General features: G+C 60.2%; 31 protein-coding genes and 1 pseudogene (2 of these 32 only partly in view). 16 read left to right on the plus strand and 16 right to left on the minus strand.

What is annotated here, in order from left to right; genetic code table 11:
* From ACMXYI_RS15705 to ACMXYI_RS15720, 3 genes are all read left to right on the plus strand, one after another.
* Positions 1-5971 carry the 3' portion of a non-ribosomal peptide synthase/polyketide synthase gene (locus ACMXYI_RS15705; protein WP_432760532.1) on the plus strand. The gene continues 4937 nt to the left of window position 1, outside the view, so the window shows 5971 of its 10908 coding nt (coding positions 4938-10908); its start codon lies off the left edge, out of view; its stop codon occupies positions 5969-5971.
* Positions 5971-17733, plus strand: coding sequence for a non-ribosomal peptide synthase/polyketide synthase (locus ACMXYI_RS15715; RefSeq protein WP_415768013.1), 11763 nt, complete (start codon positions 5971-5973; stop codon positions 17731-17733). Before ACMXYI_RS15705 ends, ACMXYI_RS15715 begins: the two co-directional genes overlap by 1 nt.
* A gap of 168 nt (positions 17734-17901) precedes the next feature.
* The gene (locus ACMXYI_RS15720; protein ID WP_415768015.1) at positions 17902-18858 is read left to right on the plus strand and encodes an alpha/beta hydrolase; all 957 of its coding nucleotides are present in this window, start codon (positions 17902-17904) and stop codon (positions 18856-18858) included.
* A 269-nt stretch (positions 18859-19127) separates the two neighbouring features.
* Here ACMXYI_RS15720 and ACMXYI_RS15725 read toward each other — a convergent pair whose 3' ends face one another.
* The 5 genes from ACMXYI_RS15725 to pvdM all read right to left on the minus strand — a co-directional run bounded on the left by ACMXYI_RS15725 (position 19128) and on the right by pvdM (position 27358).
* A complete protein-coding gene (locus ACMXYI_RS15725; RefSeq protein ID WP_415768017.1) occupies positions 19128-21605 on the minus strand; it encodes a TonB-dependent siderophore receptor in 2478 nt (825 codons plus the stop codon).
* A 319-nt stretch (positions 21606-21924) separates the two neighbouring features.
* Positions 21925-23574, minus strand: a complete 1650-nt coding sequence (locus ACMXYI_RS15730; protein ID WP_415768018.1) for a cyclic peptide export ABC transporter — start codon at positions 23572-23574, stop codon at positions 21925-21927.
* Positions 23575-23811: 237 nt separating this feature from the next.
* Positions 23812-24675 (minus strand): dihydropyoverdine dehydrogenase, encoded by an 864-nt coding sequence (locus tag ACMXYI_RS15735; RefSeq protein WP_415768019.1) that lies wholly within the window; start codon positions 24673-24675, stop codon positions 23812-23814.
* A gap of 22 nt (positions 24676-24697) precedes the next feature.
* Positions 24698-25978: an aminotransferase class V-fold PLP-dependent enzyme gene (locus tag ACMXYI_RS15740; protein ID WP_415768020.1), complete on the minus strand. Its 1281-nt coding sequence runs from the start codon at positions 25976-25978 to the stop codon at positions 24698-24700.
* A gap of 30 nt (positions 25979-26008) precedes the next feature.
* Positions 26009-27358, minus strand: a complete 1350-nt coding sequence (gene pvdM, locus ACMXYI_RS15745; RefSeq protein WP_415757287.1) for a pyoverdine-tailoring dipeptidase-like protein PvdM — start codon at positions 27356-27358, stop codon at positions 26009-26011.
* Positions 27359-27659: 301 nt separating this feature from the next.
* On the opposite strand from pvdM, the gene ACMXYI_RS15750 reads away from it, so the two are divergent.
* On the plus strand, positions 27660-29279 hold the full coding sequence (locus ACMXYI_RS15750; RefSeq protein ID WP_415768021.1) for a pyoverdine maturation tyrosinase PvdP: 1620 nt from the start codon (positions 27660-27662) through the stop codon (positions 29277-29279).
* A 112-nt stretch (positions 29280-29391) separates the two neighbouring features.
* On the opposite strand, the gene ACMXYI_RS15755 is transcribed toward ACMXYI_RS15750, so the two are convergent.
* Genes ACMXYI_RS15755 through ACMXYI_RS15765 form a run of 3 tightly spaced genes read right to left on the minus strand, consistent with a single transcriptional unit; the run spans position 29392 to position 33940 of the window.
* The gene (locus tag ACMXYI_RS15755) at positions 29392-30786 is read right to left on the minus strand and encodes an efflux transporter outer membrane subunit (protein WP_415768022.1); all 1395 of its coding nucleotides are present in this window, start codon (positions 30784-30786) and stop codon (positions 29392-29394) included.
* Between the two features lie 7 nt (positions 30787-30793).
* Positions 30794-32767: a MacB family efflux pump subunit gene (locus ACMXYI_RS15760; protein ID WP_415768023.1), complete on the minus strand. Its 1974-nt coding sequence runs from the start codon at positions 32765-32767 to the stop codon at positions 30794-30796.
* The gene (locus ACMXYI_RS15765; RefSeq protein ID WP_415768024.1) at positions 32768-33940 is read right to left on the minus strand and encodes an efflux RND transporter periplasmic adaptor subunit; all 1173 of its coding nucleotides are present in this window, start codon (positions 33938-33940) and stop codon (positions 32768-32770) included.
* 294 nt (positions 33941-34234) lie between these two features.
* Here ACMXYI_RS15765 and ACMXYI_RS15770 point away from each other — a divergent pair, with 294 nt between their 5' ends.
* From ACMXYI_RS15770 to ACMXYI_RS15795, 6 genes are all read left to right on the plus strand, one after another.
* Entirely contained in the window at positions 34235-34717 is a 483-nt protein-coding gene (locus tag ACMXYI_RS15770; RefSeq protein ID WP_046048427.1) for a sigma-70 family RNA polymerase sigma factor, read from the plus strand.
* A 145-nt stretch (positions 34718-34862) separates the two neighbouring features.
* Positions 34863-36200, plus strand: a complete 1338-nt coding sequence (locus ACMXYI_RS15775) for a lysine N(6)-hydroxylase/L-ornithine N(5)-oxygenase family protein (RefSeq protein WP_415768025.1) — start codon at positions 34863-34865, stop codon at positions 36198-36200.
* Between the two features lie 502 nt (positions 36201-36702).
* Positions 36703-39405 (plus strand): magnesium-translocating P-type ATPase, encoded by a 2703-nt coding sequence (gene mgtA / locus ACMXYI_RS15780; protein WP_415768026.1) that lies wholly within the window; start codon positions 36703-36705, stop codon positions 39403-39405.
* Positions 39406-39499: 94 nt separating this feature from the next.
* Positions 39500-39913, plus strand: coding sequence for a response regulator (locus ACMXYI_RS15785; RefSeq protein ID WP_415768027.1), 414 nt, complete (start codon positions 39500-39502; stop codon positions 39911-39913).
* A gap of 110 nt (positions 39914-40023) precedes the next feature.
* On the plus strand, positions 40024-40650 hold the full coding sequence (locus ACMXYI_RS15790; RefSeq protein ID WP_415768028.1) for a response regulator: 627 nt from the start codon (positions 40024-40026) through the stop codon (positions 40648-40650).
* Positions 40651-40662: 12 nt separating this feature from the next.
* Positions 40663-43875, plus strand: a complete 3213-nt coding sequence (locus ACMXYI_RS15795) for a transporter substrate-binding domain-containing protein (protein ID WP_415768029.1) — start codon at positions 40663-40665, stop codon at positions 43873-43875.
* A gap of 9 nt (positions 43876-43884) precedes the next feature.
* On the opposite strand, the gene dkgB is transcribed toward ACMXYI_RS15795, so the two are convergent.
* The 3 genes from dkgB to ACMXYI_RS15810 form a co-directional block, all read right to left on the minus strand.
* Entirely contained in the window at positions 43885-44688 is an 804-nt protein-coding gene (gene dkgB, locus ACMXYI_RS15800) for a 2,5-didehydrogluconate reductase DkgB (protein WP_415768030.1), read from the minus strand.
* Between the two features lie 180 nt (positions 44689-44868).
* Positions 44869-45408, minus strand: coding sequence for a PaaI family thioesterase (locus ACMXYI_RS15805; RefSeq protein WP_415768031.1), 540 nt, complete (start codon positions 45406-45408; stop codon positions 44869-44871).
* Between the two features lie 248 nt (positions 45409-45656).
* Positions 45657-46565 carry a LysR substrate-binding domain-containing protein gene (locus tag ACMXYI_RS15810; RefSeq protein WP_415768032.1) on the minus strand — a complete coding sequence of 303 codons (909 nt, stop codon included), beginning with the start codon at positions 46563-46565 and terminating at the stop codon, positions 45657-45659.
* Positions 46566-46669: 104 nt separating this feature from the next.
* Here ACMXYI_RS15810 and ACMXYI_RS15815 point away from each other — a divergent pair, with 104 nt between their 5' ends.
* From ACMXYI_RS15815 to ACMXYI_RS15830, 4 genes are all read left to right on the plus strand, one after another.
* Positions 46670-47536: a pirin family protein gene (locus ACMXYI_RS15815; protein WP_415768033.1), complete on the plus strand. Its 867-nt coding sequence runs from the start codon at positions 46670-46672 to the stop codon at positions 47534-47536.
* A gap of 128 nt (positions 47537-47664) precedes the next feature.
* Complete coding sequence (gene ycaC, locus ACMXYI_RS15820) at positions 47665-48291, plus strand: isochorismate family cysteine hydrolase YcaC (RefSeq protein WP_033061120.1); 627 nt, start codon at positions 47665-47667, stop codon at positions 48289-48291.
* Positions 48292-48411: 120 nt separating this feature from the next.
* Positions 48412-49854 carry a mechanosensitive ion channel domain-containing protein gene (locus ACMXYI_RS15825; protein ID WP_415768034.1) on the plus strand — a complete coding sequence of 481 codons (1443 nt, stop codon included), beginning with the start codon at positions 48412-48414 and terminating at the stop codon, positions 49852-49854.
* Positions 49855-50038: 184 nt separating this feature from the next.
* Positions 50039-50479 carry a carboxymuconolactone decarboxylase family protein gene (locus ACMXYI_RS15830; RefSeq protein WP_415768035.1) on the plus strand — a complete coding sequence of 147 codons (441 nt, stop codon included), beginning with the start codon at positions 50039-50041 and terminating at the stop codon, positions 50477-50479.
* Positions 50480-50488: 9 nt separating this feature from the next.
* On the opposite strand, the gene ACMXYI_RS15835 is transcribed toward ACMXYI_RS15830, so the two are convergent.
* The 4 genes and pseudogenes from ACMXYI_RS15835 to ACMXYI_RS15850 form a co-directional block, all read right to left on the minus strand.
* Complete coding sequence (locus ACMXYI_RS15835; protein ID WP_415768036.1) at positions 50489-52081, minus strand: DHA2 family efflux MFS transporter permease subunit; 1593 nt, start codon at positions 52079-52081, stop codon at positions 50489-50491.
* Positions 52078-53199: an HlyD family secretion protein gene (locus ACMXYI_RS15840; protein WP_415768037.1), complete on the minus strand. Its 1122-nt coding sequence runs from the start codon at positions 53197-53199 to the stop codon at positions 52078-52080. The genes ACMXYI_RS15835 and ACMXYI_RS15840 overlap by 4 nt, the downstream gene beginning before the upstream one ends.
* Positions 53200-53295: 96 nt before the next feature.
* Positions 53296-53490 (minus strand): annotated as a pseudogene (locus tag ACMXYI_RS15845) (helix-turn-helix domain-containing protein); the annotation flags it as partial.
* 275 nt (positions 53491-53765) lie between these two features.
* Positions 53766-54689, minus strand: a complete 924-nt coding sequence (locus ACMXYI_RS15850) for a hypothetical protein (protein ID WP_415768038.1) — start codon at positions 54687-54689, stop codon at positions 53766-53768.
* Between the two features lie 463 nt (positions 54690-55152).
* On the opposite strand from ACMXYI_RS15850, the gene ACMXYI_RS15855 reads away from it, so the two are divergent.
* A complete protein-coding gene (locus ACMXYI_RS15855) occupies positions 55153-56301 on the plus strand; it encodes a hypothetical protein (RefSeq protein WP_415773904.1) in 1149 nt (382 codons plus the stop codon).
* A gap of 355 nt (positions 56302-56656) precedes the next feature.
* A complete protein-coding gene (gene queC, locus ACMXYI_RS15860) occupies positions 56657-57346 on the plus strand; it encodes a 7-cyano-7-deazaguanine synthase QueC (RefSeq protein WP_415768039.1) in 690 nt (229 codons plus the stop codon).
* Between the two features lie 50 nt (positions 57347-57396).
* On the opposite strand, the gene ACMXYI_RS15865 is transcribed toward queC, so the two are convergent.
* Positions 57397-57671 carry the end of a queuosine precursor transporter gene (locus ACMXYI_RS15865; RefSeq protein WP_415768040.1) on the minus strand. 604 nt of this gene lie beyond the right edge of the window, so only the last 275 of its 879 coding nucleotides appear in the window; its start codon lies beyond the right edge, outside the window — the gene reads right to left on this strand; its stop codon occupies positions 57397-57399.

Below are 57671 nucleotides of genomic sequence, written 5' to 3' on the forward strand. Positions count from 1 at the left end.
GGGCGCCAATGACTGGCACCTGATCTACACCAGCCACCACATTTTGATGGACGGCTGGAGCAACGCGCAGTTGCTGGCCGAAGTGATCCAGCACTATGCCGCCGGGCAATCGCTGCCGGCACCGACCGGGCAATACCGCGATTATCTGGGCTGGTTGCAGCAGCAATCGGCCACTGCGGGCGAGCAGTTCTGGAAAGCGGCATTGGCACCGCTGGAAGCCCCGACGTTGCTGGCCGAAGCCTTGCGGCCGCCGGTGGGCGCCGAAGGCAGCGAGGAATACCGCGTCTCCCTCGACAGCCGCGCGACCCAGCGTCTGGCCGAGTTCGCCCGTCAGCAGAAAGTCACCCTCAACACCTTGCTGCAAGCCGCGTGGAGCCTGTTGCTGCATCGCTACACCGGTCAGGATTGCGTGGTGTTCGGTGCCACCGTGGCCGGGCGTTCGGCGCCGCTGCCGGGGATCGAAGAGCAGCTCGGGCTGTTCATCAACACGCTGCCGCTGGTGTGCACGATGAAGCCGGATCAAACCGTCAGTCAATGGCTGGGGGATTTGCAAGGGCTGAACCTGGCCATGCGCGAGTTCGAGCATGTGCCGCTTTACGACATTCAGGGTTGGGCGGGGCAGCAGGGTTCGGCGCTGTTCGACAGCCTGCTGGTGTTCGAAAACTTCCCGGTGGCCGAGGCGCTGAAACAGGGCGCACCGGCCGGGTTGTCGTTCGGCAACTTGCACAACCATGAGCGCACACACTATCCGCTGACCTTGGGCATCGAACTGGGTGAAGGCCTGAGCCTGGATTTCAGCTACGACGCGGCGCGGTTCAGTGCGGCGCAGGTCGCTGAGTTATCGGCGAATCTGCAGCATCTGCTGACGCAACTGGTGGCGCTGCCGGACGCGGCATTGGGCACGCTGGAACTGCTCGATGTCGAAGGCAAAAATGCCGTGCTCGCTGTCAGCCAACCGGCGGCAGTTGAGTTATCCTCAGCACTTTTGGCGCACGAACAAATCTCGGCTCAGGCCGCCGCTACCCCGGACGCGATGGCGTTGCAGGTCGACGGTCAAACCCTGAGCTACGGCCAATTGAACGCGCAGGCCAACCGACTGGCCCATCGCCTGATCGACAACGGCGCCGGTCCAGGCTCGCGTGTCGGTCTGGCGCTGCACCGCGGCCCGCAACTGATCGTCAGCCTGCTGGCGGTGCTCAAAACCGGCGCGGCTTATGTGCCTTTGGACCCGAAATACCCGGCTGAACGCCTGGCCTACATGATCGACGACAGCCGCCTCGACGTGCTGCTGTGCGAGTCCGGTCTGTTGGAAGACGTGCCAGGCGTGCTACGTCTCAGCCTCGAAGACAACGCCGACTACTCCGACAGCGATCCGCAAAACCACGCGCTCGCCGACGACCTGGCCTACATCATCTACACCTCCGGCTCCACCGGCCAACCCAAAGGAGTTGCCATCGCCCATGCGGCGTTGCGCGAGTTCTGCCAGACCGCCGCCGACTATTCGCGGCTGTCGGCGTCGGACCGCGTGTTGCAGTTCGCGACCTTCAGCTTCGACGGCTTCGTAGAGCAGTGCTTTCCGGCGCTGTGCATCGGCGCGGCGTTGATCATGCGCGGTGATGACCTGTGGGACGCCGGCCGCCTCGCCGCCGAAATCGTCCAGCAGGGCGTGACTGTGGCGGACTTGCCGGCGGCTTACTGGTATTTGCTGGCCCGGGAATGTGCGAGCGGTGTGGTGCGCAATCTCGGTGAGTTGCGCCAAGTACACGTCGGCGGCGAAGCGATGTCGGTCGAAGGTCTGCGCTTGTGGCATCAGGCTGGTTTGAACCATGTGCGACTGCTCAATACCTACGGTCCGACCGAGGCGACCGTGGTGTCCAGCGTTCATGAATGCCGACTTGAAGATACCAGCGACGCGTTTGGCATCCCGATTGGTCGCGCTATCGCCGGTCGCGCGCTGTATGTACTGGACGCTGCCGGTCAATTGCTGCCAAACGGCGGTGTCGGCGAATTGTGCATCGGTGCCCCGGCCAGCCTGGCGCAAAGCTACTTCGACCGCCCGGCGCTGACCGCTGAACGTTTCCTTCCAGACCCTTTCGCCCGTGAGCCGGGCGCGCGGCTGTACCGCAGCGGCGATCTGGCGCGTTACAACGCCGAAGGGAATCTGGAATACGTCGGCCGCATCGACCATCAAGTGAAGATTCGCGGTTTCCGTATTGAAATGGGCGAGATTGAAGCCTGCCTGCAAGCCCGTGAGGACGTGCGCGAAGCGGCGGTCATTGCTCAGGACGGTACGCAACTGGTGGCGTATGTCGTGGCCAGCGGCACGGTGGTTTCAGAGACGGAATATCTGGAAGGCCTCAGAGCCGTTCTGCGTCAGTCGTTGCCGGATTACATGGTGCCGAATCACCTGGTTCTGCTGCCGAAACTGCCGCTCAACAACAACGGCAAACTCGACCGCAAAGCCCTGCCGCGCGCTGAAGCGGGCGATGCACAACGCGAATTCGTGACCCCGGCTGAAGGGCTGGAAACGCAACTCGCGCTGATCTGGCAGGAAGTGTTGCAGGTCGAACGCGTGGGTCGTGACGACAACTTCTTCGAGCTGGGCGGGCACTCGTTGCTGGTGCTTCAGGTGATCTCTCGGGTGCGTCAGCAGTTGCAACTCGAACTGTCCGTCAGCAGCCTGTTCTCCGCGACGAATCTGGCGGAATTTGCCGAGCGTGCCGCGCTGGCGAATATCAGCGGTCAACCGGCCCTGCAACGTGCGCCGGTCGATCAGCCGCAGATCCTGTCTTACGCCCAACAGCGCCAATGGATTCTCTGGCAACTGGACCCACAAAGCTCGGCCTACAACATTCCCGCCGCACTGCGCCTCAAGGGCCCGCTGAATCGCGAAGCCCTGCGTGAAGCCTTTGCGCAATTGCAGGCCCGTCACCAAACCCTGCACACGACCTTTGAGCAGGACGGTCAGCTGGCGCGTCCGGTGCTGCACGACAATCTGGCGTTGCAACTGGATGAACGCACGCTCGATCAGTCCTCGGTCGACACGGCCGTGGCCGAAGAAATCGCCCGTCCATTCGACTTGCGCAACGGCCCGCTGTGGCGCGTGTTGCTGCTGCAAGTGAACACCGACGAACACGTGCTGGTGCTCACCGTGCACCACATCGCCGCCGATGGCTGGTCGATGCAGGTCATGGTCGATGAATTCAGCGCGTTGTATCAGGCGGCCGTCGAAGGCAAGTCTGCGAACCTGTCGAGCCTGCCGGTGAACTACAGCGACTACGCCCGTTGGCAGCGTGACTGGCTGGAGGCCGGGGAGGGCGCACGCCAACTGACATGGTGGCGCGAGCAACTGGATGGCAGCCAGGCACCGCTTGAATTGCCGAGCGAACTGACCCGTCCGGCCCGTCGCACCGAGCGCGGCGCCAGTCTGGCGCTGAGCGTTGATCGCGAATTGCTCGCCGGTTTGCGTCAGCGCGCCCAGGAACAACAGGTGACGCTGTTCATGCTGTTGCTGGCAAGTTTCCAGACCTTGCTGCATCGCCAGAGCGGGCAGTCGAGCATCAGCGTCGGCGTGCCGAGCGCCGGTCGCTCGCGCCTGGAAACCGAAGGCCTGATCGGCTTCTTCATCAACACCCAAGTGTTGCGTGCGGAGATCGATGGCCAGCAGCCCTTCAGCACCTTGCTGCAACAGGTCAAACAGGTTGCCTTGGGCGCGCAGGTTAACCAGGACTTGCCGTTCGAGCAGTTGGTCGACGCCTTGCAGCCGGACCGCAGCCTCAATCACAGCCCATTGTTCCAGGTGCTCTACAACCACCAGCAACAACTGGGCGCGAGCGTCGAGCGCAGCGTCGCCGACTTGCAGGTTGAGCGTATGCAATGGCAGCAACACACCACGCAATTCGATCTGGTGCTCGACACTCAAGAGCAGGGCGAAACGCTGGACGCCAGCCTGACCTACGCAACTGATTTGTACGACGAGGCATCGATGAGTCGCCTGGCCGAGCAGTGGCTGAGCCTGCTGCGAGCGGTGGTCGAAGATCCACAGCAACGCGTCGCCGAACTGCCATTGCTCAAAGCAACACAACGCGATTCGCTGATCCAGCACTGGAACCCGACGTTCCAGGTTCAACCGCCGTCGCCAACCTTGCACCACTTGTTCGAAGCCCAAGCTACCGAGCGGCCGAACGCAATCGCGCTGGTCTACGAAGGCGAGCAACTGACCTACGCCGCGCTCAATACTCAGGCCAACCGACTCGCGCGCAAACTGCGTGAACAGGGCGTCGGCCCAGAGGTGCGCGTCGGCATCGCCACCGAACGGGCGATGCCGCTGGTGGTTGGCTTGCTGGCGATTCTCAAGGCCGGCGGCGCCTATGTGCCGCTCGATCCGCAATATCCGGCCGAGCGCCTGAGCTACATGATCGAAGACAGCGGCATCACGTTGCTGCTGACCCAACAACACTTGATCGATGGCTTGCCGGCCCGCGACGGCGTGCAAGTGCTGAGCCTGGAGTCGTTGCAATTGGATGCCTTCAGTGACGACAACCTGCCAGCGCTAGCCTCCCCGGACAACCTCGCCTACGTCATCTACACCTCCGGTTCCACCGGTCGGCCGAAGGGCGCATTGCTCAGCCATGGCAACGTCGGGCGTTTGCTTACCGCCACCGCTGGCGAGTTCAACTTCGGTCCGGACGATGTCTGGACGCTGTTCCATTCCTACGCCTTCGATTTCTCAGTGTGGGAGCTGTTCGGTTCGCTGTGCACCGGCGGGCGCCTGGTGATCGTGCCGTATTACATCAGCCGCGAGCCGCAAGAGTTCCACCGCTTGCTCTGTGATGAAGGCGTGACGGTGTTGAACCAGACCCCGACCGCGTTCCGCCAGTTGTTGCCGATTGCCTGTGCCAGCCCACGAAACATGGCCCTGCGTCAGGTGATTTTTGGCGGCGAAGCCCTCGAAGTCGCCAGCCTGCGTCCGTGGTTTGAACGTTTTGGTGACCAGCAACCGACACTGGTGAACATGTACGGCATCACCGAAACCACGGTGCACGTGACCTACCGCGCCATCCGCCTCGCCGACCTCGACGGCAAGGCCCAGAGCCCGATTGGCCTGCCGATCCGCGACCTGCGCTGGTACTTGCTCGACAGTCAGTTGCAACCGGTGCCAGTGGGTGTGGCGGGCGAGTTGTACATTGCCGGCGCGGGTCTGTCGCGTGGTTATCACGGGCGTTTCGGCCTCACCGCCGAGCGTTTCGTACCGAGTCCGTTCGATGCATCCCAACGCCTTTATCGCAGTGGCGACCTGGCCCGCCAGCGTGCCGACGGCAGCATCGATTACCTCGGACGGATCGACCAGCAAGTGAAGATCCGCGGTTTCCGCATCGAACTGGGTGAAATCGAAGCCGCACTGCTGGCTCAACCGGGTGTGCGCCAAGCGGTGTTGAGCGTGCATACCGGCGAAGGCGGTCCGCAGCTGTGCGCCTACGTCGTGGCCGAGCAGACCCCGCATGACCCAATCGCCTGGCGCGACAACCTGCGCGCCGCGCTCAAGGTGGATCTGCCGGATTACATGGTGCCGAGCCACTGGTTGCTGCTGGATGCCTTGCCACTGACCGGTAACGGCAAGCTCGACCGCAAGGCCTTGCTGGTACCTGACGCGCAGGAATGGCAACGCCCATTCGAAGCCCCCGAAGGCGATCTCGAACGGCAACTGGCAGACATCTGGGCCAGCGTGCTGGGCGTGGCGCAGATCGGCCGACGCGACAACTTCTTTGAATTGGGCGGGCATTCGCTGCTCGCCGCCCAGGCCAGTGCCCGTGTGGAACTGGAGCTGGGCATCGAGCTGCCGCTGCGCGCGCTGTTCGAATCCACCGACCTTCAGGCTTATGCCGCCATGGCCGGGCAACACGCCCCGGCTGACAACGATGCACGTCTTGATGCGCTTGAGTCGCTTCTCGACGAGATGGAGATCAACTGATGGAACACACCACTGCCCAGCGCATCGCCAGCCGTTTCGCCGGCCTGCCTGCCGACAAGCGCCGCGAGTTTCTGCAACGCATGCAAGAGCAGGGCGTGAGTTTTGGCCAACTGCCGATTCCGCCTGCTGCCGAGCCGCAAACGACCTTCGAACTGTCGTACGCGCAGCAGCGCCAATGGTTCCTCTGGCAGCTTGATCCGCAAAGCTCGGCGTACAACATTCCCGCCGCGCTGCGTCTGCATGGGCCGCTGAATGTCGCGGCGTTGCAGCAGAGTTTTGACGTGATGCTGGAGCGTCATCAGAGTTTGCGCAGCCGTTTCGTCGAGGATGACGGTCAGGTAGTGCAGACACTGGCCGGGTTCACTTCGCTGCCGATCGAACAGATCGACCTGCGCGATGAACCTCAGGAGCAGCGTCTCGATCTGGCCATGAAAGCGGTCGAGCAGGACATCGCCCGGCCGTTCGATCTGCAGCACGGTCCGCTGTTGCGGGTCAGCCTGTTGCAACTCGATGCCGAAGACCATGTGCTGTTGCTGACCCTGCATCACATCGTCACCGATGGCTGGTCGATGGGCGTGTTGGTGGAGGAGTTTTCCCGGCTCTACGCCGCGCATTGCCAAGGGCAGAACGCTGCGCTGGAAGCGTTGCCGATCCAGTATTCCGATTACGCCCTGTGGCAACGTCGCTGGATGGACGCGGGCGAACTGGAACGTCAGCTCAACTGGTGGCGTGAAACCCTGGGCAGCGAACAACCGCTGCTCGAATTGCCCACCGACCGTCCACGCCCGGCGCAACCAAGTCAGCGCGGCGCGCGTCTGGATTTCGCCCTCGATGCGACCTTGGCCAGCGGGCTGATGAGCCTGGCCAAACAGCGCGGCGTTACGCCGTTCATGCTGTTGCTGGCCAGCTTCCAGGCCTTGCTCTATCGCTACAGCGGCCAGTCCGACCTGTGCGTTGGCGTGCCGATTGCCAACCGCAATCGCGCGGAAACCCGTGGCCTGATCGGCTTCTTCGTCAACACCCAGGTGATGCGTGCTGAACTGGACGGACGTCTGCCATTCAGCCAATTGCTCGACCAGACCCGCGCCGCTTCGCTGGATGCCCAGGATTATCAGGACTTGCCGTTCGAGCGTCTGGTGCAGGCGTTGCAAGGTGAACGCAGCCTCAGCCACAGCCCGCTGTTCCAGGTGATGTTCAACCACCAGCAAGCCAAACCGGCAGCGGTCAGCGGTTTGCTCGCCGGCCTGCGCGTCGAAGCGCTGAACGCCACGGCGCACACCACGCAATTCGATTTGCAACTGGACACGCAGGAAGAGGGCGACAAGCTGTTCGCCAGCCTGACGTATGCCACCGATTTGTTCGATGCTGAGCGCATCGAGGACCTGGCTCGTCACTGGCGCAATCTGTTGGCCGGCGTACTGGCGAACCCGCAATGCCCGCTCGCCGAGTTGCCATTGCTGGATGCCGACGAGCGCCTGCGCATCCTCGATGATCTGAACGACACGGCTCAAACCTATCCGGGCGAAGTCTGCGTGCAGCGCCATTTTGAAGAACGCGTGGTTGAAAACGGTGAAGCAACGGCGCTGGTGTTCCAGGGGCAATCCTTGAGTTACGCCGAGCTGAACTTACGCGCCAACCGTTTGGCCCATCATTTGCGCGTCCAGGGTGTTGGCCCGGAAGTACTGGTAGGCATTGCCTGCGACCGCTCGTTTGAGATGGTCGTCGGCCTGCTGGCGATTCTCAAGGCTGGCGGTGCGCATGTGCCGCTGGACCCGGAATATCCGCTCGATCGCCTGAGCTACATGATCGAAGACAGCGGCATTTCGCTGTTGCTGACCCAGGAGCATCTGCTGGCGCAACTGCCGACCCCGGACAACGTGCGCCCCCTGTGCCTGCATGCCGAGGCCGATTGGTTGAGCGACTTGCCGGGCACTGATCTGCCCAACCTGGCCATCGCAGAAAACCTCGCCTATGTGATTTACACCTCCGGTTCCACCGGCAAACCGAAAGGCGCGGGCAACCGCCATGTGGCGCTGCATAACCGTCTGGAGTGGATGCAGGAAGCCTACAATTTGCAGCCGAGCGACCGCGTGCTGCAAAAGACGCCGTTCAGTTTCGACGTGTCGGTGTGGGAGTTCTTCTGGCCACTGATGAAAGGCGCCACGCTGGTCATCGCGGCACCGGGCGAGCATCGCGATCCGCAACGTCTCGCTGCGTTGATCGTCGAGCAGGCGATCACCACGCTGCATTTTGTGCCGTCGATGCTCTCGGCGTTTATCGGTGCCGACGAAGCACTGGCCTGCACCTCGCTGCAACGGATCATTTGCAGTGGCGAAGCGCTGCCGATGGAGTTGCAACGCCAGACCTTGCGCAGCCTGCCGCAAGTCAACCTCTACAACCTCTATGGCCCGACCGAAGCGGCCATCGACGTGACCCACTGGACGTGCGTGGAAGAGGGCCGCGACAGCGTGCCGATCGGCCGACCGATCGCCAACCTGCGCACCTGCATCCTCGACAGCGAACTGCAACCGTTGCCGCTGGGCGCGGTGGGCGAGTTGTACCTGGGCGGCGTCGGTCTGGCGCGCGGTTATCACCGCCGTGGCGCGCTGACTGCGGAACGTTTCGTGGTCGATCCGTTTGGCAGTGGCGAGCGTCTGTACCGCACCGGTGACCTGGCGCGTTATCGCGCTGATGGCGCCATCGACTACTGCGGCCGTATCGACCATCAAGTGAAGATTCGCGGTTTGCGCATCGAGCTGGGCGAAATCGAAGCACGCCTGCAAGAGCATGCCGATGTGCAGGAAGCTGTGGTGCTGGCCCTCGACGGTCCGAGCGGCAAGCAATTGGTTGCGTACATCGTGCCGCAGAATCGCGCTTTGGTCAGCGCCGATACCGAGCAGCAAGGCGCGTGGCGTGAAACCCTGAAAAGCCATCTGCTGGCGAGCCTGCCGGACTACATGGTGCCGGCGCAGACCGTGTTGATCGAGCAAATGCCCCTGAGCCCGAACGGCAAACTCGACCGCAAACGCCTGCCGGCGCCGACCGCGCAAGTCAGCCAACGCGCTTTCGAAGCACCGCGCAGCGAACACGAACAGGTGCTGGCGCAGATCTGGCAGGACGTGTTGGGCGTGGAGCAGGTCGGGCGTCAGGACAACTTCTTCGAACTGGGCGGTGACTCGATCATTTCGATTCAAGTGGTCAGCCGTGCCCGTCGTGCCGGCCTGAGCCTGCAACCCCGTGACCTGTTCCAGCAGCAGACGTTGCAAGCGCTGGCCGCCGTGGTCAAAGAGCAGGCCGCACCGCTGGCGCAACAAGGGCCGGTGGACGGTGTGCAAAAACTCACGCCGATCCAGCGTTGGTTCTTCGACGAGCCGATTCCGCAACGCGCGCACTGGAACCAGGCGGTGCTGCTTGTGCCGCGCGAAACCCTCGAGTTGCCGCGCCTGCAAGCCGCGCTGCAACGTCTGCTCAAGCAACACGATGCCCTGCGTTTGCGCTTCAGTCAGGTCGACGGCCAATGGTCGGCACGTTATGTCGGGGCCGACAGCGCCGACGTGATTGACATGCTTTGGACCGCTCGCGTGGCCAGCGATGCCTCGCTGGAATCGGTGTGCGACGAAGCCCAGCGCAGCCTCAGTCTGCAAGACGGTCCGTTGCTGCGCGTGGCGTTGATCGCGCAGGCTGATGGTTCCCAGCGGTTGCTGTTGGTTATCCACCATTTGGCGGTGGACGGTGTGTCCTGGCGGGTGTTGCTGGAGGATTTGCAGGCTGCTTATCAAGGGCAAGAGCTGCCGCCGAAGACCAGCGCTTTCCAGGCGTGGGCAGACAAACTCGATGCCTATGCACGTTCCGAAGCCGCTGCCGACGAACTGAGCTGGTGGCAGGCGCAACTGAGCGTCGCCAATGATCCGCTGCCAGCCGCCAACGCTCAGGCCAGTCAGGCCGGGTATCTGCGCCAAGGTGTGAGCATCGGTCTTGACCGCGAGCAGACTCGCCAGTTGCTGCAACAGGCCCCGGCGATCTATCGCACTCAGGTCAACGACCTGCTGCTGACCGCATTGGCCCGCACCCTCAGCCGCTGGACCGGTGATGCATCGGCGCTGATTCAGCTTGAAGGCCACGGCCGCGAAGAGCTGTTCGACGACATCGACCTGACCCGCACCGTCGGCTGGTTCTCCAGCCTGTTCCCGGTGCACCTGACGCCGACCGCCGACCTTGGCGGTTCGATCAAGGCGATCAAGCAGCAACTGCGTGAAATCCCCGGCAAAGGCATGGGCTACGGCCTGTTGCGTTACATGGGCGATGCGTCGACCCAAGCGGCGTTGGCCGCGTTGCCGCAAGCGCGCGTGACGTTCAACTACCTCGGCCAGTTCGACCAGAGCTTTGCCAAAGACGCACTGTTCACCCCGGCTCGCGAATCCAGCGGTGCCGCGCAATCGGCTGACGCACCGTTGCCGAACTGGTTGTCGGTGGATGGCCAGGTGTATGGCGGTGAACTGAAACTCGACTGGACCTTCAGTCGCGAATGCTTCGACCTGTGCGAAATCGAAGCGTTGGCCGCGGACTTCCGCAGTGAGTTGCTGGCGCTGATCGCCCATTGCCTGAGCGACGGTGCGGGTGGCGTGACCCCGGCGGACTTCCCGTTGGCGCGTCTGACCCAGGTGCAACTCGATGGTCTGCCAGTGCCACCGGCGCAAATCGAGGACTTGTATCCGCTGTCGCCAATGCAGGCCGGTTTGTTGTTCCACAGCTTGTACGAGTCAGAGTCCGGCGCCTACGTGAACCAGCTCAGCGTCGAAGCCCGTGGCCTCGATGCCGAACGTTTGGGCCGCGCCTGGCAGGCGGTGCTCGACACCCATCCGATCCTGCGCAGCAGCTTCCACTTCCCCGACGGCTTTGAAGCGCCGGTGCAATTGGTCCATCGTCATCTGCAATTGCCGCTGACCTGCCTCGATTGGCGCAACCGCTGTGATCAGGCCGAAGCACTGGCACAGCTGATCGACCGCGAACGTCTGCAACTCGATTCGACTCGCGCGCCGTTGATGCGTTTGACCCTGGTGCGACTGGACGATGATCGTCAGCAACTGATCTACACCCACCATCACCTGTTGCTGGATGGCTGGAGTAATTCGCTGCTGTTGAGCGAAGTTTTGCAGCGTTATGCCGGGCAAGACGTGCAGGCACCGACCGGGCGTTTCGCCGACTACATCGGCTGGCTGCAACGTCAGGATGCGCAGGCTGATGAGATCTTCTGGCGCGAGCAACTGGCGACCCTCGACAACCCGACGCTGTTGGCGCAGAGCCTGGCGCATGTCGACCTCAAACAAGTGTCGACGGCGGAGTTCGCCGACCATCGCCAGACCTTCGATGTCGCCACCAGCAAACGCTTCAGCGACTTTGCCCGTCAGCAAAAGGTCACCCTCAACACCTTGGTCCAAGGTGCCTGGGCCCTGCTGCTGCAACGCTACAGCGGTCAACGCAGCGTCGCGTTCGGCGCGACCGTGGCGGGGCGTCCGGTGGACTTGCCGGGGGCTGAAAGCCAGCTCGGCCTGTTCATCAATACCTTGCCGGTGATCAGCTCGCCGGACGCGGTTGAAAGCGTCGGCCAGTGGCTGACCCGCTTGCAGGCGCAGAACCTGGAATTGCGTGAACATGAATTCACCGCATTGGGTGACATTCAGCGTTGGGCCGGACGTGCCGGCGAACCGCTGTTCGACAGCCTGCTGGTGTTCGAAAACTTCCCGGTGGCCGAAGCGCTGCAACAAGGTGCGCCCGCCGGTTTGAGCTTCTCGATCCCGCAGAACCATGAACGCACCAACTTCCCGTTGACCCTGGCGGCCACTGCCGAAAGCCAGCTCAGCCTGAACTGGAGCTACCAGTGCGCCCATTTCAGCAGCGAAGCGATTGTTCGCATGAGCGAGCATCTGGCCGCGCTGCTGACGGCGATGGTCGCCGCGCCACAGGCTGCGTTGAGTGAACTGGACCTGCTCACCGCGCCGGAACGCGCGCAACAGTTGGTTGAGTGGAATCCGGCATTTACCGCGGCGCAAAACCCGCTCTGCGTGCATCAGTTGATCGAGGCCCAAGCGGTCATCCGCCCGAACGCCACGGCGCTGATCTTCAACGATCTGGAATTGAGCTTCGACCAACTCAACCGCCGCGCCAACCAATTGGCCCATCGCCTGCGCGCACTGGGCATCGGCCCGGAAGTGCGGGTTGGTCTGGCGATGCAGCGTTCGCCGGAGATGATCATTGGCCTGCTGGCGATCCTCAAGGCCGGTGGCGCTTACGTGCCGCTGGACCCGGCGTACCCGGCCGAGCGCCTGCGCTATCTGATGGAAGACAGCGGCATTTCGCTGCTGATCAGCCAATCGTGGCTGCGGGAAAAACTGCCCTTGCCGGAAGGCCTGTCGGTGCTGGAAATCGACCACGAACCGCTGGAGGTCATGGCCGACACCAACCCGGTCAACCTGACCTGCGGCGGAAACCTTGCGTACCTGATTTACACCTCGGGCTCCACCGGGCGGCCGAAAGGCGTCAGCGTGGCCCACGGTCCATTGGCCATGCATTGCCTGTCGATCGGCGAGTTGTATGGCATGACCCCGGACGATCGCGAGTTGCAATTCGCTTCGATCAGCTTCGATGGCGCCCATGAGCGCTGGCTAACGCCGCTGGTGTTCGGTTCGGCAGTGATGCCGCGCGACGACGAGTTGTGGAGCGTGGAGCGCACCTGCGCCGAGATCGAAAAGCACGGCATCACCATCGCCTGCTTCACCCCGACCTATCTGGGGCAGATCGCCGAATTCATGGGCGAAGCGGGGCGTGATCTGCCGATCCGTTCCTACACCCCGTGCGGTGAAGGCATGGCCAAGCATGCGTTCGATGAAGTCCAGCAAGTGCTGCAACCCAAGCGCCTGATCAACGGCTATGGCCCGACCGAAACGGTGATCACGCCGCTGATCTGGCTGGCGTATCCGGATACCGAATTCGACTCGGCGTTCATGCCGATTGGCCGGCCGGTCGGCAACCGTAGCGCCTATATCCTGGATGGCGGCTTGCAGCCGTTGCCGGTTGGCGTGGCGGGCGAGTTGTACCTGGGCGGCGAGGGCGTCGCCCGTGGTTACCATCAACGTCCGGATCTGACCGCTGAACGCTTCGTGCCAGATCCGTTCGTACCAGGTGCGCGTTTGTATCGCAGTGGCGACCTCGCGCGGTTCCGTGCCGACGGTGTCGTTGAGTACCTCGGCCGTATTGACCAGCAAGTGAAGATTCGCGGGTTCCGTATCGAACTCGGCGAAATCGAAGCCTGCCTGCTTGAACACGAAGGTGTGCGTGAGGCCTTCGTGATCGATCGCGAAGGCCCGGTCAGTCGCCAGTTGGTTGGCTACGTGGTGCCGCGCGATCCGCTCGCCGATGAGCAGGATCTGCGTGAAGCGCTGACCCTGCACCTGCGCAGCCGTCTGCCGGCGCACATGCTGCCGGCGTATTTGATGTGCCTGGCCGCGTTGCCGCTGACGCCGAACGGAAAACTTGATCGCCAAGGCCTGCCAGCGCCTGAAGCAACCCGGCAGAACCACGATCAAGTGGCCGCCGCGTCGCCGGCCGAAGCGTTGCTCGTGGAAATCTGGCAAGAACTATTGGGGCTGGAGTCGGTGGGCGTCACCGAGAACTTCTTTGAGCTGGGCGGTGACTCGATCATCTCGCTGCAAGCGGTGAGTCGTGCCGGGCAGCTCGGGCTGGTGTTCAGTCCGAAGCAACTGTTCGAACAGCAAACTATTCGTGCACTCGCTACGGTGGCGAGCAGTCGTGAAGCGGCGTTGGTTGAAGCGCCGAAAGTCGCTGCTTTTGCGCTGGTGCCGCACATCGATATCGCCGCCCGTGAGGGGCTGCAAGATCTCTATCCGCTGTCGCCGATGCAGCAAGGCATGCTCTTCCATTGCCTCGATTCGCCGGAGCTGAACCCCTACGTCAACCAGTTGAGCGTGGCGGTCGATGGTTTGCAGGTGCCGCGTTTCCGCGCCGCTTGGCAAATCCTGGTTGAGCGTCATGAAGTGCTGCGCGCAGCGTTCCGCTGGCGTGATGGTCTGGCCGATCCGCTGCAAGCGGTGTTCGCCGATGTCGAGCTGCCGATCGAAGAACTCGACTGGCGTGATCGCACCGACACCGAACAGGCGCTGAGTGAACTGGCGGCGGCGGAACAGGCCAAAGGCTTCGACCTGAGCTGCCCGCCGTTGATGCGTTTCATACTGGTTCGCCTGGGTGATGACCGTTACCAGATGATCTGGATTTACCATCACCTGTTGCTGGACGGTTGGAGCGCCTCGCGTCTGTTGGGCGACATGCTGCGCCTGTACTACAACGACAGCCTGCCGAGCCTGACCGGTCGTTACGCCGACTACATCGCCTGGCTGCAACGTCAGGACGGTGCGCAGGCCGAAGGTTTCTGGCGCGAGCGCCTGGCATTGCTCGAAGAGCCGACCATTCTGGCCAAGGCTTCCGGTGCGACAGGTTCCGGTCACGGCGTGATGTACAGCAACCTCGACGCCGAGGCGACGCGCAAACTGCACAGCTTCGCCAAGCGTCAGCGCGTGACCCTCAACACACTGGTGCAAGGCGCGTGGCTGCTGTTGTTGCAACGTCACAGCGGCCAACGCAGTGTCGCGTTCGGCGCCACGGTGGCGGGGCGTCCGACCGGGTTGGCCGGCGCGCAGGACATGCTCGGCCTGTTTATCAACACCTTGCCGGTGATCCAGACCCTCGATCCGCAACAGCCGCTGGGCGAGTGGCTGCGTGACTTGCAGGATTACAACCTGATGGTCCGCGACTACGAGCACACGCCGTTGTCGGACATTCAGCGCTGGGCCGGGCAGGGTGGCCAGGGCTTGTTCGACAGCATCATCGTGTTCGAAAACCATCCGGTGGACCGCGCCTTGAAAGGGGGCGAGGAAGGTGAACTGCGCTTTGCCGAAGTCGGCAGCGGCGGGGTGACCAACTTCCCGATGGACTTGATGGTCAGCGCCAACGAAGAAGGCCTGGAAGTCGAATACCTGTTCCTGCGTGATCGCTTCAGTGAAGTGGAAGTAGAGCGGATTCGTGCGCAGCTCGAAGGTTTGTTGCGTGCGTTGCCGGAGGATGCCACGCGTCTGCTTGGCAACATTGGCTTGTCTGAAGCACTGATCAGCCTGCCGCAAGTTTCTGAAGACAACGCCGATTTGCTGCACGCGTTCAATCAGCATGTCCGCACGCAACCGCAGAAAATCGCCTTGATCTGTGAGGATCGGGAAGTCAGTTATGCACAGCTTGAGGCGCAGGCTAATGGGTTGGCGCAGCAACTGATTGGTCGCGGCATCGGTCAGGAAAGCCTGGTGGCGGTGGCGTTGCCACGTTCCGAGCTCACCATGGTTGCGTTCCTCGCAGTGCTTAAAGCAGGGGCGGCGTATCTGCCTTTGGACCTCGCGTACCCGGCCGAGCGACTGGCTTACATGTTGAGCGATTCGGCGGCCAGTCTGTTGCTGTGCGACAGCGATTTGGGCGAACGACTGACCCTGGCTGACAGCCCGCCACGTCTGTTGCTCGATCAACTGGCCGTTGCTGGCAACACCGAGTGTCCGGTTGCCAATCCGCTGCCGGGGCACCTGGCGTACCTGATTTACACCTCCGGTTCCACCGGCCAACCGAAGGGCGTGGCCGTGGCGCGCGGACCGATTGCCCGGCATTGCCGCGGCATCATCGAGCTCTACGAACTGGCACCGCGCAGCCGCGAATTGCACTTCATGTCGTTCGCTTTCGACGGTGCTCAGGAGCGCTGGCTGAGTGTGCTGTTGGCTGGCGGCAGTCTGGTGATCCGCGATGACAGTTTGTGGACGCCGGAGCAAACCCTGGAAGTACTGCAGCGTCACGGTGTCACCGTGGCCTGCTTCCCGCCGGCGTACCTGCAACAGATGGCCGAGGTGGCTGAACGTTTGGGCAATCCACCGGCGGTCGAGGTGTATTGCTTTGGTGGTGATACAGTGCCGGAAGCCAGTTTCGAACAGGTCAAACGCGCCTTGCGTCCGCAGCGTCTGGTCAACGGTTACGGCCCGACCGAAACCGTGGTCACGCCTTTGTTGTGGCGCGCCGAGGTCAGCGAAACCTGCGACGCGGCGTATGCGCCGATTGGTCGTGGTGTGGCCGGGCGTGGGTTGTACGTGCTGGATGCCGACCTCAATCCGTTGCCGGTCGGTGTCAGCGGTGAGTTGTACCTGGGCGGCGAATGCCTGGCGCGCGGTTACCACCAGCGTCCCGGCATGAGTGCCGAGCGTTTCATTCCCGATCCGTTCGCGGCCGGTGGCCGCATGTACCGCACCGGCGACCTGGTGCGCCAGCGTGAGTGCGGGTTGATCGACTACCTCGGTCGTCTTGACCAGCAAGTGAAGATTCGTGGTTTCCGCATCGAACTGGGCGAAATCGAAGCGCATCTGCGTGATTGCGTCGGGGTGCAGGATGCCGCCGTGGTGGTACACGACACGCCGACCGGCAAGCAATTGGTCGGTTACGTGGTGGCTGCCGGTGCAGTCGGGCTGGACCGTCGCTTGAAATCTGAACTGCAAGCGCAACTGCCGGACTACATGGTGCCGGCGCGGATCATGGTTCTGGAGCGCTTCCCGCTGTCGGCCAACGGCAAGCTCGACCGTCGCGCACTGCCTACGCCTGAATGGGCGCTCGGCGGTTATCGCGCGCCGCGCAACGCACTGGAAACGGCGCTGACCGCGATCTGGCAAGAGGTGCTCGGCGTGCCGCAAGTGGGCATCGACGACAACTTCTTCGAACTCGGCGGCGACTCGTTGCAGGTGCTCAAAGTCATCTCGCGGGTGCGCAGCCAACCGCAGCTGGGCTTCGAATTGAAACTGCGCGATCTGATGCAGAAACCGTGCATCGCCGAACTCAGCGGCTATCAGGCTGCCGAACCGGCGTCTGCGCCGGACCCGTTGCTGGCGCTGAATGCGCGGATCCCCAACGTGCCGGCGCTGTTCTGCCTGCACGCCGGTTTCGGCACGGTGTTCGACTACGAACCGCTGGCCCGTCGACTGGAAGGACGGCGCACGGTGTACGGTCTGCAATGCCGGATGCTGCTTGATCCGCTGTGGCAGGACGAGTCGCTGCAGGCCATGGCGCAAGCCTATGCGCAACGGATTCGCAGTCAGCAGGCCAAGGGACCTTATTACTTGCTGGGCTGGTCGTTGGGTGGGGCGTTGACGCAACTAGTCGCGCACGAGCTGGAAACCCAGGGCGAGACGGTCGCGTTTGCCGGGCTGGTCGACAGTTACGTGGCGGGCACCGCAGAAGCGGGGGACTGGCGCGAGGACCTGGGCGACTTCCTGAAATTTGTGCTCGGTCTGCCGGCCGATGAGGCTCAAGCGCTGATTGCGCTGAAAGCCGCTGACTTGAATGAGCGCGAGGGTTCCGCGGTGGTGATCGAGGCGGCCATGCACGGCTCCAATGAGCAAGCGGCGTTGGGCGCGGGGGAACTCACGCAGATCTTCGCCACTGGCTCACGCCTCAAGCAACTGGCGTTGGCGCATCGGCAACTGCCGGCGATCCAGGTGACGGCGCATCGCTGGTGGGTGGCCGAACGCGACGACGAACGTCGGGTATTCGAGGCCCAGGTCGGCAGCCACGGCGTTGATCGCTTGTTGGCGGGTGGGCATTACGAGTTGCTGCGCGGTGATGAGTTGCTCGACGAGCTTGAAGACCTGTTGGAACGCCGATTGGCCATTGCTTAAACGGGGGGCGCCACGGTCCCCTGTAGGAGCTGTCGAGTGAAACGAGGCTGCGATCTTTTTAAGATCAAGATCAAAAGATCGCAGCCTCGTTTCACTCGACAGCTCCTACAAAAGCACCGCCCGTTTCAAGATTTTGTATTGACCTATTTGTGTAGAAGGATTCGTACCATGGCTGTGTTGCCAGAACTTGAAGCTTTTCTAGAACTCGCCGAGTTCGGCCGGATGACCGGCAAAAGTTGCGCGATGCATGAACAGTCGCCACAACAGGCGCGGCTCGATTTCGAAGCGTCATCGGGGTTTCTCGATGTGCCGTTGGACAGCGTTGCCTGCGAGGACTTCACCATCGCCGCACGAGATGGCCACAGCCTGTCGGCAAGGGTGTATCGCGATGGGCAAACGGTCGATGGGCTGCAACCGGTGGTGTTGTATTTCCATGGCGGCGGCTACGTGGTCGGCAGTCTCGATTCCCATGATTCGCTGTGCCGGCGGCTGGCCTCCCAAGGCGGTTTTGCCTTGTTGACGGTGGATTATCGTCTGGCGCCGGAGTGGCGGTTCCCGACGCCGGTGCAGGATGCCTGCGATGCGGGCAACTGGCTGGTTCGCGAGGGCGCGGCGCGTGGTCTGGACGCAACGCGAGTGACCGTGGCCGGTGACAGCGTGGGGGCGACGCTGGCGACGGTGTTGTCGATCATGGCGGTGCATGAACCTGAGGAACTGGCGTTGAAACCCAAGGCGCAGTTGCTGATTTACCCAGTGACGGATGCCACGACCAAGCGCGCGTCGCATCGGGATTTTGCCGAGGGTTATTTGCTGGAGACGCCGACGCTGGATTGGTTCTATGCGCATTACGGGCGCACGCCGCAAGACCTGGCGGATTGGCGGTGTTCGCCGTTGCTGGCAGAGGATCTGTCGGGTGTGGCGCCGGCGTTGGTGTATTTGGCCGGGCATGATCCGTTGCATGACGAAGGGTTGGCGTATGCCGAGCGGCTGCGTGTTGCCGGGAATGAGGTGACGTTGCTGGAACAGCCTGGCATGACCCATGACTTTTTGCGTATGGCGGGGTTGTTGAGCGAAGTAGAAAGGATTCATGCGGAAGTGGCAGAGTGGGTGCGTTCGCGGTTGTAAGTTGAATTGACGAAAACCGCCATCTCTTTGAAAGGGGGATGGCGGTTTTTTTGTGCCTGGTGCTGGGATTTTTGGTGTGGCAACTATTGTCATCGCGGGCAAGCCCGCTCCCACAGGGATCTATGTTGACCACATGACTTGAGCACGACTCAAAAAACTGTGGGAGCGGGCTTGCCCGCGATGGCGGCATCAAAGTCGACACAAATCTCACAGCCATAAAAAATGCCCGCATCTCGCGATACGGGCATTTTTCATTTCAGCTCAGCCACTCAGAAATCATACTTTGCAGTGATCTGCAGGTTACGGGGCTCGCCGTAGAACGTGGTGCCGAAGTTGCCCAGGCCGGTCAGGTACTTCTTGTCGAAGACGTTGTTGGCATTGGCGGTGAAGCTCAGGTGTTCGTCGTACTGATAACGGGTCATCAGGTCCACGAGGGTGTAGCCACCTTGCTTGAGCAGGGTGCTGCCGCCCTCGCCACCGCCCACGTTGGGGCTGTAGCTCTGGCCGTAAAAAGCGCTCTGCCAGCTGATGCCGCCACCGACGGTGAACTGGTCCAGCGCGCCGGGCAGACGGTAGGTGGTGAACGTACGAATCACGTGTTCCGGTTTGCTGGTGGCCAGCGGGAAACCGAAGATGCGCTGTTCGTCCTTGTCACGGGTGCGGGCGTAGGTGTAGCCGGCAGACACGTTCCAGTCCTGAGCCAGTTCGCCGGCCAGTTCCAGTTCCACACCATTGGTGGTGGCGCCGTCGGTGGCTTTGAAAATGCCATCGCCCGTATTCAAATCGGTGCCGATCGATTGAGCGACGTTGTCCTGCTCAATGCGGAAGAATGCCAGGCTGGCGTTCAGTTTGCCTTCGAAGTAGGCCGCTTTCAGGCCGGTTTCGTAGCTGTCGCCTTCGACCGGTGCCAGGGTCGAACCGTTGATGTCCTTGTTGATCTGAGGCTGGTAGATCTTGGTGTAGCTGGCGTAGACCGAGTAGGTATCGTTCAGGTCATAGACCACACCGGCGTAAGGCGTGACAACGCCGTGTTCCTTGTAGCTGGCGTGACTGTCGGTGAGGGTGCCGCCCGGGTAGTAGGAGTAATCCTCGTTGTACTTGAAGGTGCTCAGACGGCTGCCGAGGATGAACGACAGGTCGTCGGTCGGACGCAGACGCGTGGCCAGGTAAAGACCGTTCTGGCTCTGGGTGCGCTCGTATTTGCCGTTTTTCGGGAAGTCCTGTTTCGGCAGGCTGCCGTTCCAGTCATAGATGCTGCCCGGCACCAGCTCGAAGGCGCTGGTGTCGTACGTTGCGCCGGTCTGGCGCGAGTGGGACGCCATGAAGCCGGCCACCAGTTCGTGCTCGCGACCGCCCAGGGTGAACGGTCCGGAGACGTTCACGTCAGCCGTGTTCTGCACGCGATGACCTTCCCAGCGACCCCAGTAAAGGAAATTGCCTTCACCCGTGGCGCGATCCGCGTAACCACCGCTGGCCGAGGCCAGTTGGGTATCGTGATCGGTGGTTTTCTGGTCGAAACTGGCCTTGAATTTCCAGTCATTGGCCAGTGCTTGTTCCAGCGACGAGAAGTAGGTGACGCTGTCGAAATCACGACGGCTCCAGTCGGCGCCGGGGTTGAAACTGCGAGAGAAGTCGGTACGGCCGCCGTCGGTGAAGTACGGCGAGTTACCGGTCCAGGAGCTGCCGCGCGGGGTGGCACTGGACTTGTCGACACCCAGGGTCAACAGGGTATCGTCCGTCAGGTCGGCTTCGAGGATGCCGTAGAACAGGTCTTTTTTCTGGCTGTAGTGGTCGATGTACGAATCTTTGTCCTGCAAAGCGCCGACGAAGCGGCCGCGCACGCTGCCGGAATCATTCAGCGAACCGGAGATGTCGCCTTCGGTGCGGTAGTTGTCCCAGTAACCGGCGGTGGCGCTGACCGAAGCCTTGAAGTCCTTGGTCGGCTTCTTGCGCACCAGGTTGACGGTGGCGGACGGGTCGCCTGAGCCGGTCATCAGTCCGGTAGCGCCTTTGATGACTTCGACGCGATCGAGGCTGGCGGCGTCGTCGCTGTTGTTGGGGTTTTCACCGTAAACGCCGTCGTACGGGAGGTTGATGCCATCGTACTGGAAGTTGGTGATGGCGAAGCCACGGGCGGAAAACTCGGTACGGTCACTGTCGTACTTCTGCGTCGTGACGCCGGGGGTATTGCGCAATACGTCGCCGACGCTCTTGGCGCCGCGATCGTCCATTTGCTGACGCGTCACCACGGTCACCGATTGCGGTGTTTCACGAAGGGTCAGCGGCAGTTTGGTCGCGGTGGTGGTGGCGCCGGTGGTATAGGAACCGGTGTCTTCAGTGGTCAGGCCCAAGGCCTGGCCGGAAATGGTGGTCGCGCCCAGTTGCAGGCTCGAGCCGCCGCCGGACACCAGCGTGACGGTGTTGCCGCTGATCTGGAACGAAATGCCGGTGCCTTTCAGCAGGGCGGCGAGGGCGTCGGACGGTTCCAGGGAACCGGACACCGCGCGAGACTTGATCCCTGCAACCTGATCCGGGCTGTAGAGGATTTGCAGATTGGTCTGCATGCCCAGTTCAGTCAGCGCGCTGGAAAGCGATTGACCTGCAATGTTCACTTTTACAGGTGCAGCATTGGCCATCGAGCTCCCCAGCAAGGTGGCGGTCAGCAATACGCTAGTGAACAGGGTGCGATGCAAAGTCGGGCGCTGTACGGCTAGCGCGAGAGGTGTGCGGCGTGTTTGAGGTCGCATTACTTACCTGAGCTCCTGAAAAAGTGTTGTGCAGAGTTTTTGTTAATAGAAATGATTATTAGACGCAGCACGAACGTAAAACCGGAAAGAAACCGGGAAAATAAATTCATGAAAGTGGAATTAGAGGGAAATGCCGGTTAGTTAAGCCGCAACGCGGTCTGTAGCAGCTGGCGAAGCCTGCGTTCGGCTGCGCAGCAGTCGTAAAATCAGAACACGCGGTGCATCAGGTAGACCTCTCGAGCCGAGTTGACGACTGCTGCGCAGCCGAACGCAGGCTGCGCCAGCTGCTACAAGGAATGGGTTGGTCTCGAGGATTCTGTCAGGCGGGGGCTAGTTCGGTGACAACCCGTCCACTTTCCATGCGCACCAGTTGGTCCGCCACGTCGAAGTAACGGTCATCGTGGGAAATCACGATGATGGTCTTGCCCAGACGTTTAAGGTCCGGCAGCAGCTCGGTGTAGAAAATCCGGCGGAAGGTGGGGTCCTGATCGGCCGCCCATTCATCGAACACCAGCACCGGACGTTCCTCCAGCCAGGCATTGACCAGGGCCAGGCGTTTGCGCTGGCCGGTGGAGAGGTCGGTGGTGGTGAAGTTGCCGTCCTTGACGCTGACCTTGTGCGCGATCTCCAGCCGTTGCAGGTATTTGTTGGCGTCTTCGGGGATGTGCGTATCGCCCTGGACCACGTCATCGAACAGGTAATAGTCGGCAAAAATGGTGGTAAACAACTGGCGATAGTCATCACGGTTAGCGGCGTCGATCACTTCGCCGTTGACGTGGATTGCACCCTGTTGAGGTGTGTACAGACCCAGCAGCAGTTTGATCAACGTGGTCTTGCCGCAACCGTTCTCGCCGACAATAAAGGTGATGTCGCCTTGCTTGATCGTCAGGTTCACCGGCCCGAGCTGGAAAGGTGCAGCGCCTTCGGCCGCCGGGAAGCTGAAACGCACATCGGCCAGTTTCAGTTCGTGCACCGCTTGCTTGACGTTGCCTTTATCGCTGAGCAGCAGATGAGGTTCCGGGGTGGAAAACTGCTCCGACAATTCGGCGATGCGGCGGAAGGCGATCTGCGCGCGGCTGACGATGGGCAGGGTGCTGATCAAATGCTCCAGCGGGCCTTTCATATAAAGCAGCACCAGCACAAAGCCGCTCATCACGGTTTTGTCGGCACTCGGCCAGAAGGTTTGCAGGGCCAGGGCCAGGCCGATGACCACGAAGAACAGCATCGAGCCGAAGGTCTTGGCGATCACGAAGGTGTTGATCGAACGCACCTGGGTGTTGCAGATGAACTCGGCTGTGGCCTTGATGCCCGAGACGAACATGCGCTGGCGGCGTGGACGATGAATGCGCAGTTCCTTGGCGCCTTCGGCAATCGCGTTGTAGTGCTTTTGCAGTTCATCTTCGGCCTCACGGGCGGCCATGAAACCCTGCACCCCTTTGCTCTGGGCGTAGGCCTGAATGGCGGTGCCGATCAGGATGGCGGCGATCATGATCAGGAACATCGGCCACGACAGAATGGCCAGGTAGCCCATGCAGCCGAGGGTCACGGTGACGGAAATCGCCAGCGGCGCGAAGGCGAAAGCGAAGTCGCTGATGGTGTCGACGTCGTGGGTCAGCACCGGGATCAGACGGTGGCTGCGATAGCGCTCGATCTGTTCAATCGGCGCCGACAGGACTTTCTCGCCCAGCTGTTTACGCAGCTTGGCGATGATGTGCTGGCCGACATAGTTGGTGCCGATGTCCGAGCAGATCGAACTGGCCAGCGCCAGCAGGCACAGGCCGGCGAACAGGGCGACGACGCCCTGGGTCAGGCCGGTGTCCGAATGCAGGGCGTTGTTGATGGTCGCCAGCAATACCGTGACGCTCAGGCCGCCGACCATGCCCAGGAAAATGGACGCGGCGACGATGAGCCGAAAGGGTTTCAACAGGGCGAACAATTCGCCGATGGCGCCACGGGTAGGCTGGGTCATGGAAGACAGTTCCTTGGGTCGTGAAGGCAGATACCCAGTAGAACGTCTGGTGGGGGGCTTAATTTAGCGGGGGGGCGACTGGTGGTGATCCGATAATAACTGCGTGCCTGTTGATCGTTCCCACGCTCCGCGTGGGAATGCCGCCAGGGACGCTCCGCGTTCCGCTGGTGAATGTGACGCAGAGCGTCACGGGATGCATTCCCACGCGGAGCGTGGGAACGATCAACACCAGAAAGCTTACAGGTCACGCACGATGCGGAAGCCCATCCAGTCGCCACGCTCTTGCGGGTACTGGCTGTTGCGGTTGCCGGAGCGGGAGAACACCGGCGCTTCACCCCAGTCGTTGCCGCGAATCCGCACGGCTTCGCATTTGGGCTCGACCCAGGCGCTGCCATCGGTGGGGGCACCGACGTAGTCCGGGTGTTCGCAGTCTTCTACCCATTCGTAAACGTTGCCATGCATGTCGTACATGCCGAAGGCGTTCGGCGGGTAGCTGCCCACTGGCGAGCTGAAGCTGTAACCATCCGCCGGGCCATAGGTGTTGGCGTGTTTGCTGATGCTGTATTCCTTGCCCTCATCGAACGGGAAGGGGAACGGCCCTTTGCTGCCGCCGCGTGCGGCATATTCGCGTTGGGCCTCGCTGACCATGCGGTACGTCTGCCCGGTCTTTTTCGACAGCCAGGCGACGTAGTTTTTCACGTCGTCGAAGTTCATGCACACCGCTGGCTGGCGCGGACTTTGCGGATAACGCGGCTTGCTGGCGACGCACTCGCGACCCGGCCGGGTGTCGCCGTTGGCGATGGTCACGCCACTCTCGCGCACGTAGCTCTCCCATTCACCGGCGGTGACCTGGAAGCGACTCATGGCGAACGGTTTGGCGAAGGTCACCTCGTGCATCGGACCTTCATCAGGCTCGCGCCCGACTTCGTCGTCCGGCGTACCCATGGTGAAAGTGCCGGCGGGCAGCACGACCATTTCCGGGCAGTCCCGGCAGTCCTTGAACACTTTGCCCGGTTGCGCGGGTGCGGCAGCCTGGGCGGCAGTCGGCAGCAATCCTGCGAGGAGGGCAGTCAGCGCCAGGGTCAGCAGATCTCGGTTCATAAATCATCTCGATTAAAGGAAATCACAGGCTCTTGCTCAACACGCTCATGAAACGATCGATATCGTTTTCGCTGTTGAGCAGGCCGGGGGCGATGCGGATCACCGGGCCGACGTCGCGGTCCACCGAGTCGCAGACCACGCGGTTTTCCATCAGTTGGACGGCGACTTTTTCGCAGTCGCGATCCTTGATCCGGAAGAAGGTAAAACCGGCCGACAGGTCCGGGCTCTTTGGCGTCACCAGTTCGATCTGCGGGTGCTCCAGCAAGCGGTTTTTCGCGTAGGTATTGAGCGCGTGGATGCGCGCCTGCACCTCGGCCTTGCCCAGGTCCAGGTGCAGTTTGAAAGCTTCATTCAGGGCCCAGCGATGTTCGAAGCTGTGATAGCCGCCGGGGGTCATGATGGTCGAGAAGGTGGTGGCTTCGGAGAACGTCGGGATGGTCGGCGTCACGTCCTTGAGCTCGGTCGAACGGGCGCAGATGATCCCGGTACCGCGCGGGCCGAACATCCATTTGTGTGTGCCGGCGATGAAGAAATCGCAGTGCATGTCGGGGAAGTCGAGGTCCTCGACGCCGAAGCCATGGACGCCGTCGACCACATACAGGATGCGGTCCTTTTCTGCGCGGTTGCGGTTCTGCTCATCCACCAGTTTGCCGATCTCGCCGATCGGCAGTTTGACGCCGCTGCCCGATTGCACCCACGTCATGCCGAGCACTCGGGTTTCAGGGCGAATGCCTTTGGCAATCGAGCCCAGCACTTCATCCACGGAAACGCTGTGACTGTGCTCGAACAACTTGAGCTTGCGAACCTTGACCCCGTCCTTTTGCTGGCGGTAAGCCAGGGCATAGTTGGTGGCGTAGTGTTCGTGTTCGCTGGTGAGGATTTCCTGATCGGGGCGCACATGAATGCCGCCGTAGATCAGCGAAAGGCCTTCGGTGGTGCTGCCGGTGAGGGCGATCTGCTCGGGCTTGGCCTTGAGGTAACGGCCGGCCCAGACGCGCACTTCCTGCTCGCGTTTTTCGGTTTCCCCCAAGTCCCAGTCCATGGCCCGACCGGGATTGCGATCGAGGTTGGCGCGGTGCATGTCGATCGCTTCACGCACCGGTCTTGGGTGTGAGGTCACCAGAAAGTTGGCGAAGTGCAGGTAATCCGGGTCCTGATTGAACATCTGGCGTAGTTGCGCCCACTTATCCTTCGGCAGCGGCGCCGGATTGGCGGCCAGCGCCGGCAGGTTCACGGCAGCGCCCAGGGGCAGGCCGGCCGCGAGAATACCGGCCTGCTTGAGGAATGAACGACGGTTGGTCATGAGCTCGGTTCGCTTCTGCAAAAGAGAGAATCAGTTTTTCGCCACAGGCTTGGAGGACTTCTGCACCTGGTCCCAGACCCTCAGGAAGTTGCCGCCCCAGAGCTTGGCGATATCGGCTTCGCCGTAGCCGCGACTGATCAGCTCGGCCGTCACGTTGCGTGCCTCGCTGACGTCTTTCCAGCCGTCCAGGCCGCCGCCGTCGTTGAAGTCGGAACTGATGCCGACGTGGTCGATACCGATTTTCTTCACCGCGTAATCGATCGCGTCGCCGTAGTCCTTGAGCGTGGCCTTGGGCTCCTCGTCGACGATGGCATAGAGCTGACTGGCGTACTCGCCGAAACGTTGCTCGGACCAGACGGTGATCACCGGATCGCCCGGCATCAGCGCCATCTCCAGGCCTTGCAGCGGTTGCAGGTCGAAGCGTGCGCGCAGGGCGTTGAGTTTGTCCTGGGTGGCCTGGCTGAGCGGGCGGATGTAGGTCGGGAAACCGACAATCTGCACCACGCCGCCACTGTTCTTGATCAGCTGCATTTCCTGATCGCTGAGGTTGCGCGGGATATCCACCAATCCGCGTGGTGCCGAGTGGGACGCGACCATTGGCGCACGGCTCAGCTGGGCGACTTGCTCCAGCGCCTTGGTCGACATCTGCGAAACGTCGATGATCACGCCGAGATCGTTGAGGCGGTGCACGGCCTGCTTGCCAATCTCCGAGAGGCCGCCGAGGGCGTCGCGGGAATCGTTGAAAAACGGCAGCGGCCGGGATGAGTCAGCCCAGGCGTTGTTGCCCACGTAGCTGAAGCCGAACATGCGCATGCCGCGGGCCGCCCACTTGTCCAGGGCGTTCAGGTCGTTGCCCAACGGATAGGCGTTGAGCATGCTCATGAAGATCGCGAACTTGCCTTCGCCATGCAGGCGTCGGAAGTCGTCGGGGGTGTAGGCGATGGCAACCTGATTGGGGAAGTCGCGAACCAGGGTGCTGATGATTTTGTAGCGGGTTTCCTGCTCGAACCGTGCTTCGTCGACGAAACCGGCGGTGGGGCGGTGCGGGGCGTTGGCGCCGTTCCAGATTTCCGGCCAGCCAAAGATCGTTAGCGCCGCGCCGGATAAACGTCCGCGTCCGGTCTTGACCAGGTCGAACTGCCCGGTGCCGTCCTTGTCCGCTTCATTGCCGGCGGTGCCGAAGTCCAGCGGGACGGTGACGTGGCTGTCGAAGGAGAGGATTCGCTCGTGCAGCTCATCGGCCTGTTTCATCACCTTGACCGGGTAACCGGGATTGTCCTTGAACCCGTAATCCCAGGCCGCAAAGCCTGCACCGGCGCTGATCGCCAGGGCCAGCGGCAGGCCGATGTAAAGAGCCTTTTTCGAACGTGGTTTTGTCATTGCCGTCTCAGTCAGGTTCGCCGTCGGGGGGCAGGCGCAGGGGGCCTTTGCTATCTGGGAAGAACGAGTGGCCCGTCCAAAAATTTAGGTGTTTGTGCCGGCCTAGTGATCGTTCCCACGCTCTGCGTGGGAATGCAGCCCGGGACGCTCCTCGTCCCATCAAGAGCCGAACGCGGAGCGTCCGTTGAGGCATTCCCACGCAGAGCGTGGGAACGATCTTTCGGGGGCACCATAAATTTGTAGCGGCAACAAACGTTCTAGCTTGGATAAAGCCTGCTTCATGGCTGACACAGGTAGGGCAATGACGATTTCTCGACGATGGTTCATAGCAGGCCTGGCGCTGACCGGCGCCGCCGTGCCTGCGGCTTTTTATGGGCATCGCGAATGGACGAAACCGGATCCGACGATTACTCCCGGCGAAGCTTCGTTCGATGTCGCGGATGTCGCTGGCCAGCACTTGGCGAACACCTTGCGCGGTGTCTGGCAGATTCGTTTCGAGGGGCCTGACGCCGGCATCGAAGGCCTGCCACGGAACGGGCTGGAGGTGTTTCTCGACATCGGTCACAAAGGTCGCGGCCTGAGCGGGTTCCTCGACACCGCCGAACGTTTGCGTTCGAGCGAGGTGCCGCGTTACCGGGTACTCGGCGATTTGGCCGGCGCCAAACCGGCGCAATTGAGCTGGCGACTGCTCAGCGCCAGCGGCACAGCGGATTACGAATTCAGCATGGCGCTGGACGAAGTCTGGGCCGGTTTCGGCAACGCTGGCAGCGGCACCCTCAGTGGTCGCGTGTTGAATCTGGACCGTCCGCTGATGCTGACGGCGCAGGACAACCGCTTCATTGCCGTCAAGCGCGTATTCCCCGAAGCCCGCGAGCGCACTGGTCTCAATCCGACGTTGCTGGCCTGGCTGGTGTCGCCCGAGCATCGGCTGTTTCACCAGCTCTGGCATGCCTCCCGGGACAAATGGCACACCCTGTCCGAAGACAAGCGCAGTGCCCTGCGCGGCATTGGCTGGCAGCCTGGCCCGCGAGACAAGGAGCGTGATGCCCGTGGCGCGCGCAAAGATCGTAACGGCTCGGGTGTGGATTTCTTCTTCATGCACCGGCACATGCTCGGCAAGGCGCGCGCTCTGCAGGACTTGCCGTCCTGGCAGCATTTCCCGCTGCCGCAGCCGGAACTGGCGCGGGATCGTGTCGGGTTCGCCCGTTATTTCGACAACCACGACGGCACCGCGCTGCCGCCGACCTGGCTGGCCGACGACGATGCCGAGTACTCGCAATGGGTCAGCGACATCAAGACCGCCGAGACCTACCACAGCAATTTCCAGGTCTGGGAGTCGCAGTACCGCGATCCGCGTTATCTATCGAAATTGACCTTGGGTCAGTTCGGTTCAGAGGTGGAGCTGGGGCTGCACGACTGGCTGCACATGCGTTGGGCCTCGGTGCCGCGTGATCCGTCCAACGGTCAACCCGTGCCGTTTGCCCGGGATCCGGCGGACTTTTCTGCACGCTGGTATGCGCCGGAAAATGACTTCCTCGGCGACCCGTTTTCGTCCCATGTGAACCCGGTGTTCTGGCATTTTCACGGCTGGATCGACGATCGTCTGGAAGACTGGTTCCGTGCGCACGAGCGCTTTCATCCGGGGGAGGTCAGTCGGCTTGAGGTCAATGGCGTGGCGTGGTTTGCGCCCGGGCGTTGGGTCGAGATCGACGACCCGTGGCTCGGCCCGAGCACCCATGGCTGCAGCACCACGCCGGGGTTACAGGCCGGCAAGTCGGTGGAGATGGACCCGGAAACCATGAAGCTGGCGTTGCGGATTACCTTCGGTGATGACGAGAAGAAACTGGCGGATCTGTTCCGCAAGGTGCCGCAGCGGCCTTGGTATGCAAGGCATTTGAAGGCTAAACCAATCTCTACCTGATCGTTCCCACGCTCTGCGTGGGAATGCCTCAAAGGACGCTCCGCGTTCGGCTCTCGATGGGACGCAGAGCGTCCCGGGCTGCATTCCCACGCGGAGCGTGGGAACGTTCAAACTACAAAGTCTGCCACCCTCCGCCAAGTGCCTTGTACAACGCAATACTCGCCTGCAACCGCGACAACCGCAGTTGCACATTCAAATCCTGCGCCGCATACAGCGTGCGCTGTGTCTCCAGCACCGTCAGCAAATCCTCGGCCCCGGCCTGATAACGGCTTTGCGCGATGTTGAACGCGGTCTGCGCCTGGTTCAGCTCTTCACCTTGCCACTGCCGCTGTTCGTCCAGTCCGCGAATGCTGTTCAACGCTTTTTCCACGTCGGCGAAGCCATTGATGATCGCCCCGCGATACGTCTCCAGCAGTTCTTCCTGACGGGCCGTGGCCTTGTCGCGCTCGGCGCTCAGGCGACCATTGTTGAAGACCGGTGCGAGCAGTCCGGCGGTGAGGTTGTAGAAGGGATTGCGCAGGATGTCGGCGGCGCGGTCGGCACCGGAGCCGATTTCTGCGCTCAGGGTTACGGCCGGCAGCATGGCGGCACGGGCGACGGTGACGTCGGCTTGTGCGGCGGCCAATTGCGCTTCGGCGCGGGCGATGTCCGGGCGACGGCTGATCAGCTCGCTGGGCAGGCCAGCGCCAATGGTTGGCCATGACAGTTGATCAAAGCGTTCCTGACCCAAAGACAACTCCTGCACCGGCCGGCCGAGCAGGGCGGCAAGGCTGATCTGTGCGTCCTGAGCCTGTTGCTGCACCAGCGGCAATTGTCGCTGTTGCGCGGCGACCAGGCTCTTCTGCTGCGCCAGTTCCAAAGCCGTCGCCGAGCCTGAGTCAAAACGCGTCTGCACCAGTTTCAATACATTTTGCGCGTTCGCCAGATTCAACTCGGCGATGCGACTTTGCTCACGCAACGACAAGCTTTGCGCGTAGCTGTTGGCGACGCTGCTGAGCAGCGTCAACTCCACCGTCGCCTGATCGAATTCGCTGGCCTGCAAGCCGAATTGCGCACTGTCGCGGGAGGCGCGTTGGCCGCCCCAGAAGTCGATTTCGTAAGTGGCGGTGAGGTTGGCGTTAAAGTAATCGACGGCCTTGTTATCGCCATCGGCATCGAGCTGGCTGTAGCCGTTGCCGCGCAATAGTTTCTGCCGATTGGCGTTCAGGCCGGCCTTGACCTCCGGCAGCAGCGAGCCGCCGGCAATCACGGTGTCGGCTTGCGCTTGACGCACCCGAGCGATGGCGGCGGCCAGGTCGTAACTGCCGACCCGGGCCTGTTCGATCAGGCGATCAAGCTCCGGGCTGCCGAACTGCGTCCACCATTGCAGGTTGCTGCGGGTAGCGCTTTGAGTGTGTGGCGATTGCCAGGCGGCGGGCGGCTGGAGGCCGCTGTCCGGGCGCTGGGCGGGAGTGCCACAGGCGCCGAGCAACAGGCATAGGGTCAGCAGGCTGAGTTGCGGCTTCATGGATAGATCATTCACTGGTAAGGGCCGTGACCGGGTCGAGTCGGGCAGCTTTGCGGGCCGGCATGAAGCCGAAGACAACACCGGTGACCAGGGCGCAGCCGAACGCGCCGAGCACCGCTATCAAGGAGAACGCGACGGCGACTTCGCTGAGGATCAGCACGCCGCCGACGATCAGTGCCAGGGCGATCCCGGCGAGCCCGCCGACCACCGAGAGCATCACCGCTTCCGTCAGGAACTGCCGGAGGATGTCCCGTTGGCGGGCGCCGGTGGCCATGCGGATGCCGATCTCGCGGGTGCGTTCGCGCACGGTCATGAGCATGATGTTCATCACACCGATGCCGCCCACCAGCAACGAAATCGCGGCAATCGAGCCGAGCATCAGCGACAGGGTATTTTGCGTGCGTGCCTCGGCCTGGATCATCGCCGCGTTGTTGGTCAGTTCGAAATCCTTCTTGCCGTTGTGAAGGCGCAGCATCAACTGCTCGATAGCTTCTTCGGTCTCTTTGACCTTGCGCGCATCGGCGGCGGCGATGGCTACGTATTCGGGATTGTGGGTGCCGAACAGCCGCACGCTGGCAGCGGAGTAGGGGATGGCGATGCGGTCGTCGCTGTCGGAGTCGCCCGAGCTGGCGCCTTTTTCCGCGAGCACGCCAACCACCTGGAACGGCACGTTCTCGATCAGGATGTACTGGCCGATCGGGTTGGCGACGTTCTTGAGCAACTTGGTCCGCACCTTGTGACCGATGACTGCGACGGCTGCTGCGTTGCGTTCATCTTCCTGGGTGAAGTAGCTGCCTTCCACCACAGGCCAGTTGAAAATCGCCGGGAAATTGGTGTCGTTGCCGCCGACGTAACTCAAGTGGTCGAGGTTGCCGAAACGCACCCCGGCCTCCTGGCCGTTGACCGGCATGATCCGTGTCACTTGCGGCAGGCTTCCCACCGCCGCGACGTCATCCAGGGTGACGATGCCTAGCGGTGTTCGCGGGTTTGGCGACGAGCCGCTGAGGTAAATGATGTTGGAACCGAACGCGCCCATTTGTGCCATCACCTGACGCTTGCTGCCTTCACCGACGGCCAGCATGACCACCACCGACGCCACGCCGATGATGATCCCGAGCAACGTCAGTGCGGTGCGAAAGCGGTTGATCCACATCACCCGCCACGCGGCTTGCACCGCATCGACCAGTTCGCCTTTCCAGGCCTCGGTGACTTCGGCGCCTTCGGTGAGGCGCTTGCGCAAGTCCACCGCTTGCAGCGCGCCAGGGTTGGCCGAGGTCTGTGCTTCGGGATTGTCCCGGGCGCTGTCGCTGATGATCAGCCCGTCGCGAATTTCGATGATGCGTTTGGCCCGGGCCGCGACTTCGCGGTCGTGGGTGATGAGGATCACTACATGGCCCTGGCTTGCCAGTTCATCGAGCAGGGTCATGACCTCGGCACCACTGTGGCTGTCGAGGGCGCCGGTGGGTTCGTCGGCGAGGATGATGTGGCCGCCGTTCATCAAGGCGCGGGCGATGGACACCCGTTGTTGCTGGCCGCCGGAGAGCTGATGCGGACGATTTCCGGTGCGCGAGGCCAGGCCGAGACGGTCGAGCAGGGCGGCTGCGCGGGCGTGGCGTTCGGCGGCCGGAGTGCCGGCGTAGATGGCCGGCATCTCGACGTTTTCCTGGGCCGAGCCGGACGGGATCAGGTGATAACCCTGGAACACAAAGCCGAAGGCTTCGCGGCGCAGCCAGGCCAGTTCGTCGCTGTCGAGAGCGGCGACGTTTTCCCCGGCGAAACGGTATTCGCCCGACGTGGGGCGGTCGAGGCAGCCGAGGATGTTCATCAGCGTCGACTTGCCGGAGCCGGAAGCTCCGACGATCGCCACGAATTCCCCGGCATGGATCGACAGGTCGATGCCGCGCAACACGTGAACTTCCGGTGAATCGCCACCGCCGTAGGCTTTGCGGATGTCGTGCAGGTCGATCAGGGGCGTCAGCATTCAGCCGCCACTCCCGTCGGCCGGGCCGATCAATAGGTGATCGCCTTCCTGCAAGCCATCGAGGATCTGCACCCGCAGGCGATCGCTGATGCCGGTGCGCACGTCGCGCTGTTCGATGCGGCCATTTTTGGCGACGACCTGCGCGGTCTGATTGTCGATTTGAGTGCCGGCTTGCAGGGCTGCGATGGGCGCGGTGAGGACGTTTTTCGCCTGCTCGGCGACGAAGAAGACTTGCGTGGTCATTTCCGCCATCAGCGCGTTGTCGGCGTTGTCGACGTCGAGCAATACGGTGTACAGCACCACGCGGGCGCTGCCGCTTTTGCTCGAACTGGCCGGGCTGCCGCCGCCCTGGCTGGTCTGGTCCAGCGGCTTGGGCGGCACCGGCAGAATTTGCCGCACGATGCTGTTCCAGCGACGGTTGCCGCCGCTGAGGGTGGTGAACCAGGCCGTCATACCGGGTTTGACGTGACCGATGTCGGCTTCCGACACTTCGGCCCAGACGGTCATCGGCGACAACTTGGCGATGCGCAGAATCAGTGGTGTCTGCTGCTGGGCGTTGAGGGTCTGGCCTTCGCGGGCGTCGAGCGCGACGACGGTTCCGCTCATGGGCGCATAGATGCGGGTGTAACCGAGTTCCGCCTGATCACTGCGCAGGCTGGCCTGGGCCTGGCGGATCTGCGCCTGGAACATGTCGATACGGGCCTGGGTGGCGCGCAGTTCGGCCTCGGCGGTTTGCACGTCTTCTTCGCGGGTGGCGCCACCGGCCTTGAGGTTTTGCTGGCGCTGGAATTTCTGCCGGGCGAGGTCGTGCTGCGCCCGTTGTTCCTGCAGCTGTGCCTTGAGGTTTTCGATGGAGAAACGCCCGGCATCGAGTTTGGCTTGTTGCGTGGACGGATCGATTTCCACCAGTAACTGGCCTTCCTTGACTCCATCGCCGACTTCCACGTGGATCTTGTGGATCTGCCCGGACGCTTGGGCACCGACGTCGACATAACGTCGAGGTTGCAGGGTGCCCAAGGCCGTGACGCTGCTTTCGATGTCGGCACGGGTGACCTGAACGGTGGCGAACTGGTCGCGGCCGGGCGGGATGATCTGCCAGGCGGCGACGGCGATAACGGGGATCAGACAAAGTGCTACAAGCAGGGCGCGTCGGGTCTGTCGGGGACGTTTCATGCAGGGTTCCGGCCAATAGGTGTCGGCCCGTCGTTCAAAGGGACGGGGAGCTGTCCTGTAAACGATGAAGGCAGCGTGGAATTTAGCCGCAGACATATGGCGTAACACCAGGTGAAGGGGGTGTGCAGGTGCTCGAGCAGGACTATTTGTCAGGCAAGGTGAAGCAATACTTTAAATCTATATGAGAATTACTATAAATTACGCGCCTCGAACTGCCACTATCGTGCCACTGCCTATTTCGGCGGTCGCCGGTCTGGCTCAAGGACAGAAACCGCACCCCTGCGGTCGGGAGTCATGTTGGAAAACTACTATCGCGAGCTGGTGTGTTTTTTGAACGCCAAGCTGGGCAACCGCCAGGTGGCCGAAGATGTGGTGCATGACGCTTATCTGCGGGTATTGGAGCGGTCCAGCGACACACCGATCGAGCAGCCTCGGGCGTTTCTGTATCGCACCGCGCTCAACCTGGTGATCGACGACCATCGGCGCAATGCCCTGCGTCAGGTCGAATCCCTGGAAGTGCTCGACAACGAAGAGCGCTACTTCACCCCATCCCCTCATCACAGCCTCGATCACGGTCAACGCCTGGAGATGCTCCAGCGTGCATTGGCGGAATTGCCACGGTTGTGCCGCGAGAGTTTCCTGCTGCGCAAAATCGATGGCCTGTCGCACCCGGAGATCGCCGAACACCTCGGTATTTCTCGCGCGTTGGTGGAGAAGCACATCGTCAATGCAATGAAGCATTGCCGGGTGCGGATGCTGCAATGGGATGCCCATTGATCCGACCCGATCAATCAAGCTGCATTAAATTTTTTTTCATTGTCCTCGTTCCCTTCAACAGACGATCTGCTGTCCTGCTCAAGGCCGGTCAGGTCACTTAGGCTTACTCCCGCTGCTTCGGGGGTTCATCCAGAGGACACTGGAAATGACACAGGCAATTGCATCGCCCATCGTTCACGACCTGATCGGCGTCGGTTTCGGCCCTTCGAACCTGGCGCTGGCCATCGCTCTGCAAGAACGCGGGCCGAGCCAGGGCGAGCTGGATGTTCTGTTTCTCGACAAGCAGGCCGATTACCGCTGGCACGGCAACACCCTGGTGACCCAGAGCGAGTTGCAGATCTCCTTCCTAAAGGACCTGGTAACCCTGCGCAACCCGACCAGCCCGTATTCGTTCGTCAATTACCTCAAGCACCACGGCCGTCTGGTGGATTTCATCAACCTGGGCACCTTTTATCCGTGCCGCATGGAGTACAACGATTACCTGCGGTGGGTCGCCGGGCAATTTGAAGCGCAGAGCCGCTACGGCGAAGAAGTGCTGACCATCGAGCCGGTGTTGCACAACCAGCAGGTCGAAGCGCTGCGGGTGATCTCGCGCGATACCCAAGGTCAGCAGCATGTTCGCACCGCCCGTTCGGTGGTGGTCAGTGCCGGCGGTACACCGCGCATTCCCGAAGCGTTCAAGGCGCTCAAGGGTGACAGCCGGGTGTTCCACCACTCCCAGTACCTGGCGCAGATGGCCAAACAGCCGTGCGTGAATAACCAGCCGATGAGCATCGCGATCATCGGCGGCGGGCAGAGCGCGGCGGAAGCGTTCATCGATTTGAACGACAGCTTCCCGTCGGTGCAGGTGGACATGATCCTGCGTGGCTCGGCCCTGAAACCGGCGGACGACAGCCCCTTCGTCAACGAAGTGTTCTCGCCGGAGTTCACCGATCTGGTGTTCCAGCAGGCGAGCAGCGAGCGCGAGCGTCTGGTCAACGAGTACCACAACACCAACTATTCGGTGGTGGACATCGACCTGATCGAACGCATCTACGGCATCTTCTATCGCCAGAAAGTCTCGGGCATCGCGCGTCATGCGTTCCGTACCCTGACCACTATCGAAAAAGCCACCGCCACCGAGCGCGGCATCGAGTTGGCCGTGCGCAACAACGCCACCGGCGAAGTCACGGTCCGTCATTACGACGCCGTAGTGCTGGCCACCGGTTACGAGCGCCAGATGCACCGCAAACTGCTGGCGCCGCTGGAGCAGTATCTGGGGGATTTTGAGGTTGATCGCAATTACAAACTGATCACTGATGAGCGCTGCAAGGCCGGCATCTATATGCAGGGCTTCTGCCAGGCGAGCCACGGCTTGAGCGACACCTTGCTGTCGATCCTGCCGATTCGCGCGGATGAGATTGCCGGTTCGTTGTATGACCATGGCAAGGCACGTGGGCATGGGCGGTCGGTGATGGATTTGTTGCTAGCGACTGCCAGCTAAGATTTTTGTCGCCTGTGAGGCCGTCTTCGCGAGCAAGCCCGCTCCCACATTTTGACCTGTGTTCGCAGATCAAATGTGGGAGCGGGCTTGCTCGCGAAGAGGCCCTCAGCACCACTGCAAAACCTGAAAGCTGAACCCTTCCTGAAGAACCCCGCAATTCCCCCGCCACCCACCGTTCCTTCGTTTACTCTCCAGAAATCGGGGCGTAAGCTTCGCGCGTTTTCAATCAATAGCGGAGACCCACAGTGGGTATTTGTTCGAGTGACAGTAGTCGGCCGGTTTCGATAACCGGCACCTTCCCGGCAAGATAACGCGCAACTTTTAGTGCCGTTGTCTCGCCGAAAAGCGAGCAGCGGCATCCCGATCGCGGCCAGTCCTGGTCCGTGTCCCGACGTCCCTCTCATCGACGCTGAACCGTGCGTGATGTTCGACTTGTTGTCGTCATCGCGGCGTATCGACACGCCTGCTCGACGGTTTCCCGGCTGACCCTGGGGGAACTGCCATGAACCTGACCCTGCTCAAAGAATTCTTCGCCGGATTCCTGCGCACTCGCCACATCGCCCGACACTTCCGTCGCCTGGCGCTGCTGGAAAACTTCACCGACACCACGGTCAGCCGCGAGGTGCCGCCCACCCTGGCGCAAACACTGGTGAGTGCTGCCAACAGCGACACCGGCCAACTGCTGAACAACCTTGGCAGCCACACCGATGGCCTGAGCGAGCTCGAAGCCGATGCACTGCGCGTGCAATACGGGCTCAACGAAGTCGAGCACGAACAGCCGCTGCCGTGGTGGACCCACCTGTGGCACTGCTACAAAAACCCGTTCAACCTGCTGCTGACCTTGCTCGCGGTCATCTCCTGGCTGACCGAAGACATGAAAGCCGCCATCGTGATTTTCTCCATGGTGGTGCTCTCGACCTTGCTGCGCTTCTGGCAGGAAACCAAATCCAACCAGGCCGCCGACGCGCTGAAGGCGATGGTCAGCAACACCGCCACGGTGTTGCGTCGGGATGCTGCGCGTACCGAACTGCCGATCAAGCAATTGGTGCCAGGCGACCTGATCGTGCTCTCGGCCGGCGACATGATTCCCGCCGATTGCCGGGTGCTCGGCGCCAAGGATTTGTTCGTCAGCCAGGCCGCGATGACTGGCGAATCGATGCCGGTGGAAAAATTCCGCCGTCAGCAGGACAGTGACACCCGCAACCCGCTGGACCTCGACAACATCCTGTTCATGGGCACCAACGTGGTGTCCGGCACGGCCATGGCGGTGATTCTCACTACCGGCAACAACACTTATTTCGGTGCACTGGCGCAGCGGGTTGGCGCTACGGATCGCGCACCCACTTCATTCCAGACTGGCGTCAACAAAGTCAGCTGGCTGTTGATCCGTTTCATGTTCGTCATGGCGCCGCTGGTGTTGTTCATCAACGGCTTCACCAAGGGCGACTGGACCCAAGCGTTGCTGTTCGCGCTGTCGATTGCCGTGGGCCTGACCCCGGAAATGCTGCCGATGATCGTCACCTCGACCCTGGCCAAGGGTGCGGTGTTCCTGTCGCGCAAAAAAGTCATCGTCAAACGCCTCGACGCGATCCAGAACTTCGGCGCCATGGACGTGCTGTGCACCGACAAGACCGGCACCCTGACTCAGGACAAGATCTTCCTGGCGCGCAATGTCGATGTCTGGGGCAATGATTCCGATGATGTATTGGAAATGGCCTACCTCAACAGCTACTACCAGACTGGCCTGAAAAACCTGCTGGACGTGGCGGTGCTCGAGCATGTGGAAATCCACCGTGAACTGAAAGTCGGCACAGCGTTTCGCAAGGTCGACGAGATCCCGTTCGACTTCACTCGCCGGCGGATGTCGGTGGTGGTCGCCGAGCGCGATCATTCGCACCTGCTGATCTGCAAAGGCGCGGTGGAAGAAGTGCTGGCGGTGTGCACGCGGGTGCGCCATGGCGAGGTCGATGAGGCACTGAGTGTTGAATTGCTGGCGCGGATTCGTCAGGTCACCGCATCGTTCAACGCTGAAGGACTTCGTGTCGTCGCCGTCGCCGCACGGCCAATGATTGAGGGCCGCGATACCTACAGCCTGGCGGATGAGCAGGAACTGACGCTGATTGGTTACGTGGCGTTTCTCGACCCACCCAAGGAAAGCACCGCGCCGGCCCTCAAGGCATTGGCCGCTCACGGCGTGGCCGTGAAAGTGCTGACCGGCGACAACGAACTGGTGACCGCGAAGATTTGCCGCGAAGTCGGCCTGGAGCAGCAAGGCCTGTTGATGGGCAACGACATCGAGCGCATGAGCGACGCCGAACTGGCGGTAGCGGTGGAGACCACCAACGTCTTCGCCAAACTCACCCCGTCGCACAAGGAACGCATCGTGCGTTTGCTCAAGGGCAACGGCCATGTGGTCGGCTTCATGGGCGACGGCATCAACGACGCACCGGCCCTGCGCACCGCCGACATCGGCATTTCGGTGGACAGCGCCGTCGACATCGCCAAGGAAGCAGCGGACATCATCCTGCTGGAGAAAAGCCTGATGGTGCTGGAGGAGGGCGTACTGGAAGGGCGCCGGACCTTCGCCAACATGCTCAAGTACATCAAAATGACCGCCAGCTCGAACTTCGGCAACGTGTTCTCGGTGCTGGTGGCCAGTGCGTTCATCCCGTTCCTGCCGATGCTGCCGATGCACCTGCTGGTGCAGAACCTGCTCTATGACATTTCGCAGATCGCCATCCCGTTCGATAACGTCGACGAGGACATGCTGAAAACACCACAACGCTGGCAGCCGGCGGACGTCGGGCGTTTCATGCTGTTTTTCGGACCGATCAGCTCAATCTTCGACATCTCCACGTTTGCCTTGATGTGGTACGTCTTCGACGCCAATACCCCGGACCATCAAACCCTGTTCCAGTCCGGCTGGTTCGTGGTCGGGCTGCTGACCCAGACCCTGATCGTGCACATGATCCGCACGCCGAAAATCCCGTTCCTGCAAAGCCGCGCAGCGATGCCGCTGATGGTGATGACTGGAATCATCATGGCCGTCGGCATCTTCCTGCCGATGGGCCCGCTGGCGCACTACTTCAAATTGCAGGCGCTGCCGTCGCTGTACTTCGTGTTCCTGCCGGTGATTCTGCTGGCGTACATGGGCCTGACGCAGGCGGTGAAAGGAATTTATATTCGCCGGTTTGGCTGGCAATAAAGCGTGCACATTTAGGAAAAGTCCTACAGAAAGCTCGACGGGTCTTCCGTAGCCTTGCGCCCTCACGAATCTGACACTCTCCTGGGGGCCCACGTTGTCGAACAAAGCCTTACGTATCCTGATCGCCGACGAGTTGCATTTTCACCGCATGAAGGTCGAACGACTGTTCAATCAACTCGACTACTACCGGATAGCACCGGTGCACAGCCTTGAAGAGCTGTTGACCCTGGTCGAATACGGTTGCGAGCCATTTGATCTGGTGGTCATCAATGCCTCGCTGGCGGGCGGAGCGTTGAACCTGTTCGATTTCTTGCTTGATAACCAACAGGTTCATCACGCCTTGATCTATGACGGTCAGCAAGCGCAGTTGCCGCCCATTCCTGCCTGCGTCCAACAGGCGGTCGAGGTGAGCCACGCCACCCTGCCTGATCTGGCGTCCATTGAGCGGCTGATGGCGATCATCGATGCTCGTCTACCGTTCGTCGGCACTGTCATTTCTGTCAGGTAGTTGCGCACGGATTTCCATGCAAAAGTCTTTGCGCAGCCGGTGCGTTCAACCGGGCCGGGCTCATGGGCCTTGGTTGCTCAAACGTCGTGTTTTTTTCACAGGAAGTTGCCATGAAGTCAGTGCTGATTGTGGACGATCATCCGGTGGTTCGCGCCGCAGTTAAAATCGTAATGGTGCAGGAGGGTTTCAAGCGGATATACGAAGCGGCGAGTGGCAATGAGGTCTTGCCGATGATCCGCGAACACAAGCCTGATCTGGTGGTACTGGATCTGCTGATGCCCTCGCTCAACGGGCTGGATGTACTGGATCGGATCAAGACCAGCGGGGTTTCCTGCCGAGTACTGGTCTTCACGTCCCAGGAACCCATGTTTTATCAGGATCGTTGCATTAAAGCCTGCGCCGCAGGTTATGTCGCCAAGTCCAATGACTTGCAGCACTTGCACAGAGCCGTGCACGCCGTGAGGAACGGTTACACCTATTTCGCCCAGCTACCCTCGGCGTCGGTGTCGCTGAACTCGATACAACTGAGTGAAAAACAGATGATCGATAAACTCTCCGACCGGGAACTGACGATCTTTCAGCATCTGGCCCGGGGCATCAGTAACAAGGCGATCGCTGAAATCATGCACTTGAGTCACAAGACCGTCAGCACCTACAAGACCCGTCTGGTTGGAAAGCTCAACGTGGAATCGGCGGTGTACCTGAGGGATTTTGCGAAGCGTAATCATCTGATCTGAGTGAGCCCGGTCATGCGCGATTGTTTGTGGGCTCTGTTGTTGTTCTGTGTACTGGGAGCACCGGTGACGGCGGCCGATGAACCAAAGCTTTTGCATGTGCTGGGGCGTTCCGCGGTGGAGGGTTATCAGGTCCAGCTGGATGAAAAAGACTGGCAGTGGTTGCGTGGCAAACGAGTCTTGCGCCTCGGGGTGTCGGGGCCGGACTACCCGCCGTTCGAGATCACGCGTAACGTTGATGAGCTGGAAGGTATCACCGCAGACTATGCCGCACTGTTGGGGCAACTGCTGCATGTAAAAATCGACGTGCTTCGTTATCGCACGCGCGAGGCGGCCATGGATGCGCTCAAACGCGATGATCTGGACCTGCTCGGCACGTCCAACAACTTCGAGGCGGCTGACCCCGAGCTGACCCTATCCAGTGCTTATGCCGAAGATCAGCCGATGCTGGTTACCCGCGTGGACGACTGGATGCCCGTCGACCTCGCGGGCAAACGCATCGCCATGGTCGATGATTATCTGCAGGCGCAGACTGTCGAAGCCTTCTATCCCGATGCGAGCTTGCAACGCTACCCCTCGGCACTCGACGCGATCGGGGCGGTGGCGTTCGGGCAGAATGATGTGTACCTCGGGGACTTCATCAGCGCCAATTACCTCATCAATAACAACTACCTCAATAACGTACGCCTGGTGGGGCCTTCCGGCCTGGACGCCAATCCGTTCGGCTTTGCCTTCAGCCGCGGTAACCCCCGTCTGAAGAGCATCGTCGATAAGGCGCTGGCGGCGATTTCCATGGATCAGCGCACGGCCATCGAGCAGCGCTGGAGTGCCGGAAGAGCCAATATGGCGGGTCAAGAGCGAGTACGTTTGAGCGCCAGTGAACAACGTTGGCTGGATCAACATCCGACGGTAGAAGTGGGTGCCATCGAGAGCTTTGCACCGCTGACTTTTTACGATGCACAGGGACAACTCAGCGGGTTGACCGCGCAATTGCTGACGCTGATCAGCCAGCGCAGCGGCTTGACCTTCAAGGTGCAGCGGGGTAACTCCCTCGATCAGCAGATCCAGCAACTCAAGGACGGCAAGATCGACGTGTTACCTGTGGTCACGCCCGGTATCGAACGCGAAGTCGAACTGCGTTTCACTCGGGCCTACTTGAACAATCCGTTTGTACTGGTCAGTGCGACCACCCCGGGAAGCCCCAGGACCCTGGATGATATGGCCGGTAAACGCCTGGCGATTTATCGCGGTCATCCGTTGCTCGGGTTCATCCGCGCTCGGGCGCCCAATGTACGTCTGGTCGAAGTGCAGAGTCCGGCGCAAGGTATGGAATGGGTGATCAAGGGCCAGGCCGACGGGGCTGTCAGCTCATTGATCGTGGCCCGGTATCTGATCACCCGGCAATACCGCGAGCGTCTGCGGATCAGCAGCACCGTGGGCGATGAACCGGCGCGTATCGCTCTGGCCACCAACCGAGGTGCGCTGGAGTTGCACTCGATTCTGAACAAGGCACTGCTGAGCATTTCGCCCCGGGAGATGGATGAGCTGTTAGCCCGCTGGAGCAATGATGTGGTGGTCGATGACAGCTACTGGCTGCGTCATCGCCAAGGCATTCTCCAGGCGTTTGCCGCGGCGGGCGCTTTGCTGTTGCTCGCACTGGCCTGGATTGCCTGGCAGCGTCGGCAGATCACTCAACGCCAACAACTGCTCGGGCAATTGCAGGATGCCAAGAACGCCGCCGACGATGCCAACCGCGCCAAAACCACCTTTCTGGCGACCATGAGTCATGAAATTCGCACACCGATGAATGCCCTGATCGGCATGCTGGAAATGGCCGAGAAGCACGCAGAAGAGGGCTTCACTGATCGCTCCGCCATCGAAGTGGCATCCAATGCCGCGCAGCAATTGCTGGCGTTGATCGGCGACATCCTGGACATCGCCCGCATCGAGTCCGGGCATTTGTCGCTGACCCCTGAGCGGGCCAATCTACGCACGCTGGTGGAGTCGGTGTGCCGGGTTTTCGAAGGCCTGGCACGGCAGAAGAACTTGCAGTGGCGGGTCGAATTGGCCGAACACAGCGATCGTGACGTGTTAGTCGACCCCACGCGCTTCAAGCAGGTGCTGTCCAATCTGCTGAGCAACGCGATCAAGTTCACCCGTGAAGGTGAGGTGAGTCTGACGCTGCGAGTAGAGCCCGGTGTGTCGGGGCATCTGGCCGTCAGTGTGCGTATTGAGGACAGCGGCATCGGTGTCAGTGTGGTCGATCAGCAACGACTGTTCAGCCCGTTCGTGCAGGCCGGTAACAGCCAGCAGTCAGGCCACAATGGCTCCGGTCTGGGACTGGTGATCAGCCGCACTCTGTGCGAAATGATGGGTGGCCGATTGCAGCTCGACAGCGTCCTCGGACTGGGTACGCAGGTCGACATCAGCTTTGATCTGATTGCGTTGCAACCGTTGACCTGCGGCGAGTGGGCGGATAGCGGATTGCAGGTGGCCACGCGGCTGCTGACGATTCTGGTGGTCGACGATTACCCGGCCAATCGATTGTTGCTCTCACGGCAGCTGAGCTACCTGGGGCATCAGGTGCTGGAGGTTGAGGATGGCGAGCGTGGTCTTGCGAAGTGGCGCGAGCATGAGCTCGATTTGGTCATCACCGATTGCAACATGCCGGTGGTCAATGGTTATGAATTGGCGGGGGCGATACGCGATGAAGAGCGCGCTAATGGCTTGCCACCCACGCTGATTCTTGGGTTTAGCGCCAATGCGCAGCCGGAGGAAAAGATCCGTTGTCTTGAAGCGGGTATGGACGACTGTCTGTTTAAACCGATCCTGCTGGCAGATTTGAGTGCCTGGTTGGCGTCCCGATTTATGAATGAGCCGCCAGCGCCGGTTGAAGAGCAAGCAACGTCCGAGATCGACTTGACCGGCCTGGAGCTCTACGTCGGTGAAGACCGGACGCTGATCAATCAGTTGTTGCGCGAACTGGCCGAGACCAATCGCTACGATCGCGATGATCTGCTTGCAGCGCACGTCAGTGGCGATCGTCACCGGCTGCAAGACCTGGCGCACCGCATCAAAGGTGGTGCGCGGATGGTTCGTGCAAAACGTTTGATCGAGTGCTGCGAAGATCTGGAACGTGCCTGCGCCGAAGGGCGCGCGACGTTGATCGACGAGGCCGTCGATCAATTGCAACACGCCATGGCACGCCTGGATCAGAGCCTCAAGTGAGACTGACGTTTAATCCCAGTGGGGGGCGATGCCTTTGGGGCTGGTCAGTCGATGGCCGCGATCCAGACCCGCGATCAGCGCCATGTCGGCGTCGCTCAAGGTCATGGCGCAAGCTTTCAGGTTGCTGGCGAGGTTGGCGCGTTTGGTCGACGAAGGGATCACGGCGTAACCCAGTTGCATGGCCCAGGCCAGGGTGACGTGTGCCGGCGTCGCCTGAAGGCGATCGGCGATCTGTTGGATCACCGGGTCTTTCAGTACTTCGCCGTAAGCGAGGGTCATGTATGAGGTGATCTGGATGTCCTGGCTCTGCGCGAATTCGACGACCTTGCGGTTTTGCAGGTAGGGGTGCAGTTCGATCTGGTTGGTCGCGATGTTCTCGGCCCCGACCGCAGTGATCGCCTGTTTCATCAGGTCGACGGTGAAGTTGGACACACCGATCTGCCGGGTCAGGCCCAGTTGTTTGGCTTCGAGCAGGGCGCCCATGAATTCCTCAACCGACACTTGATCTTCCGGGGACGGCCAATGGATGAGGGTCAGGTCCAGGTAGTCGGTTTGCAGTTTTTGCAGGCTTTCCTTGAGGCTGTCGATCAGGCGATCTCCGGCGAAGTTGGCCACCCAGATCTTGCTGGTGATGAACAACTCGTCACGGGCGATGCCGCTGGCGGCGATGGCTTCGCCGACCTCGGCTTCGTTCTCGTAGATTTGCGCGGTATCGATGACTCGATAGCCCAGGTCCAGGCCAGTGCTCACCGAATCGATGACCACCTGGCCTTGCAAGCGAAAAGTACCAAGGCCGAATGCGGGAATAGACATCAATGACTCCAAGGGTTGCAGTGGGAATGGGCACGAGTATCCGCGCCTGCATCCTTGAGAAAAACCGCTGGATCGGCAAAGCAATGTTTACCGCAAGTCATGAATCGAAAGATCGCAGCCACGCAATCCCCTGTAGGAGCTGTCGAGTGAAACGAGGCTGCGATCTTTTGATCTTAAGCTCTATCCCCGATTCTCAAGAATCATGCAGGTCGTCGACCCCGTCGCATACAACCGCCCATCCACGTCATAAATCCGCCCCTCGGCCAGCGCCGTCGAGCGCCCCAGATGAATGATCTTACCCTCGGCCCGCACCGGTCCGCTGGCATGGTTCAGCGCACGAACATAGCTGATTCGCAAATCCAGCGTTGTGTAACCCTGACCCTTTTTCAGCTGCGTATGAATCGCACAGCCCATGCACGAATCCAGCAAAGTCGCGGCATAGCCGCCATGCACGCTGCCCAACGGGTTGTAATGCCGTGAATCCGGCGTGCCCTGAAAGATGAACATTCCGGCGGACCATTCGATCGGGATGAAGTCCATCAGCGTGCCGATGGGTGGCGAGGGCAGTTCACCGTTGCCGATGCCCTCGAAAAACTCGGCGGGTGACAGGGCGCTGACCTCGGCCATGGACAGACTGCCCGGGCTGGCGAGGCGGGCGCGCATGGCCTGTTCCTGGGCGATCCATTGGGCGAGCGTGGCTTCGCGATTCGGGCTTTGCATGGGCATGTCCTCGGACGGGATGAATATTATGGTTGTAATCCAGGCCAATATTATGTCCGAAATAAAAACTCCGCCAGCCCCATGCCGTTACGCGACCTGTAGCAGCTGGCGAAGCCTGCGTTCGGCTGCGCAGCAGTCGTGAAACCAGACAACGCGGTGTGTCAGGAAAACCTGGCGCTCAGGATTTACGACTGCTGCGCAGCCGAACGCAGGCTTCGCCAGCTGCTACATGGAGTGTGTACGGGCTTTTAAGCAATATCGCTGTGGCTGAATTCTTCGCCCAGAAAGTCGATCAATGCGCGCACCGACGGCAGCAGCCCACGGCGTGACGGGAAGATGGCATGCACGATCCCGCATTTGGGTGCCCAGCCGGGCACCAGTTCCACCAGTCGACCCGCGACAATGTCATCGCGCACCACCACGCTGGGCAGGTGAGCGATGCCGATCCCGGCCACCACAGCGTGACGCAACGCCAACAGGTCATCGGTGACCATTCGTGGCGCATGCCGAATCACCGCGCTGGCGCCGTCGGCCCCAAACAATTCCCACTGATATTCACGTTGCGCCGCGCCCCAATGCAGGCTCGGCAACCCGCTGAGGTCAGCCGGGGAGGCCGGTGAAGACAGGCGCGACACAAAGGCCGGACTGCCCACCAGGCACTGGGTGCTGTTGCCCAGCACCTTCATCACCATGTCGGTATTTTCCAGTGGCGGAAAGCGCACCCGCAGGGCGATGTCGAAACCCTCGTGGATCAAGTCGACCCGGCGGTTGGTGCTCTCGATGAACAACTCCACCAGCGGGTACTTGAGCATGTAACGGGTCAGCATCGGTCCGACCCAGGAGTTGAGCAGCGCGGTCGGGCAACTGATGCGCACCAGGCCCTGGGGTTCGGAGCGGTTGCGTTCGATCAGTTCGGCAGCGCTTTCCGCTTCCACGCGCATCGCCAGGCAACGCTGGTAATAGGCCTGACCGATTTCCGTCAGTGAACAATGCCGGCTGGTGCGGTGCAGCAGACGTACACCGAGGCGCTCTTCGAGCTCGGCAATGCGTCGGCTGAGCTTCGACTTGGGCATGTCCAGCGCCCGACCGGCCGGGGCGAAACCGTGATGTTCCACCACTTGGGTGAAGTAGTAGAGGGTGTTGAGGTCTTCCACCATCGTTCTCCATATAGAACGCTAAGGCTGATTTTTGCAGTCTAGTGCATCAAAGGGTTCAGTTTTAAGCTTTGTCCATCGCGTCACTCACCAGATTCGGAGGCGGAATGAAAAACATCATCGGTATCTACACCAGCCCACGGACCCATTGGGTCGGCGACGGTTTTCCGGTTCGCACGCTGTTTTCCTACGACAACCTGGGCAAGCACATCAGCCCGTTTTTGCTGCTCGATCACGCCGGTCCCGCTGAATTCACCCCGACCACCGAGCGTCGAGGCGTTGGTCAGCATCCACACCGCGGTTTCGAAACCGTGACTATCGTTTATAAGGGCGAACTGGAACACCGCGACTCCACCGGCAGCGGCGGCAAGATCGGCCCAGGAGACGTGCAATGGATGACCGCAGCCTCCGGGATTCTCCACGAAGAATTCCACTCCGAAGGTTTCGCCAAGCGCGGCGGCACTCTGGAAATGGTGCAGCTGTGGGTCAACCTGCCGGCCAAGGACAAAATGGCCGACGCCGGTTACCAGACAATTCTCGATGGCGACATCCCGAGCATCCCGCTCAAGGACCAGGCCGGCAGCCTGCGCTTGATCGCCGGTGAGTTCGACGGCCACACCGGCCCGGCGCGCACGTTTACCCCGATTGACGTCTGGGACCTGCGCCTCAACGGCGGCAAGTTGCTGACCCTGGACCTGCACGAAGGTCGTAACACGGCATTGGTAGTGTTGCGTGGCACGGTTCAGGTCAACGGTGTGGAACTGGTGCGCGAAGGGCAGCTGGCGTTGTTCGAACGCAATGGCAATCAGCTCAGCCTGGAAGCCAATAACGACGCCGTCGTGTTGCTGCTCAGTGGCGAGCCGATCGACGAACCCATCGTCGGCCACGGTCCGTTCGTGATGAACACCGAGCAAGAGATTCACCAGGCCTTCGCCGACTTCCAGTCCGGTCGGTTCGGTCGGATGAGCGGATGAACTCATTGTTGTAACGCTGTGGCGTGTCGGGCGTGGGGGGCTACCCTTGCTTGGCCGCGTTTTAACCAACTATCAGGTTTCTCTCACGCCGGCCTGTTCGGCATCGATAAAAAGCGAGGATTACTCCCATGACTACCTCTTACAAACGTCTCGACAAGGATAACGCCGCCGTTCTGTTGGTCGATCACCAGGCGGGTCTGCTGTCTCTGGTGCGCGATATCGAGCCGGACCGTTTCAAGAACAACGTGCTGGCCCTGGCTGACCTGGCCAAGTACTTCAAGTTGCCGACCATCCTCACCACCAGTTTCGAAACCGGCCCCAACGGCCCGCTGGTGCCTGAGCTCAAAGCGCTGTTCCCGGACGCGCCGTACATTGCCCGTCCTGGCCAGATCAATGCCTGGGACAACGAAGACTTCGTCAAGGCGATCAAGGCCACCGGCAAGAAACAACTGATCATCGCCGGCGTGGTGACCGAAGTGTGCGTGGCGTTCCCGGCGCTGTCGGCACTGGCTGAAGGCTTCGAGGTGTTCGTGGTAACTGACGCTTCCGGCACCTTCAACGAACTGACCCGTCAATCGGCCTGGGACCGCATGTCGGCCTCCGGCGCACAGTTGATGACCTGGTTCGGCCTGGCCTGTGAGCTGCATCGCGACTGGCGCAACGACGTGGAAGGCTTGGGCACCTTGTTCTCCAACCACATCCCGGACTACCGCAACCTGTTTACCAGCTACAACGCGCTGACTAACAGCAAGTAACGTTGGATTGATCAATAGAAAAGGGCCTCATTCGAGGCCCTTTTTTGTTTTTCAAAGCTATAACTCCACAAGGGAAATGTGTGCGATCTTGCGTTTATTGACCTTCGCTGGAGTTGCTTGATGCTGTCACTGCTTACCGATCACCCGTTGATCTGCGCGATGGTTTTGATCCTTGTCGATCTTGGGCTGTGGCGCCTGCTCAGTGCCAATGGCAGCAACTGGAAACCGGTCGTGCGGTTGGTGATTTTTTCGTTGTTCAGTGTCCTGCTGTTCAACGAAGGCCTGAACCCCATGGAGACGGCGCCTTGGGTCGACAACGTCCCGCTGCACCTGGCGGCCACCGGTTTGCAGATCGGTTGGTGGCTGTTCGGCGCGCGCACCCTGACGGTGTTGATCGGCGCGGTGATGATGCAACGGGTCGGGCACACCGGGCGCTTGCTGCAGGATTTGCTCGGCGCGGTGATTTTCCTGATCGCGATCATCGCGGCGTTGGCGTACGTACTCGATCTGCCGGTCAAGGGTGTGCTGGCAACCTCCGGCGCGTTGGCGATCATCGTCGGCCTGGCCTTGCAAAGTACCCTCAGCGACGTGTTCTCCGGGATCGTCCTCAACACCACCAAGCCCTATCAACTGGATGACTGGATCTCGATCGACGGCACCGAAGGTCGGGTCACCGATATCGACTGGCGCGCGACGCGCCTGCAAACGGCCCAGGGCAGCATGGCGGTGATTCCCAACTCTCTGGCGGCCAAGGCCAAGATCATCAACTTCAGCCGGCCCAGCGACATTTTCGGCGTATCCATCAGCCTGCAACTGAGCCCGCACGCTCGACCGCAAACGGTGATCGACGCACTGGAACGGGCGATGCAAGGATGCCGCTATCTGTTGAACAAACCGGCGCCGTGCGTCGCGCTGAAAGGCTCCAGCGCCACCGGCGTGGAATACGAAATCAGTGGTTTCGTGGTCTCCATGGACCAGAAACGCATGGTCCGTAATCTGCTGTTCGACCTGGCATTCCGGCACTTGCAGGCCAGCGGTGTCAGCCTGTTGTCGAACGTCGAACCCAATGCACCTGCCAACCTGTCGCGGTCACGGGCATTGCTGGACGCGTCGAATATTTTCTCGACCCTGCGTCAGGAAGAGAAAGAAACCTTCAGCCAGAACATGACCCTGCAAAACTTCCGCGCCGGTGAAATGATCCTGCCGGCGGGGGAGGTCAGCGATCATTTGTTCATCATCGAGTCCGGCGTCGTCTCGGTGGAGCTGAGCCGTGGTGGGGTCAAGTTCGAATCCGGGCGCATGGGCCCGGGTGAGGTGATCGGCGAGGGTGGGATTTTGTCCGATACGGCGCTACCGGCGGACTTCAGCGCCAAGACCGCGTGCAGCTTGTACCGGATCGAAAAGGACTACCTCAAACCGTGTCTGGATGCGCGGCATGACATCAGCGAAGCAATGAAAGCGTTACTGGATTTCCGCTTGAACAAGGCTCAGACGTTGACTCAGGAAGTGCCTAGGGTTGTGCCGAAGAAGGGATTTTTGCAGTGGCTGCGCAATCGAGCGTAGGGGCTCAAAGGTCAGCGGCTTTCTGTGCGCAGACTGCCGCGCTGTCGGTGACGTGATGGCAATCACCCCTATGGCATATTTTCAAACCCGCCCATTGGCATCCTCATCTTCCCAATAATTGGCTATTTGCTGCAGGTCAGTGCGGGATTAACGTAGCTCCAACCCCTTGTGACTGGAGCCCACCATGCAACCGCGTATCGATTTCTACACCGCTTCCCCAGATGCACTCAAAGCCATGATCGCGCTGGAAACCGCTGTTTCGAAGCTGCCTCTGGAAAAATCCCTGATTGAACTGGTCAAGCTGCGCGCCTCCCAGATCAATGGCTGCGCCTTCTGCGTCGACATGCACACCGCCGATGCCCGCAAGGGTGGCGAAACCGAGCGTCGGCTGTATGGGGTGTCGGTCTGGCGTGAAACGCCGTTCTTCACCCCCCGCGAACGTGCGGCGCTGGCCTGGACCGAATCCCTGACGCTGCTGAGCCAGACCCATGCCCCTGACGAAGACTACGAACTGGCCTCCGCGCAGTTCACGCCCAAGGAAATGGTCGACCTGACCGTGGCGATTTCCACCATCAACAGTTGGAACCGCCTGGCGGTAGGCTTCCGCAAAATGCCTCAGGAGTGATACCTGGGCTCAATGAGCATCCGCACTCGGCGCGGCCGGTGGTTGCACCTTGCGCATCAAGGGCACCATCGCCGTGGCGATGATGAAGCAGACCATGATCATCAGGAACGCATCGCCGTAAGTTTGTGTCTGCGCTTCGCGGTAGGTCAGCAGCCAGAGCTGATGCAGGCTGGCGGTGACGCCCGCGTCACCGCTTTGGCCGAGTGCGGCGAAGTTGCTGCCGACCTGGGAGAGCCACTGATTCAGTGCTTCATTGGTGCTGTTGAGGTTTTCCGCCAACCGGGTGAAGTGCAGGTTGGTGCGGTCATTCAGAATGGTCGCGCACGCGGCGATGCCGATGGCGCCACCCAGGTTTCGCATCAGGTTGAATAACCCCGAAGCATGTTTGAGCCGCGCCGGTGCCAGACCACCCAAGGTCAACGTCACCGCCGGCGGCACCGCCAGTTGCTGGGCAATCCCGCGCAGCGCTTGCGGTAGCATCAACTCTTTAGCCCCCCAGTCATGGGTGATCGGGCTGAAATCCCACATCGACAACGCGAACAACCCAAGGCCGATCATCATGATCCAGCGCAGGTCGATGCGGTTGGCCAGAAAGGCGTACAGCGGAATCGCCATGATCTGGAACACCCCGGTGGAGAAAACCGCCAGACCAATGTCCAGCGCGCCATAGCCACGCACCCGGCCGAGAAACAGCGGCGTCAGGTAAATGGTGGCGAACAGGCCGATCCCGGTGACGAACGAAAAGAAACAACCAAGGGCAAAGTTGCGGTCTTTCAGGGCGCGCAAATCGACGATGGGGTTGGCGACGTGCAGGGTTCTACCGATGAACGCCAGGCCGGCCAGGCCGCTGATCCATGCCGTGGTCAGAATCGTGCTGTCGCTGAACCAGTTCCAGCGCGGGCCTTCTTCGAGGGTGTATTCCAGGCAACCGAGAAACAGCGCCATGAACACCATGCTCAAATAGTCGGCGCCTTTGAGCAGCGACAGTTCCGGGTGGTCGATTTTCACCAGCATCGGCACTGCCACGGCGACGAAGATCCCCGGCACCAGGTTGATGTAGAACAGCCAGTGCCACGAGGAAACATCGGTAATCCAGCCGCCGATGACCGGCCCCAGGGTCGGGGCCAACGAGGCCACCGCGCCAATGGTTGCAGCCGCGATCACCCGTTGTTTGCCGGTGAAGAAAAAGAACGCGGTGGTGAACACCAGCGGGATCATCGAACCACCGAGAAACCCTTGCAGGGCGCGGAAAGCGATCATGCTCTGGATGTTCCAGGCAGCGCCGCAGAGCAGGCTGGCCAAGGTGAAACCCACTGCTGATGCGCAGAACAGCCAACGCGTCGAGAACACTCGCGACAGCCAGCCAGACAGCGGAATCACGATGATTTCGGCGATCAGGTAACTGGTTTGCACCCACGCGGTTTCGTCGGTGCCGGCCGAGAGCCCACCGCCAATGTCGCGCAGCGAAGCGGAGACGATCTGGATGTCCAGCAGCGCAATGAACATGCCGATGCACATGGTGGCGAAGGCGAAAACCTTGGTCGCCGTTGCCATGTCGGCGGCATTGAACGGTTGTGCGGGGGCGGCGAGGGCGCGGCTCATGGCGTGCTGGCCACGGCCGGGGTTGCAGGTTCCTTGCGAGTGTCCACTTCAGCGGTGACCGACAGGCCTGGACGCAGATGGCCGAGCACGCCATCGGCCGGATCAAGCACGATGCGCACCGGCACTCGCTGAACGATTTTGGTGAAGTTGCCGGTGGCGTTTTCCGGCGGCAGAACGCTGAACTGCGAACCACTGGCCGGCGCGAGGCTGTCCAGATGACCGTGGAATTCCTGCCCCGAGAGCACGTCGGCATGAATGACCACCCGTTGCCCCGGTGTCATTCGCGATAGCTGATCTTCCTTGAAATTGGCATCCACCCACAGCCCGCTGGCCGGTACCACCGACAGCAGTTGCGAGCCGGCTTGGGCATAAGCGCCGACCCGCGCCCGGCGATTGCCGATCACACCGTCTACCGGGGCTTTCAGTTCGGTGTAACCCACGTTCAATTGCGCCAGATCACGTTCGGCACGGGCCTGCATCAGCGCGGCGCGGGCTTGCTGCTTCTGGGTTTCGATCACGTTCAGCTGCCGTTGCGCCGCCAGCAGTTCAGCCTGGGCCCGGGCGCTGAGGGCTTGGGCGGTCTTGAAGGTGGCGTTGGCGCGTTGGGCGCTTTCCACCGAGACGGCATTGCTGCCGACCAGTTTTTTGTAGCGAGCATCGTCATCCCGTGAACGGGCGGTTTCGGCTCCGGCAGCATCGATCCCGGCGCGGGCCTGGCCGATCACCGCGTGTTGCAATTGTTCGGTGGCATCGAGGTTGGCGAGCAGCGCTTCTTCGGCGGCCACCGCACCTTCGGCCTTGGCCAGATTGGCGCGGTAATCGCGGGAGTCGAGACGAATCAGCACGTCACCGGCCTTGACCTTCTGGTTGTCGGTCACCAGCACTTCTTCGATGTAACCCGCCACCTTCGGCCCGATCACCGTCACATCGCCGCCGATGTAAGCGTCGTCGGTTTCTTCGATGAAACGGCCGGCGGTCCACCAGTGAGTTGCGTACAGACCGGCGAACACCAGGGCAGCGATGGCCGCAGCGAGCAAGATCAACCGTTTGAGCAGGGGAGGCTTGGGTGTGCTCACCGGGACAGCAAGGTCGGTTTCAAGGCTGGGCATGCTGGTCATGGAGTTTACCTGTAGGAAACGGGTGTTTATTACGCGTGTAATATGACGCAGGTAATATTTAGTGGCAAATAATTTTTGCTGCCGGTGGTCAGTTGCTTATTTGAGCCAGGCGCCCGGGGTGATGCCGGTCATGTCCTTGAAGAAGGCGATGAATGCACTGTCACTGGCAAACCCCAGGTCGAAGGCGCTGTAGCCTATGTTCCGCCCGGTCGCGAGCAGTTCGATGGCGCGCATCAGCCGCCATTGCTGATAGCTCATGCCGGTTTCACGCTGGAAAATTCGCCCAACGGTTCCGTGGCGTCATCGGCCAGCCATATGAGCATTTCGCCAATCTCTATTTGAAGCTGAATGTCGGTTCACAGTCGGAGTTGTCTGCCCTGTTTATCGAGTGGTTGCGCTAGCACTGACATCAAAAGATCGCAGCCTGCGACAGCTCCTTCTGGGGGATGCGGATCGATGTAGGAACTGTCGCAGGCGTCTTTGCGACAGGTGCTGTGGAACAGGCGTATTAACCAACCATGGTTCGATTGCTCTGTGCTATCAGTAAGTAGTTACCAATGGAACTGCTAGCGTATTGGGCTTACGCTCACGGCTGGGCTAAGGAAGTCTATGTGATAGCCGGAAGATCCATCACCAATAGCTAAATGAACCCCACTGATACCTTCATTCATCTGCGAGTTGATTTTGTAGTCAATACTTGGCGCGATAGCCTCGTTTACCCCGATAGCGAACTCGGTCAGCTTAAGTCCGCGAGAACCTGCCGCAAGGTCCAGAAGTTTTATATGTTCCTCGTTGTTTACTTTCAGTGAGGTGATGATGTTGTCTTCAACTGATAAGAATGCCCCTTCTTCCGATACGCGATCACTCAGCCATTTTAATGAGATCTTCAATCCTTCTGGCAATGTCGGGTTAGGTTTTCTCAGTACTGTCAGTATTCCTGCGATTTTCAAAGTTCCGCTAAAAGAAAACGGGCAAGATTCTTGTGGGTTCATATGTGCATAATGAACTTCAAAAAATTCTGCCACGGACTGAACAAAGTCGTGTTCTATGTCTTCGGCAAGTAGTGCGTATGGCTGTGCGTGAGGAAAGATAGTGACGCGCGCATCAGCGTCATTACCAGACAGGAAAAAGGATTCATTTGAATTGAGCATGTTCAAAACAGATCGCTGTGTGCATAAGGCATGTTCAAAATTGCTGCTCAGCAAGAGCTCCAGGCTGTAGAGTGCACTAGCTAAGGAAGGCTCGAACACTTGTGTTGCGCAAAAAACGCTTTTTTTATTTTTTGTGTTTTTTGCGATATCAAACGTCAATTTTGCAGCGTCATTGCTAAAGGAAAAAATAATACTATTTTTTGGTAGTTTCTCAATCTCAGAAATATTTGCCGTATTGAAACCTAGGCGCGCACATTCTCTGAGGAAGTCTTCTGAATCTGAAATTATTGATAACTCCCCCTGGCCAAAGAGCGTCGATATCATTTTTGATGTTGGCATAAAATCCTCCTCTTCATTTCCAATGAGCGGCAAGAGAGTTCTTGTCGCTCATTGGTATTATTTACTCTCCAGTGTGAGCCCACGCCAGAGGTGCCCAACCAAAATTATCTGGGCCAGAGGTGATTCGGTTGAGTTTTTCTTTGATGATAATTTTCTTTTTCATCTGATCTTCCTTTTTCATTTTGTTGGTGTGTGCTCCCTGAAATGTTTGGGAGTGGACTAATTAATACAGGATTTTTTGATGTGTTAGATGATTTGTTAGGAGGTTTTTAGAATTAATTTGACTGTTGAAGCTCTCGTAAAGCTCTATAGGTTATTTGTGTAGGGCGTATCTGTAATCCTGCTCTGAAAATTTAATATTTCCCTTTTTTCGGTTGTGGCTGATGACCTGATGTAGTTAGGTTTGTTTATGGGGTTTGTTTTTTTAAAGCCAAATGTTCAAATGTTAATAGAGGGCTATATAGTGCATGCATCAAAGAAATACCTGACAGATACGTCTGTCCATCAAGCCCTGCTACTGGTTGATCTTACCGAGGCAAGCGCTCCCGATCACGCCGTCCGACTATTGTTAAATGAAGTTCTTCAGGGGCTTGCTGAAAAAGGCTGGCCCCAAGCGCAACTTCAGACCGGACCGCGAATTGTGTCCGCTGAAGAAAATTACGGTTTGCTGGGTTATGACCCAGCGGAAGTCACTCTTGGGAGTGAACACACCCGTTGGGTCGATGAATGTTCCCTTTTGCGTACACAAACCACCAGTCAAATTCCGGCGGCACTTCAGCGTGCGGCTCATGTGCGGCAACCGGGAGAGACGATATTGCTGGCCGCGCCAGGTATCACTTTTCGTCGAGATAGTCGGGACCGTTGGCATTGCGCAGAACCACATCAAATGGATATCTGGGTGCTGGGTGATCCGGAACTGTCGACGCATGACCACTTGTTGCGTCTGGTCAGCGATATCCTCAAAACAGCCATTCCTGACAAGCGTTGGGTCTACAGCGATAGTCCGCATCACTACACGGAGGGCGGAATCGAAGTGAATGTGTTGAATGACGGCGCTCCGGTCGAAGTGCTGGAGTGCGGTCGTATTGCTACGTCTTTGTTAGAGCGCTTGAAGATTGATCCGCAGCGTCATGGCGGGCTGGCGCTAGGGATGGGGTTGGATCGACTGACCATGTTGCGCAAGGGAATTCCGGATATTCGCTTGCTACGTGATCAGAACGTACGAGTACAGGCGCAGATGCATGATTTGAATCCCTGGAGCGCTGTATCACGTTTGCCTTCGATTGCTCGTGATATTTCGTTGGCGGTAACGCCAGGGTTAAGTGAGGAAGTGTTGACCGAGAGGATGTTACAAGCTGCTGGCGACAACTCTGACTGGATCGAGGAGATGCAGGTCAAGGGACGTTGGGAATTCTCGGATTTACCTGTGCAGGCAATTGAACGCCTCGGACTGCTGCCGGGCCAGGAAAATGTGCTTCTGCGCGTTGTACTGCGTGATTGTTCGCGATCAATCACTACCCACGAGGCGAACGCCTTGTATGCGAACATTCAGTCGGCGTTGCATGAAGGTGCGCCGGGTGCGGGTTACAGAATGGATCTTCCAAAGGCGTGAAACCGCCATTGTCGAACGATCCAAGTAACCACTGAGGCACCGTGTAATCGTTCATCGCGAGCAAGCTCGCTCGTATGTTTAGACTTGAAGGGGTGGGCGGGCCTGATGGAATGCGACCAGTTGATGTGAGAAATCATCAGCGTCGGGCAGTCCTGTGAGGCGCAGTGTGCAGTCTCTTTACCGAGCAAGCGCACGCGTTCTCCTCAACTGTTGACGCTCGGGAATCCGCATAGAACTGACACAAACGGAAACCGGAGACGGTCATTTCGGAAACCTCCCACACCTAGAGTTTGAGCATCCCGGTAGGGTCAACGGCCCCGGCACCCTGCCGAGACACCCCAAGGAAGAACGAACCATGACCAGAAAGGCCGTTATCGTTTTCAGCGGCGGACAAGACTCAACCACCTGCTTGATCCATGCATTGCCAATGTACGATGAAATCCACTGCATTACATTTGATTATGGCCAGCGCCATCGTGCGGAAATCGAAGTGGCGCAACAGCTTTCAAAACAGCTTGGCGTGAAGGTGCACAAAGTATTAGACGCTTCGTTGTTGAGCGAACTGGCCATTAGCAGTTTGACGCGCGACCACATTCCAATTGCAAGGAGTACGGGGGACGGCGTGCCTGATACGTTCGTACCTGGCAGGAACATTTTGTTTTTAACGTTGGCTTCTATTTATGCCTATCAGGTAGGCGCTGAAGCTGTCATCACAGGTGTGTGTGAAACAGAGAGCTCTGGTTATCCTGATTGTGGTGATGAGTTTGTTAAGGTGTTGAACAGCGCCATTCACTTGGGCATGGACTATAAAATTCGAATCGAGACGCCGCTTATGCGGCTGAATAAGGCAGAGACTTGGGCTTTGGCTGATTATCATAAGCAGCTGGATTTGATTCGTTACCATACATTGACTTGCTACAACGGAATAATGGGAAGTGGGTGTGGTGACTGTGATGCATGTGTTCTTCGTGCGAAAGGGTTGAGTGAGTTTCTCGAAAGCAGAGCGAAGGTTTTGAATAGCCTGAAAATCAAACTAAAACTATAAAAGCAATTTGCTGCTGGGGGGGTGGCTATTAGTGCCAACTCCCTCAGGATTTATACAGGTTGACCTGCCGCTATATACCTTTTAAATAACGATCTTGCTCCGTAGGCAGGTAGGATGTTGAAAACTGCAAAACACATCTTTATAGCTATCTGCACATACACGATATTGAGTATGTCGCTGTTTTGCATTGATCCATAAAATGCTATAAAGCAAAAAATGAAACTGTCTATTATTACCGCGAAAAAAGTGCTGAAAAAAACTCGCAAGAATAGAAATCTGGAATTTGTAAGTTCTTTTATTCTACATAGAAGATAAGAGTTGACGT

Origin of the sequence: Pseudomonas lyxosi (assembly GCF_047758685.1) — a bacterium.
GTDB lineage: Bacteria > Pseudomonadota > Gammaproteobacteria > Pseudomonadales > Pseudomonadaceae > Aquipseudomonas > Aquipseudomonas lyxosi.

Excerpts from the sequence above, each read along its gene's own strand:
- ACMXYI_RS15760 (WP_415768023.1), bottom strand. The coding sequence starts at position 32,767 with ATGCTGACGCCCCTGATCGACCTGCACGACATCCGCAAAGCCTACGGC.
- ACMXYI_RS15830 (WP_415768035.1), top strand. The coding sequence starts at position 50,039 with ATGCAACCGCGTATCGATTTCTACACCGCTTCCCCAGATGCACTCAAA.
- ACMXYI_RS15815 (WP_415768033.1), top strand. The coding sequence starts at position 46,670 with ATGAAAAACATCATCGGTATCTACACCAGCCCACGGACCCATTGGGTC.
- ACMXYI_RS15735 (WP_415768019.1), bottom strand. The coding sequence starts at position 24,675 with ATGAACCGAGATCTGCTGACCCTGGCGCTGACTGCCCTCCTCGCAGGA.
- ACMXYI_RS15770 (WP_046048427.1), top strand. The coding sequence starts at position 34,235 with ATGTTGGAAAACTACTATCGCGAGCTGGTGTGTTTTTTGAACGCCAAG.
- pvdM (WP_415757287.1), bottom strand. The coding sequence starts at position 27,358 with ATGACAAAACCACGTTCGAAAAAGGCTCTTTACATCGGCCTGCCGCTG.
- mgtA (WP_415768026.1), top strand. The coding sequence starts at position 36,703 with ATGAACCTGACCCTGCTCAAAGAATTCTTCGCCGGATTCCTGCGCACT.
- ACMXYI_RS15715 (WP_415768013.1), top strand. The coding sequence starts at position 5,971 with ATGGAACACACCACTGCCCAGCGCATCGCCAGCCGTTTCGCCGGCCTG.
- ycaC (WP_033061120.1), top strand. The coding sequence starts at position 47,665 with ATGACTACCTCTTACAAACGTCTCGACAAGGATAACGCCGCCGTTCTG.
- ACMXYI_RS15825 (WP_415768034.1), top strand. The coding sequence starts at position 48,412 with ATGCTGTCACTGCTTACCGATCACCCGTTGATCTGCGCGATGGTTTTG.
- ACMXYI_RS15795 (WP_415768029.1), top strand. The coding sequence starts at position 40,663 with ATGCGCGATTGTTTGTGGGCTCTGTTGTTGTTCTGTGTACTGGGAGCA.
- ACMXYI_RS15775 (WP_415768025.1), top strand. The coding sequence starts at position 34,863 with ATGACACAGGCAATTGCATCGCCCATCGTTCACGACCTGATCGGCGTC.
- ACMXYI_RS15755 (WP_415768022.1), bottom strand. The coding sequence starts at position 30,786 with ATGAAGCCGCAACTCAGCCTGCTGACCCTATGCCTGTTGCTCGGCGCC.
- ACMXYI_RS15740 (WP_415768020.1), bottom strand. The coding sequence starts at position 25,978 with ATGACCAACCGTCGTTCATTCCTCAAGCAGGCCGGTATTCTCGCGGCC.
- ACMXYI_RS15810 (WP_415768032.1), bottom strand. The coding sequence starts at position 46,565 with ATGGTGGAAGACCTCAACACCCTCTACTACTTCACCCAAGTGGTGGAA.
- ACMXYI_RS15850 (WP_415768038.1), bottom strand. The coding sequence starts at position 54,689 with ATGCCAACATCAAAAATGATATCGACGCTCTTTGGCCAGGGGGAGTTA.
- ACMXYI_RS15840 (WP_415768037.1), bottom strand. The coding sequence starts at position 53,199 with ATGACCAGCATGCCCAGCCTTGAAACCGACCTTGCTGTCCCGGTGAGC.
- ACMXYI_RS15720 (WP_415768015.1), top strand. The coding sequence starts at position 17,902 with ATGGCTGTGTTGCCAGAACTTGAAGCTTTTCTAGAACTCGCCGAGTTC.
- ACMXYI_RS15730 (WP_415768018.1), bottom strand. The coding sequence starts at position 23,574 with ATGACCCAGCCTACCCGTGGCGCCATCGGCGAATTGTTCGCCCTGTTG.
- ACMXYI_RS15765 (WP_415768024.1), bottom strand. The coding sequence starts at position 33,940 with ATGAAACGTCCCCGACAGACCCGACGCGCCCTGCTTGTAGCACTTTGT.
- dkgB (WP_415768030.1), bottom strand. The coding sequence starts at position 44,688 with ATGTCTATTCCCGCATTCGGCCTTGGTACTTTTCGCTTGCAAGGCCAG.
- ACMXYI_RS15805 (WP_415768031.1), bottom strand. The coding sequence starts at position 45,408 with ATGCAAAGCCCGAATCGCGAAGCCACGCTCGCCCAATGGATCGCCCAG.
- queC (WP_415768039.1), top strand. The coding sequence starts at position 56,657 with ATGACCAGAAAGGCCGTTATCGTTTTCAGCGGCGGACAAGACTCAACC.
- ACMXYI_RS15750 (WP_415768021.1), top strand. The coding sequence starts at position 27,660 with ATGACGATTTCTCGACGATGGTTCATAGCAGGCCTGGCGCTGACCGGC.
- ACMXYI_RS15725 (WP_415768017.1), bottom strand. The coding sequence starts at position 21,605 with ATGCGACCTCAAACACGCCGCACACCTCTCGCGCTAGCCGTACAGCGC.
- ACMXYI_RS15790 (WP_415768028.1), top strand. The coding sequence starts at position 40,024 with ATGAAGTCAGTGCTGATTGTGGACGATCATCCGGTGGTTCGCGCCGCA.
- ACMXYI_RS15835 (WP_415768036.1), bottom strand. The coding sequence starts at position 52,081 with ATGAGCCGCGCCCTCGCCGCCCCCGCACAACCGTTCAATGCCGCCGAC.